Raw genomic sequence first — 57671 nt, 5'->3', positions numbered from 1 at the left:
CGGCTACAAGCTCATCGAGTTCTCCTATCTGGACCCTCGCCAGGTCGACGTGAAATGGCTGTCCCGCCGGCTTGGGGAACTCGGTCTCGACGTCGCGATCAGCATGGGCCTGCCGCCGGAGGGCGACATTTCCAGCGCCGATCCGGCAATCGTCACCCATGGCGTCGATATCCTCGACCGGGCCGTGGCGCTGGTGCGCGACCTCGGCGGCACGAAACTCGCCGGCATCCTCAGCTCCGCCCACGGCAAGCAGGAGCACAGCCTGTCGAGAAAGGGCTGGGACACGAGCGTTGCCGCGCTCTCCAAGGTGGCGGAGCGGGCCAAGGCAACCGGCGTCACGCTCAATCTCGAAATCGTCAACCGCTTCGAGAGCAACATGCTGAACACCGCCGCACAGGGCATGGCCTACATCCGCGATACCGGCGCCTCGAATGTCCTTCTGCACCTCGACACGTTCCACATGAACATCGAGGAAGCCGATGTGGGCCTTGCCATCCGCCACGCGGCCGACAAGATCGGCTACCTGCATATCGGCGAGAGCCATCGTGGCTATCTCGGCACCGGCACGATCGACTTCACGGTGATCTTCGATGCGCTCACCGCCATCGGCTGGGACGACTACGTTACCTTCGAATCCTTCTCCACGACGATCGTCGACAAGGACCTTTCGCTGAAGACGGCGATCTGGCGCAATCTGTGGGACGACAATGTCGCCCTCGCCCGCCATGCACACCGCTTCATCGAGCTCGGCCTGGAGACGGCGCGGCTCAAGCAGGCGCTCGTCCAAGAGGCGCATCTGCCCGGTTAGGCGGATCACGCCTTGCCGCGCTGCACCACGACGCTCAGCAGCGCCAGCGCCCCCGACCCCACCATCAGGAAGAACGAGACGGCGTTCAGCACCGGCGTCGAACCGACCTTCACCATGCGGTCGTACATGGTGATGGTCAGCGGCGCATCGGAGCCGACCAGCATCAGCGTCGTGTTGAAATTCTCGAAGGAGACGAGGAAGGCGACGACGAAGGCGGAGAACAGCGCGGGCATCAGATAGGGCAGCGTCACCGTCATCAGCACGCGCAGCCGCGTCGCGCCGAGATTGAGCGCGGCTTCCTCCAGCGAGATGTCGAATTTTCGAAGGCGCGCGGCGATGACCAGCGAGGTGATGGTCGTCAGGAACGAGAACTGGCCAAGGATGACGAGGAACAGGCCGGGGCGCAGAAAATCCCACTCGATGCCAAAGGTTTCTTCGAGGCCGTTGGCGATCATGCTGGCGAAGACGAGGATCGAGATGCCGAGGATGACGCCGGGAATGACCAGGGGCACGATCATCAGGATGTAGAAGAAATTCTTGGCCGGAAACTGCTTTCTCTCGAAGAGGAAGGCGTTGCAGGTGCCGGCGGCGACGGCGAGCGCGGAGACGATCACGCCGATATAGAGCGAGTTTTCGAGACCGCGCAAAAGGCGCCGGTCGTGGAACATGCCGATCTTCGGCTCGGTGCTGCTGAAGAACCAGTCGAGCGTGAAACCGTTCCAGGGCAATGCTGGGAACATAGAATCGTTGAAGGCGAACATGCCGGCGGCAAAGAGCGGCGCGGCGAGGTAGGCGAGGAACGCCAGCATGTAGCCGCGATAGAGCCATTGCAGCAGGGGCGATTGCGGGGCCGCGACGTTCATGGTCAGTCCTTTGCGACGGTGGAGGCGAGGCTCTGGCCCGTCAGCCGCAGGCCGAGCCAGACGACGAACGAGGTGAAGACGAGCAGCAGCACGCCGAAGGTCGCGCCGGATTCCCAGTTGTAGCGCGTCACGAACTGTTCGTAGATCTGCTCGGTGAACCACATGCTGTTCTTGCCGCCGAGCAGGATGGGCGTGAGATAGCTGCCCGCCGTCAGCATGAAGACGATGATGCAGCCGGCGACGATGCCCGGCATGGCATAGGGCACGACGATGCGGCGGAAGACGGTGAAGCGGCTGCCGCCGAGATTGTAGCCCGCCTCGATCAGCGAATTGTCCATGCCGTCGAGCGTCGAGACGAGCGGCACGATCATGAAGAGCACGACCGTATAGACGAGGCCCATGACGACGGTGGCGTCGTTGTAGAGCAGTTCCACCGGGCCGCTGACGAGGCCGATCTTCTGCAGGAAGCTGGAGACAAGGCCGGTCTCGCGCAGGATGACGATCCAGCCGAAGGCACGCACGAGGTCGCTCACCCAAAGCGGGATGAGGCACATCAGGAAGAGTGCGGCGCGCGAGCGGCGCTGGGCGATTTTTGCGATGTAATAGGCGACGGGAAAACCGACGGCGAGCGCCATGGCGGTGACGAGGATCGACATCCAGGCCGTGCGCAGCAGCGTGTTCCAGTAGATCGGCTCCGAGAGGAAGGCGATGTAGTTCGCAAAGCCGAACGTGTATTCGCCAGGCCCCACCTTTTCACGCAGCGAGATATAGCCGATGCCGAGCTGCGGCAGGATGATCAAAAGCGCGATCCACAGCGCGAAGGGGGCGAAGAGCAGGATGAAGGAGAGTTTTCCGATGTCCGTGCGTGCCATTGCTCTCACCTCGCAACGGAAAAGGCGCGGCCGTGGTTGTGGCTCCAGCCGATCCCGACCGTTTCGCCCGGCGCGATCTTGACCGAGCCGTCCATCACCGCCTGGCCGACCTCGACCAGATGACCGTTCGCCATGCGCACGAGAATGCGGCTGCTCGCGCCGTTGAATAGCAGGCTTTCGACGGTGCCTTGAAGCGTGTTCTCGCTGCCCGCGCCGATCGAGATGACCTCCGGGCGCACGAAAAGCTCGACCGGGCCTCCTGCCGCTATGCGCGCGTCACCGGCAAAGGCGATCGCCTCACCGCCACCGTCGATCGCCACGCGCACCTTGCCGTCGGCGAGCGAAAGCGCGCGGCCGGGCCAGCGGTTGCTGTCGCCGACAAAGCCCGCAACGAAGCCGCTCTTCGGGTTGTTGTAGAGTTCCTGCGGCGCACCGATCTGCTCGAACTGGCCGGCGTTCATGACGGCGACGTTGTCGGACATCAAAAGCGCTTCCGACTGGTCGTGGGTGATGTAGAGGAAGGTCGTCTCGAACTGGTGCTGGAGCTGTTTCAGCTCGATCTTCATGCGCTCACGCAGTTTCAGGTCGAGCGCGCCGAGCGGTTCGTCGAGCAGCAGCACATCCGGCTCCAGCACCATGCAGCGGGCAATCGCGATGCGCTGCTTCTGGCCGCCGGAGAGCTGGGAGACCTGCTTTTCCGCCGTGCCGGGCAGGCCGACGCGATCGAGCACCGCCGCCACCTTGCGGGCGATATCGGCCTTGTTCTCGCCGCGGCAGCGCAGGCCATAGGCGATGTTCTCGCCGACATTCATCATCGGGAAGAGCGCGAGATGCTGGAACACCATCTTGACGGGCCGCTTGTTCGGCGGCGTCGAAAGCACGGATTGCCCCTTGATGCGGATATCGCCGCTCGTCGGCGTCTCGAAGCCGGCGATCATGCGCATCAGCGTGGTCTTGCCGCAGCCCGACGGGCCGAGGATCGAGAAGAAGGATCCGCGCGGGACGTTGAAGGACACGCTGTTGACGGCGGTATAGGCGCCGAAGCGCTTCACCAGGCTTTCGCATTGAAGATCGTGCATGGAGGGCTCGTTGCTCGCCGCGCGCGTGCGCGGGCATCTGGAAAGCAGCCGGCCAAGGACATCCCCGGCCGGCCAGACTTGCCTTGGGAGGCGATCAGTTGGACGTCGCGGCCTTGATGCGCTCCAGCGCCTTGCCTTCCATGTCCTCGAGCCCTGCCGGGATATTGGCGAAGAACTTGAGGTTGGCGAGGTCCTTCTCGTCGAAGGCGGCGTTGACGGCGGCCTTCTTCTCGTCGGGCAGGAGATCGATGCCGTTGCTGACGGCGGCGATGGCGCCCGTTGAATCCGACATAAGTTTGACGATCTCGGGCTTCATGACGAAGTTGATCCACTTGTAGGCGGCATCGTCAGCCTCGCCCTTGCGCGGGATGACGAAGGTGTCGATCCAGGCGAGCGCGCCGGTTTCCGGCGGCACGTAGACGAGGTTCTTGTTCTGGCCGAAGAGCTTGAAGGCCGTGGAATCCCAGGCTTCCGAGACGACGACTTCGCCCGAGAGAAGCAGCGTCGACAGGTCGTCGCCGCCGTTCCAGTAAGTCTTGACGTTGTCCTTGCAGGCGATCAGCTTTTCCGTCACCTCGTCGAGCATCGTCTGGTAGGCGGCCTTGTCGGCATAGAGCGCGAACGGGTCCTTGCCGAGCGAGAAGGCCGTGCCAAGCAGGATCGTGCGGCGCAGGCGCATCGAGGTGCGGCCCTTGTATTCGGGATTGCAGAGGTCGCCCCAGCCCTTGACACCAGGCGCCTTGGAAACGTCCGCAACGATGCCGGACGTGCCCCACTGGTGCGGCACGGCATAGAGCTGGCCGTCGATGGTGGCATTGGCCTTCACGCCTTCAAGAAGGTTGGGCGCAAGGTTTGCCGTCTCGATCTTCGAGAGGTCGAGCGGTTTGTAGATATTGTACTCCTGCTGGGCCGCGAAGATACGGTCATGGCTCGGCTGGGCAAGGTCGTAACCGGCGCCGCCGGTCGCCCGGAGCTTTGCGATCATCTCCTCGTTGTTGGACAGCGTTACCTCGACGGTGATGTCGGGGTTCGCCTCCTCGAAAAGTTTTATGACGTTGTCGGGCGCATATCCGCCCCAGGTGAGCAGGCGCAGGGTTTCGGCCTGTGCGGTGCCTGCCATGAACAGGGCGAGCGCCGTCGTCGCGGCGAGCGCGAATGTCGATTTCATGCTGTTCTCCTCTTCCGTTTGGCTGTTGAAAATCGCCTTTTTCCGGCATTCTTTTCTGCTGAGGGCCATCTCACTCCCGGCGATGACGCTCTCATTCCCGATTTCGAGCCACTGGCATCAAAGGACGAGATTGGCTTGCTCGAAAGGTCCATTATCTCCTTGCCGTAAGACCATTATGACGCTCAGCTTATCTTCGCCGTCAGGCTTTTCGTGCGCGTGTAGCTGCGCAACGCGGCAAAGCCCTTCTCTCGGCCGAAACCGGAGAGTTTGTTGCCGCCGAAGGGCACCTCGATGCCGCCGGCGAAATATTCGTTGATGTAGACCTGGCCGGCGTCGATATCGCGCGCCATGCGGTGGGCGCGGCCGAAATCGCGTGTGTAGATGCCAGCGACGAGGCCGAAATCCGTGCCGTTCGCTACAGCGACAGCTTCCTCCTCGCTTTCGACCACCTGTACCGAGAGCACCGGTCCGAAAATCTCTTCCTGGATGACGGGATCGTCCGACTGCACCGCATCGAGGATCGTCGGTTTGAAGAACCAGCCGGAGCCGCTTTCGGGGTCCGCCGTCCGCTCGCCGCCGGCGGCGATAGTGACGCCGCGGTCGCGCGCGCCCTCGACATAGCCGGCAACCTTGTCGAGATGGGCAAGCGAGCTGAGTGCGCCGACCTGCGGGCGGCGAAGGCCATGGCCGAGCTTGAGACCGGTCGCGCGCCTGGCGAGGCGTTCGACGAGTTCCGCATGCACCCCGCACTCGACGACGAGGCGCGAGCCCGCCGAGCAGATCTGCCCGGCATTCTCGTAGATTGCGCCGAGCACGCCCTCCACGGCGGCGTCCATGTCCGCATCGGCCATGACGATGACAGGCGACTTGCCACCGAGTTCGAGCACGACGCTGGTGACGTTCGCGGCGGCCGACTGCATCACGCGGATCCCCGTCGGCACGGAGCCGGTGAAGGTGACGTGGCGCACATCCGGATGCGACACCAGCGGCCCGCCGGCCTCCGCACCGGTGCCGGTGACGACGTTGCAGACACCGGCCGGAAGCCCGGCGCGGGCGAGAATATCGGCGAGCATCAGCGCCGTCAGCGGCGTCTGTTCGGCCGGTTTGGCGACGACAGTGCAGCCGGCGGCGAGCGCCGGGGCGATGCTGCGGGCGGCCGTCGAGAGCGGGTAGTTCCAGGGGATGATATGGCCGGTGACGCCGACCGGCTCCTCGATGGAATAGCCGATATAGTCGGTGCCGAGCGGAAAGGTGTCGCCCTGGATCTTGTCGGCCGCGCCGGCATAATATTCGAAGCAGCGCGCCGCGCCGGAGACGTCGCCTTCCGCCTCCTGCAGCGCTTTGCCGCTGTCGAGGCTTTCCACCACGGCAAGCCGCGCGGCCTCCGCCCGGATGAGTTCGGCAACGCGCAGCAGAATCGCGCCGCGGGCGCTCGCCTTGGTGCGGCCCCAGGCGCGCTGGGCGCGGCGGGCGGCGGCGACGGCGCGGTCCACGTCGCTGCCGTCACCGGCGGCGAAGGCATGGTAGGCGCGGGCGGAGCCGGGATCGAACGTCTCCATCGTGCGCCCGCCGGAGGCGGCGACGAAGGCGCCGTTGATGAAATGGCCTTTGGGCAGGCCGGCAAGCGTGCCGTTCGCAAAATATTCGCCGACGAGGGTGTTCGTGCTCATCTCAATTCGCCTCGCTCATCTGGTAGCCGGCGCGCGCCAGCCACTCCGGATCGATTTCGACGCCCCAGCCGGGCTCTTCCGTCACCGTCGCCTTGCCGTCGACAATGGCATAGGGCGATTTGCGGAAGAGGCCGTCCTGCCAGGGGTAATAGTCTTCGCCCTCGATGGAGAATTCGAGATACTTGCCGGCATTCGGGATGGCGCGCAGCAGGTGCATGGTGAAGAGCGTCACCATGGAAAGGTTGGCGGCGTGCGGCGTCACCGGAATTCCGGCGGCCTCGGCCATGCGCACCACGCGCAGCGTCCGGCTGATGCCGCCGAGATAGCAGATATCCGGCTGCACGATGTCGACGGCGCGCATCTCGATCATGCGGCGCCAGGTCGGCAGGTCGCAATCCTGCTCGCCGCCGGTGACGTCGATGTCGAGAGCCTCGCTCACCTGCCTGGTCTGTTCGAGCTCCCAATAGGGGCAGGGCTCCTCGTAATGCACGAGGCCGTTGTCCTGCATGATCCTGCCGACGTCGATGGCACGGGCGGGCGAATAGCAGGAATTGGCGTCGGCGAGCAGATCGGCTCCTTCGCCGACGGCCTTGGCGATCGTCGGGATGATCTCCTCCGTCCGGCCCGGCCATTCGTCTTCGTTGCGGCCGCACTCTGCGCCGACGCGGAACTTGAAGGCGTCAAAACCGTATTCGCCGCGCAGCCGTTTGAAGCGTTCGGCCTCGTCGGCCGGCGTGATGTCGCGCTTCATAGAGGAAGCGTAGGCGCGCAGCGGGCCGGCCGACCCGCCGAGCAGTGCCGCGACCGGCTTGCCAGCCTTTTTGCCGCGCAGGTCCCAGATCGCCGTGTCGAGACCGCACATGGCGCGGCAGAGATAGGAACCCGGAAACTTGTGCTCACGCTCGAAAATGCGGTCGAGATGATCGTCGAGATCGACGATCTCGGTGCCGAGCGAATAGGGCGCGACCTGGCGGTGCAGCACCTCTGACGTGATGTCGGCATTGTAGGTCGAGACCTGGCCCCAGCCGGTCGCGCCGGTCTCGTCGGTGATGCGGACAAAGCCGACATAGCGGTTTGAGAAGGTCTCGATGCGTTTGATCTTCATGGCGGTCCGGTCTGCTGTTGGGCGAAAGCGTCTTGCAAGCGATGGGCTCTTGACGCCGCGAACTGGTCCGACAATCATCGGAAAAACTTCGGGCGAGAAGGTCCACTTTGCTTTTCGTAGCGGACCATTATTGCGGTGACACGACAGACCGGGAGGGCGAGATGGTAAAATATCCGGGCGGAGCGCTGCTGCCCACGCTGCAATTCGACCGCACCTCCCGAACGCCGATCAGTGCCCAGCTCTGCACGGCGCTACGCGAGATGATTCTCTCGGGCGAACTCCAGCCCGGCGAACGCCTGCCCTCCAGCCGCACGCTGGCGAAAGATCACGGCGTTTCCCGCACCACGGCGATCAGCGTCTACGAACAGCTTGCTGCGGAAGGGCTGATCCGGTCGAGCATCGGTGCCGGGGCCTATGTCGCCGAAACGTTGCGCGACGGCCGGCCCGCCGCCACCGCGGCAAGCCCGGCCGGAGACGAGATCCGCAGCCCGCCGCGTCTCGCGCAGCTCAGCGCGGATGCCTCCGAACACTACTTTCCCCGCCTCGCGCACCCTGAAAACCCACGGCCCTTCATCACCGGCATTCCGGCCTTCGACGAGTTCCCGATGGCGCTCTGGGCGAGCATGGTGGCACGTTACTGGCGCCAGCCGCGCAACCTCCTGCTCGGCTACCCACCGGCCGAAGGGCTGATGGAATTGCGCCGGGCCGTCGCGATGCATCTGCGCGCCAACCGCGGCATCACCTGCGAACCCGAACAGGTTTTCATCTTCAACGGCGCGCAGGACGCCTTCAACCGCATCGGCAACACCCTGCTCGACCCCGGCGATACGGTCTGGATCGAAAACCCCGGCGCCATCGGCGCGCGCAACAGCCTGATTTCCTCGGGTGCGCGGCTGGTGCCGCTCAGCATCGACGAGGAGGGCATCAATGTCGCCGAGGGGCTGGAGGTCGCGCCGGATTTCCGCCTCGCCTTCGTGACGCCCGCCCACCAGCACCCGCTCGGCGTGACGATGAGCCTGCAACGCCGCTTCGAGCTGTTGCGCGCGGCCGAAAGGGCAGGTGCCTGGATCATCGAGGACGACTATGTCGGCGAGTTCCACTATGCCGGCCATCCGCCGCCGACGCTGAAGAGCGTCGATACGTCGGGCCGCGTCATCTATGTCGGCAGCTTTTCGAAAACGCTGTTCGCAGCCCTCCGCCTCGGCTACGTCGTCGCGCCGCCCGGTCTGGTCGATGTCTTTTGCCGCATCGCCGGAGCGACATTGCAAGGCTCGGCCGCCAGCCTGCAATCCGTCGTCGCAAGCTTTATCGAGTGTGGCCATTTCGCCAGCCATATCAGGCGCATGCGGCGGGTTTATGCCGAACGGCTCCAGGCTCTGCTCGACGGTGCGGCGACGCATATGCAGGGTGTTCTGGAAGTCGCGCCCACCGAAACGGGCTTTCACACCGTCGGGCGTCTTGCCGAGGATTTCGATGAACGCGCCGTCGCGCGCCGGGCGGCCGAGCGCAACATCCTCGTCTCGCCGATCGGCCGCTTCGCCATCACGCCCGTCCGCCAGCGCGGCCTCATCCTCGGCTTCAGCTCCGCCCCGCCGCGCATGATCGCAAGCGCGGCGGAAACGCTCGGCGCGGTCTTGAAGGACATGCGCAAGGCAGATGGCCCGAACCGTATCAGTGCGTGAGACGCGCCTGGCGGCTCAGCACGCGTCGGCGAGGATAAGGTCAGACCCTTTTTCGCCCACCATGATGGTCGGTGCATTGAGGTTTCCCGAGGTGATGCGCGGGAACACCGAGGCGTCGACGATACGCAGCGCCTCCAGGCCATGGACGCGCAGGCGCGGATCGACAACGGACGTCGGCGCATCCGGCCCCATGGCGCAGGTGCCGCAAGGATGGAACACCGAACCGGAGCGCGCGCGGATGTCGGCAATCAGGCCCCCATCATCCAGGACCCCGACACCCGGGCGGATCTCCTGTTCGATGATCTCCCGCATCGGGCCGGTCCGTGAAAGGCGCCGCAGGAAATGCGCGGCCTCCAGCAGCTCCTGCACATCCTCTTCCGTCGAAAGATAGTTCGGCTGGATTTCCGGCGCGGCGAAGGGGTCAGCGGAACGGATGGCAAGTTGGCCACGACTTGTCGGGTGACAGTTCGACACGCCGACGAGGAAGCCGGGGAAAGGATCGGGGCTCATCAATGCGCGCCGACCGGGAATGGCACGGGTATAGCTGACGGGCGAGAAATAGAGCTGCATGTTCGGGCGCGCGCGCTCCGGGCTTGTGCGAAAGAACCCGCCGCCCTGGTTCACGCTGAGCGAGAGCGGGCCGCTGCGCGTCAGCACGTAGCGCAGCCCCACCCGCAGCCGTCCCCACCACGGCCGCAGCACGTCGTTGAGCGTCGGCTGCCGGCTCCTGTAGAGATGGTCGAAACCGATATGGTCCTGCAGGTTCCGCCCCACGGAGGGCGCCGCGTGAACGACATCGATGCCGTGGCGCTTCAAGAGGGCCGGATCGCCGACGCCGGAAAGCTGGAGCAGCTGGGGCGTGTTGACCGCACCGGCCGACAGGATGACCGCGCGCCGCGCGCGAACCTGCCGAACCGCCCCACCCTGCCGGTATTCCACACCGACCGCCCGCTTTCCCTCAAAAAGCACACGGGTCGCATGCGCAGCCTTGATCACCCGCAGGTTCGACCGCCTGCGGGCGGGAGCGAGATAAGCCGTCGCCGTCGAGCAGCGAAAACCGTCACGCGTCGTGATCTGGTAGATGCCGACGCCCTCCTGGGTCGCGCCGTTGAAATCCAAATTGCGCGACAGGCCGGCCTCGACGCCGCCGGCAAGATAGTTCCGGCAGAGCGGATGCACGACCCCCTCTATGTTGGTAACGGTCAGCGGCCCGTCCTTGCCGCGCCACGTGTCGGCACCCGCAAGATTGTCCTCCATGCGCCGGAAGAGTGGCAGGACATCCGCATAGCCCCATCCCGGATTGCCAAGCGCGCGCCAGCCGTCGAAATCTTCGGCCTGCCCGCGGATGAACACCATCGCGTTGATCGAGCTGGACCCGCCGATGACCTTGCCCCGCGGCCAGTAGGACTGGCGGCCGCCGAAACCGGGCACCGGCTCCGTCAGATACTTCCAGTTCAGCGTCTTGTGATAGAAGGCCTTGCCGTAGCCGATCGGCATGCGCACCCAGAAATTCAGATCGCTGCCGCCGGCCTCCAGCAGCGCCACGCGATAGCGCCCGCCGTCGGAAAGGCGGTTCGCCAGCACGCAGCCCGCCGAGCCCGCACCGACGATCACATAATCGAACTCGTCCATTTGCCGCTTCACTCCCGGACCCTTCAAGGCTCCCCGTGCCTTGAAGCCCCTTCCTATCGTGAACCGGATTGCAGGGCAGTGTCCATTTCGATCTGATTGACATACCAGTCCGCACCTCCGGCCCGGCCAGATCGAAGGTCAGCACGCGAACGGCAAATGGATGGATGCAGGCCAAGGGGTCCCATGCCGGCGAGACCGAAGAATTCGCCATCGTCGTTTCCGGCCGTTTCGAACTGGTCATGGAAGGCATGACGCGCGCCTGCAATCCCGGTGACCACCTTGTCGTGGAAGCCGGCGTCGAGCACGCCATCCGCGTCATCGAACCGGGTCGGCTCGTGCTGATCGGCAGGACGTAAAACCTCATAACCCAGACGCGGACAGGTTTCTGAAACGCTCACGCAACTAGTCGCGGGCAAGCCCTTTTCATTGGCAAGGCGCTCGCCGGAACGGCGTGCACCTTGCCCCGAAGCTGGTTAGGCAAGTTTATTCTCCCGCGAGCAGAGAAGCGGGCCTCACGGCCGGGGCCACATGCATGCCCAGCCGCGCCAGCAGATCCCGATCCTTCCAGGCCGCCGGATTACCGGTTGTCAGCAGCTGATCGCCGACGAAAATGGAGTTCGCCCCCGCAAGGAAGCACAATGCCTGCAATTCGTCGCTCATTCCTGTGCGGCCGGCCGACAGGCGGACCACCGAAGCTGGCATAAGCACGCGCGCCAAGGCCACGAGGCGGACAAGTGCAAACGGGTCGACCGGCCTTGCCGTGCGCTGCACCGGCACGCCCTCGATCTCATTCCACAGGTTGATCGGCACGCTATCGGGGTGGGCCGGCAGGGTGGCCAGTGTAACCAGCATGGCGATGCGATCTTCTTCCGTCTCGCCCATGCCGAGGATCCCGCCACAACAGACCTTGATCCCGCCCTTCCGGACATGCTCGACGGTCTCCAGACGGTCTTCCATCGTCCGTGTCGTGGCGATCTGCCGGTAATAGTCCGGCGACGTGTCGATGTTGTGGTTGTAGAAATCCAGCCCCGCCACCTTCAGGCGTGTAACCTGCTCGGGACTGAGCATCCCGAGCGTCATGCAGGTCTCCAGCCCCAGTTTCGAGACGCCACGCACCATGTCGCAGAGCTTGTCCATGTCGCGGTCCTTGGGGCTGCGCCAGGCCGCACCCATGCAGAAGCGTTGTGCACCGGCGGCCTTGGCGCGCCCGGCGGCCGCCAGGACCGCATCCACGTCCATCAGCTTCGTTGCCTTCACGCCGGTCTGGTGGTGGGCGGATTGCGAGCAGTAGCCGCAATCCTCAGGGCAGCCACCGGTCTTGATGCTGAGCAGACTGGCCGTCTCGATCGCCGTTGGATCGAAATACAGTCGGTGGAGACCCTGTGCCCGGTACAGCAGATCCGGAAGCGGCAGCGCGTGGATCGTTCGTGCCTCCTCCACGGTCCAGTTGGACCTGACCTTGGAGCAGCTCATCACATCCGCCCCTTCAGCCGGCTCAGGCCCGTCACGCACGCTGTTGCCAACGCACTCTTGATCAGGTCTCCAAGGATGAAGGGCGCAAAACCGGCCGCGATCAATCCGGATGCTGGCACGAAGATCGCCAGCCAGAGAAGACCGGCAGCATAGACCACGGAAAGGCCCGCGAGCATTGCCAGAGCCTGTCCCATCCAGCCCCGTCCCTGTGCCAATCGCCCGATCACCACGGTCGAAGCCAGATAGCCGGCCAGGTAGCCACCGGTTGGACCAGCCATATAGGCCAATCCGATCCCACGTTCCGGCGAGCCCGAAAAGACGGGCAGGCCCGTCGCCCCAGCGGCCAGATAGCTGGCCATGGCCAGGAAGCCGGGCCTTGGGCCGAGGGCCGCGGCCAGGAAGAACACTGCAAGGGTATGCAGCGTCATCGGGACAGGCCAGAATGGGACCTGTATCTTGGCGCCGAGTGTGATGATCGCCGCACCACAAAGGGCGATTGCCGCCTCGCGCCAAAGCGATACCGAGCGTTCTAACGAGGGGTTGAACAATGCCATCGAGGCGTCCTCCAAGGATAGGTTTCGAATCTATCTATAATCTTGGGGAAGGGCGATGGGTGAGCAATCAGGATTATAGATAATTATCCTGGAATCTCGTAAGTCTCTCTGGGATCAGCATTTTTTACAGACGGCTTCCGCTTGCCGATCCAGCCGACATGGCGCGCCAATGTCGAGCAAGCGAAATCAATCCGCCCTTCCCGCAGAGCATTCAAAATCGCACGATGGTCATGATCGGTGCGAGCTTCCCAGTCCCGACGCCAGGCGGCAAACAGAAACCGCGCGCTGGCCGCCTGCAGGTCATCGATCGTTCGAAGCAAGCGCGGCATACGGCAGGGCGCAAGGATAAGATGGTGGAAGCGACGGTTTGCAAGCTCCCAGTCCCGCACATTCGTTGCGCAATCCCCGAGCCGGTTAACCTCTTCTGCTTCCTCGATAATAAAGCGCGTCAGGTTGGGTGCGGCGTGGCGCAGCGCCAATATCTCCAGGCTCGACCGCATCTCGGCAACCTCGCGCAATTCGGCGACGTCGAAATCCGTGACACGAAACCCCCGCCAGGGCTCATTCTCCGCCAACCCCTGCGTTTGCAATGCCCGGAAAGCCTCACGCACCGGCACATGACTGGCCCCGAATTCGGCGGCGATATGGTCCTGCCGCAGCCGCGCGCCCGGGGGAATCTCGCCCGTGATGATCCGGCCGGCAAGAATACGGGCAATGCGTTCGGAAAGAGTTTCGTCTGCAGTGGTTGACATGAATCATAGATAATCTGAGAGGCCAGGCCTGTCGATCCCTTCGCATAGGCGCGTTGCGCTGCCTCAGTCTTAGAATTCAACGGCAAAGGCCGACCTCAAAAAAGCGGTTTGTGGCCTGACTGCTTGCCGCTCACAGAGCCTGCCCCTGGCATCTCTCCAACACCGCGAACCTTTTACATTTGGCCAACAGGCCGAAATGCGACCGTGCCAGGCGCCTTGTGTTGCCGTCCGCAATGTTCCGACCTCCGGCGAACGCCACATAGTCTGACGTGGAACCCGGCGACCAGCAGCAGTCCGCGCTGTTGGCATGTGCCTCCACCAGGACGGAAGGGCTGGACACGCGATCGGCGACTAGCCCTTCGATGCGATCCATGCGCTCGTCATAGAATCGGGTGAAGGCGCCCGCGCGGTCCGCTTTGCCGAACATCTCGCCGAGGATGCGCATCGAGCCGGTGATCTCTCGTCGCCCGCGGCTGACCGTATCGGAGGCCGCGCCGATGAACACGACCGCGACACCCGCTTTTTCGAGCTGGCGGACGACGTTGTCGTCGGGCGTATAGCCTGGGCCAAGCACCGCGACGTCCGGTTCCAGAGCAAGCGCCGCCTCCACGGAGAAGCCACCGGCATTGGGATCACCGAGGCTCGCTATGCGGTCGAGCTCGGGAAAACGCCGGCGGTCCAGAGGAAGGAGGCTTGCGGCGATGCGGTCGGCCCCCGCCCAGCCGACGATCGGCGCAGCCGGATCGTCGAGCAGCAGCGAGAGAAAGATGAAATCGAGGCTGTCCCCCAGCACCACTCTTTGCGGCGGGTCGGCAAGGTCGATGGAACGCCCCAGGATATCGGTGATGCGCTCCGCCGCCGAAGCGCCGGCAAAGAGCTGCAGAAAGACAGCAAGCATCAATGCCAGAAGCCGCATCAGCCGAGCGCCCATTCCGCGAAGGCGTAGACATGCGCCATATGCTGGAACTCTGAAAGGCGCCCGGAGGCACCACCATGGCCGCCGCATTCCATCAGTGTCTCAAGGAGGAAAAGAGAGGTGCCCGTCGAACGGGTGCGCAGGCGCGCGATCCATTTTGCCGCCTCCCAGCAGGGAACCCGTCCGTCCGAAATGCCGGTCGTCGCCAGAACGGGCGGATAGGGTTTTGCACCAATGGTCTCGTAAGGCGCATAAGCAGCGATGACGGCATGGTCCGCTGGGACGTTTTTCGGGTCACCCCATTCGGCGCACTCGGGTTGGGTGAGCGGCAACGTATAGTCGCTCTGGCTGTTGAGAACATCGACGAAGGGAACTTCCGCTATGACACCGCCAAACAACCCCGGAGCCAAGTCGAGTGCCGCCCCAACCAAGAGCCCGCCCGCAGAAGCGCCCTGGGCCACAATGCGGCCTGCAGCGGTGTATCCTTCCTGAACAAGGCCGTTCGCACAGGCAGCGAAATCGGAGAAGCTGTTCGGTTTCGAACGCCCCCTGCCCGCCTCATGCCAGCCTCGCCCGTTTTCCCCACCGCCGCGCACATGCGCGATGGCATAGACCCAGCCGCGATCGACAAGGGACAGGACTGCCGGATCAAAGGATGGTTCGCAGCAATGGCCGTACGCGCCGTAGCCGTAGAGCAGCAGCGGCGCGGACCCGTTGCAAGGCGTCGCGCGCAACTTGAGGAGGGAAATCGGCACACGGACGCCATCCGAGGCCTCGGCATAGGATATCAACGTGTCGTAGCGACTTGCTTCAAAACCGGCGCCGGCTGCTCCCACAGTTGCTCGACGCTCGCCGTTGCCGGGTCATGGGCGTTCAGCCGCGCCGTTGCTGCTCTGTGGCAAATCGGAGGCTGGCTTGTCGGCACCGCTATCAGCGGATCGGATCCTATCATGAGAGCGCTGCCCGAACTCGAAATGGGAGCGGCGCAAGTTTGCGCCAAACTTGGCTCTCATTTGATCAGAAAATTACGCGTTGATCACACCATGCGAATTTTTCGAACAAAAACTTGACTCGATAACTCCTGTTAATATAGGTCAGCATGACTGACGCATCTTGACAGGAGGACGCACGTTGGATCATCGCGAAGAAACCTTCGGCCTTTACGATCACGCTCATGAGAAGAGCAGCTGCGGCGTTGGTTTCATCACGCGAAAAGACGGAAAACAGACACATGACGTCCTGAAAAAAGGCCACGAAGCGCTCTGCGCCGTGCCCCATCGCGGCGGCATGTCGGCGGAGGGCGTCGGCGACGGTGCCGGGATTTCGGTCGATATCTCGCTTGGCTTCTTTCGCAAGCTGACCGGCCGGGACGACCTTCAACCGCGCCGCTTCGGCGTCGGCAACTTCTTCCTGCCGAACGATCCGGCATTTCGGCAGGAGGCCGAAAACATCATCGAGGGCGCGCTTGCCGGACAGGGTCTCTCCCTGCTTCTGACGCGCGACGTGCCTGTCGATGACAGTGCCATCCGCCCGGCGGCGATCCGCCACCAGCTCCCGATCCGTCAATGGGTCTTTGCGTGTCACGACGAAAAGGCGAGCCAGGCGGAGTTCGATGTCCGCATCCACAAGGCGCTGCTGGCGATCGAGGCGCGCGCCTATACCGAGCCGCAGCTTGCCGGGCTCTATCCGCTCTCGCTGAGCGCTAGGACGCAGGTGCTGAAGGGGCGGCTCAACTCCAACGAAGTCATGCCCTATTTCCGCGACCTCGTGGACCCGGATCACACCGTCAACACCATGTATTTCCACACGCGGTTTTCCACAAACACCGACCCGCATCCCTCCATGGCCCAGCCCTTCCGGCTGATGGCGCATAACGGCGAACTCAACACCGACCGCAAGAACCGGCTCTCCGAGGCCGCAATCGCGCTCGCCAAAAACGCCTCGATCATCCGCCCGAAGGGCCAGTCGGATAGCTGCCGTCTCGACCAGACGCTTCAGACGCGTGTCTTGGAAGACGGCCTCGATCTCGTCACCGCCGTCGTCTCGATGATGCCGCCGGCCTGGGAGAACGACGACACGCTGTCATCAGATGTCGTGGCAATGCTCGAATATTTCTCGCTCTACGAGGAGAAGAATGACGGCCCCGCCGCGCTGATCTTCGGCGACGGTGACATGATCGGCGCACGGCTCGATCGTCTGGGGCTGCGGCCGCTGCGCACCGTCGAGACCGCCGACTATCTCTGCGTGATGTCGGAAGCCGGCCAGATCGCCTTTCCGCCGGAAAGCGTGCTGCGCCGCGGCCGCATCGAAGCTGGCGGCATGCTCTGCTACGACCACACGGAAAAGCGCGCCTTCGGCACGAACGAGGCGCTGGAAATGCTCGCCGCCCGCCGCCCCTATCGCCACCTCCTCCGCGAGGCGCGCGTCAATCTCGCCGACCTGCCGGAAATCCCGGCCGAAGCGCAGGGCTCTCCGCTGCGCTACAACGGCGATCTCGAACGCCACCAGCGCTACGTCGCTTACTCCTTCAACCAGGAAAGCTTCAAGTTCCTGATGGACCCGATGCTGGCGACCGGGGCGGAAAAGATCTCCGCCATGGGCTACGGCAACGCCATCAACGCCCTCTCCGACCAGGAGGGCGGCGTCGCGAAGTATTTCTCGCAGCGCTTCGCGCAGGTCACGAACCCGCCGCTCGATTCGATCCGCGAGGCTGACGGCATGACGCTGCGGGTGGCGCTCGGCGCGAAGCCGAACATCGGCGCGAAGGCCGCCCGCCAGATCGTCGTGCCCTCGCCGATCCTCACCCATCTCGACATGCTGCGCATCCGCGAACAGCTGGAAACGCCGGTCAAGCGTTTCGAGATGCTCTATACGCCTGATCTTGAAGATGCCGAGGCCAACGAACAGGCGCTGGAACAGGCGATCGACGCTCTTTGCACCGCCATTGTAGGTTTCGCGCGGGAAGAGGGTGGCATCGCCGTCGTCACCGACCGGCATGTCGCCCGCGCCCGCGCTGCCTTGCCGATGATCCTCGTCATCTCCGCCGTCAACCAGAAGCTCATCGAGGAGGGCCTTCGTCTCCGGCTGTCGCTGGTGGTCGAGAGCGGGCAGATCGCATCCTCGCACCATGTCGCGGCTGTGCTCGGCTTCGGCGCTTCGGCGGTCTATCCGCTCGGCGTGCAGTTCCGCGCCGAGGAAAAGTTCGGTGGAGAGGCCGACAAGGCCTTCAAGCGCTTTGCCAAGGCGGCCGAAAAGTCGTTGATGAAGACCATGGGCAAGGTCGGCCTATGCACCGCCGAAAGTTATATCGGCGGCGAGTTCTTCGAGCCGAACTTCCTCGACACCAACGACCGCGTGCTCAAGCGCTACTTCCCGAACGTCAAGACGCCCGTCGGCGGCGTGAATTTCAAGGTGATCGCCGCTGCCGTCGCCGACTGGCATGCCAAAGCGCTGACGGTGCAGCAGGAGGACGACATTCCCCTGCTCGGCCTCTTCAAGGAGCGCGCGGAAGGCGCCGGCCACTCCTTCGGCACCGCCGCCGTGCGCGGCTTCATCGACATGACGGAGGAGAAGATCGGCTTCGAGAGGCCGGAGGAGGACGATCCATTCCTGCGTCTCCTGACACTCAACCGTCTGGACGACGCCTTCGGCCTCGATGACGCTGCCTATCGTAACAACGGTTTTGAGAAACTGACGCCCGAAGCGATCGACCGCTTCGCCATCACCCCTGGCTACCGCGCCTTCATCCGCCAGATGACGGACGAGCGCGCGCGTCGCCCCGCCGCGCTGCGCGACGTCCTCGCGCTGCCGGCCGACGTCACCTACCTCTCCTCCGCCGAAGATTTTCGCAAGGAGATGGGCCGCTTCTCGCGCAAGGGCAACAACAACTTCATGGTGCGCGGCCTTGGCTGTGACAGCATCGGCCAGGATACGTTCCGCCTCACCCTCACGGATGGCGAACTGGCCCGGCTGGCGGCGCTCGGCCAGTCGCTCGTCATGCGCTTCGGCGGGGATATTCTCGGCCACTGGCTGGAGGGTGGCGCGCTGATGGTGCAGGCGGCCGGCGAGGCGCTGGACTATCTCTCGCTGATCCGCACGGCGCCGCAGAGCATTCCGCTCGAAACGGTGCAGAAGGCGAGCGAGATCACCCCGCTTCTTGCCTCCGGCGCGATGAGCCACGGCGCGCTTGTCGCGACCGCCCATGAGGCGGTCGCGCACGGCACCAACATGGTCGGCGGCATGTCGAATTCCGGCGAAGGCGGCGAGCACATCTCGCGCTACGGCACCATCCGCGCCTCGCGCATCAAACAGTTCGCCTCCGGCCGCTTCGGCATCTGGGCCGGTTATCTCGCCGATCCCATGCTGGAGGAGCTGGAGATCAAGATCGGCCAGGGCGCAAAACCCGGCGAAGGCGGCCAGTTGCCCGCCCAGAAAGTGACGGTCGAGATCGCCGCCGCCCGCGGCGGCACGCCCGGCGTCGAGCTCGTCTCCCCGCCGCCGCACCACGACACCTACTCGATCGAGGACCTTGCCCAGCTCATCCACGACTGCAAGGCGGCGCGCGTGCGCGTCATCGTCAAGCTGGTCTCCTCGGAGGGCATCGGCACCATCGCCGTCGGCGTCGCCAAGGCGGGCGCCGACGTCATCAACGTCGCCGGCAACACCGGCGGCACGGGGGCCGCCGCCGTCACCAGCCTGAAATACACCGGCCGCGCCGCCGAGATCGGCATCGCCGAGGTGCACCAGGCGCTCTGCGCCAACGGCCTGCGCCAGAAAGTATTGCTGCGCTGCTCCGGTGCACACCAGACGGCGAGCGACGTCGTCAAGTCGGCGCTGCTCGGCGGCGACAGTTTCGAGTTCGGCACGACCGCGCTGATGATGCTGAAATGTGTGATGGCGAAGAACTGCAACATCAAATGCCCCGCCGGCCTCACCACCAATCCGGAGGTCTTCGACGGCGATCCGCGGGCGCTGGCGCAATATCTCCTCAACATCGCGCACGAGACGCGGGAAATCCTCGCCGCGCTCGGCCTCTCCTCGCTGCGCGAAGCGCGCGGGCGCAGCGATCTGCTGCACCTCCTCGATCACCCCGCAAGCGTCGGGCAGCTTGACCTGCGCGCCATGCTCGCCGTCGTCGCGGAGGTGACGATCGCCGACCCCGTCTACATGGAAAAGGATTTCGCCGTCGACGACGGTTTCATCGAGCTTGTGCGCTCCGCCCTCATCGAGGGCCGGCGTGTCGACGTGGAACTTGGCGGCAATCGCCCTCTCAACAATTGCAACAAGACGGTCGGCGGCCAGCTCGCCGTCGATATCGAGCGCCTGCTCAACTACGACCTGACGGAGGAACAGATGCACGCCCTTCCCTCCGTCCGTCAGGACGACCGCGGCCGCCGCTTCCTCGACGCCGGCAGTGTACGCATATCCACCTCGGGCTCGGCCGGCCAGTCTTTCGGCGCCTTCTGCAACGATGGCATGGCGCTGACCCATACCGGCACCTGCAATGACGGCGTCGGCAAAAGCGCCAATGGCGGCGTCATCGCCGTGCGCTCGCCGGGCGGCGGCTCTGACGAGGCGGGCGGCAATGTGCTGGTCGGCAATTTCGCGCTGTTCGGCGCGACGGGCGGGCGGCTCTTCGTCGAAGGCCAGGCCGGCGACCGTTTTGCCGTGCGCAATTCCGGCGCGACGGCCGTGGTCGAAGGCGTCGGCGATTTCTGCTGCGAATACATGACGAACGGCGCGGTGCTGAACCTCGGCACCTTCGGCAAAGGGTTCGGCAACGGCATGAGTGGCGGCTTCGTCTACCAGTACGATCCCTATGGCGACCTGCCGAAGAAGATGAGCCACGATTCCATCCTGCTCGGCGCGATCGGCGACGAGGGCGACGCGATGGCGGTCGTCCATGCGGATACCGTGCGCCTGCTGCTCGAATGGCATCTCGCGGCGACCGACTCGAAAAAGGCGCAATGGCTTCTCGAAAACTGGGAGAGCGAGAAGCACAATTTCGTCTACGGCCTGCCGCGCGCTTTGCTGCTCTACCAAGATAGCGACGCCATCCTGAAGGCGAAGAGCCGCAAGGATCTTGTCGAGGAACTCTCGACGGCACTTGCCGGCCATCAGGTGCGCAAGTTCAAGCTCGCCTATCGTGACCGCAAGGCGGTCCTCAACGGCAATGTGCCCGGCTACGGCGAGACCGATACGGAAGGCATGTTCGTCCTCCTCAACAACTACACGGTGCTCAGCATGGCGCAATCGATCGCCCTTGCCCGCGTGCCTGGCGCGCGCGGGCCGTCCGATCCCGCGGTGGAGAAGGCCGTGCGCAACCTCTTGCTGACGGAAGATTTCTCCCTGATGCAGAAACTCGCCCGCTACGCGCGCGCCGCGGTCGCCGACCACGACGACGAGGCGCTGGCCGTGATGGTCGCAGCAAAACGCCTCGACGACTACCGGCAGGCACTGAAAGGCCGCAACACGCGCGCCATCGACAGCCCCGGCACCTACGGCTGGATCCTCCACCAGTCCGCCCGCAACATCGAGCGCATCGGCCGCATCCCCAGCTTCGAGGAGCTGTTCGCGCGCCAGGCGATTTCCGGCTTCGCGCCGGCAAGACAGTGAGGCAAAGACGATGAAGATCCCCTACATCCCTGACGATGCGCCCTTCAACGCCGACCAGCGGGCCTGGCTCTCCGGCTTCCTCGCCGGTCTCCATTCCCGCCTCGCCATAGAAACGCCTCCCGTCACCGCAGCGGCTGCGCCCACCAAGACCGTAAGCCTCCACATCCTCTACGGCACCCAGACGGGCAACGCCGAGCGCGTCGCGATGGAAGCGGCGGCGAGTGCCCGAACGCTGGGTCTTGCTCCTGAAGTCGCTGGCCTTGACGACATCACAATAGAGCAGCTCGCCGCCATGGAGCGGCTGATCGTCGTCACCTCCACCTATGGCGAAGGCGAGATGCCCGACAATGCGCAGCTCTTCTGGGAGGCGATTTCCGCCTCCACCGCGCCACGTCTGGAAAACCTGTGCTTCGGCGTCCTCGCCTTGGGCGATACCGCCTATGACGGCTTCTGCCAGGCCGGCAAACTCATCGACATGCGCCTCGAACAGCTCGGCGCGACGCGCATCCTCGCCCGGCGCGATTGCGATATCGACTATGAGGACCCGGCGGCCGCCTGGATCGGGCAGGTCGTGCCGCTCGCCGCGGAAAACGCCGGCGGCGGCGCCCTCTCCAGCGCGCCGGTCACCGCCGCAGTCCCGAAGGTGGCCGGTTGGAGCCGCAAGACCCCCTACCCGTCCCACCTCGCCGTAAACCGCCGTCTTTCCGGCAGCGCCTCGGCCAAGGAAATCCGCCACTACGAATTCGACCTCGGCGACAGCGGGCTGGACTACGAGGCCGGCGATGCGCTCGGCGTGATGCCGGTCAACGATCCCGCCCTCGTCTCGCTTCTCCTCGCGCGTCTCGGGGCCGATCCGCAAACGCCGGCCGGCGAAACCAGCCTTGAAACCGCACTGACGCAAAAATTCGAGATATCCACCCCCTCGCGCGACCTGATCGCCGAGGTGGAGCGCCGCGCCGGCAACGAGGAACTGACCCATGTGCTGCGCAACGGTGACAAGGAAGCACTGGACGCCTTCCTCTGGGGTAAGGATATCTGCGATCTTCTGGCGCTGGCTCCGCCATCAGCCTTCCCGGCTACGGATATCGTTACCCTGCTGAAGCCACTCCAGCACCGCGCCTATTCCATTTCCTCCAGCCCGCATGCCGCCGCCGGCAGCGTGCATCTCACCATCGCCAGCGTGCGCTATCACGCCGATGGCCGCGACCGCGGCGGCGTCTGCTCGACCTTCCTCGCCGACCGCGTGGCCGAAGGCTCAAGCGCCGGCATCTTCGTCTCGCAGAACAAATCCTTCCGCCTGCCCGCCGACAATGACGCGCCCGTCATCATGGTCGGCCCGGGCACCGGCGTCGCCCCGTTCCGCGCCTTCCTTCAGGAGCGCCGCGCCCGGGGCGCGAAGGGCCGCAACTGGCTGTTCTTCGGCGACCAGCACCGCGACAGCGATTTCATCTACGCCGACGAACTGTCCGAGATGAGCCGCGACGGGCTCTTGACGCGCCTCGACCTCGCCTTTTCCCGCGACCAGCAGGAAAAGATCTATGTGCAGACCCGCATGCGCGAACACGGCAAGGCGCTCTTTACCTGGCTGGAGGAAGGCGCCGCCTTCTATGTCTGCGGCGATGCCAGCCGCATGGCGCGCGACGTCGATACGGCGCTGACCGAGATCATCGCCACCCATGGCGGTCTCCCGGACGACCGCGCCGCCGATTATGTCGCCCGGCTGAAGCGGGAAAAAAGGTACCTGCGCGATGTCTATTGACGATATCGTCAGGCTGGCAGGGGAAGGATAGCACCGCGGTGGTTTCAAACACCTGCCGCGTATAGAGCCAGCCTGCCACCTTCCATCCAGTTCACGCTGTAGATGGAAGGACGACATTCTCTATCTGGTAGCGGCGGCGGATGAGCTTGCGCTCGACCGCGTGCTCTGCCGGCGGGCATACCCGCCGGCCTTCACGTTATCGGCATCAGGTTTCCGATGCCATCCTCTAGCGGAAACCCTCAGTACTGGACCGAACGGGGATCGATCGGAGCCGCTTTCGGCGGCGCGAACTTCGTCAGATCGATCCCTTCGACCGCAGCCTTGTACTCTTCCGCACTTGGCGTCCGGCCCAGGATCGCCGAAAGCACGACCACCGGGGTCGAGGCAAGCAGCGACTCACCCTTCTTTTCGGCAGTGTCTTCCACCACGCGGCCCTGGAACAGACGGGTCGAGGTTGCCAGAACGGTGTCGCCCTTCTCGGCCTTCTCCTGGTTGCCCATGCAGAGGTTACAGCCCGGGCGTTCGAGGTAGAGGATGTTTTCGTATTCGGTCCGGTTGCTGGTCTTCGGCTGCAGATCATCGAATTCGAAGCCCGAATACTTCTGCAGGATTTCCCAATCCCCTTCGGCCTTCAGTTCGTCGATGATGTTGTAAGTCGGCGCGGCCACCACGAGCGGGGCCTTGAACTCGACCTTGCCTTCGGCCTTTTCGATGTTCTTCAGCATCTGAGCCACGATCTTCACGTCGCCCTTGTGCACCATGCAGGAGCCCACGAAGCCGAGATCGACCTTCTTGTTGCCGCCGTAGTACGAAACCGGACGGATCGTGTCATGGGTGTAGCGCTTCGAAACATCGGCGTTGTTCACGTCCGGGTCGGCGATCATCGGCTCATCGATCACGTCCAGATCTACGACGACTTCCGCGAAGTACTTCGCATTGTCATCCGGCGCAAGCGCGGGCTTTTCGCCCGAGCGAATCTCGGCAATGCGTGCATCCGCCTTGGCAATCAGGCCCTTCAGCGTGCCTGCAGTATTTTCCATGCCCTTGTCGATCATGATCTGGATGCGCGACTTGGCGATTTCCAGCGACTCGATCAGCGTCTCGTCCTGCGAAATGCAGATCGAGGCCTTGGCCTTCATCTCGGCCGTCCAGTCGGTGAAGGTGAAGGCCTGGTCGGCGAGCAGCGTGCCGATATGGACTTCGATGATGCGGCCCTGGAAGACGTTATCGCCACATTGCTTGAGCATCTGTGCCTGGGTCGCATGCACCACGTCACGGAAGTCCATGTGCGGCTGCATCGTGCCCTTGAAGGTCACCTTGACCGATTGCGGGATCGGCATGGTCGCCTCGCCGGTGGCCAGCGCAAGTGCCACGGTGCCGGAGTCCGCGCCGAAGGCCACGCCCTTGGACATGCGGGTGTGGCTGTCGCCGCCGATGATGATCGCCCAGTCGTCCACGGTGATGTCGTTCAGCACCTTGTGGATGACGTCCGTCATCGCGTGATAGACACCCTTCGGGTCCCGCGCGGTGATCAGGCCGAAATTGTTCATGAAGGACATGAGCTTCGGAATGTTCGCCTGTGCCTTCTTGTCCCAGACGGACGCCGTATGGCAGCCCGACTGATAGGCGCCGTCCACGAGCGGCGAGATGACGGTCGCCGCCATCGCCTCGAGCTCCTGCGCGGTCATCAGACCGGTGGTGTCCTGCGACCCGACAATGTTCACCTTCACGCGAACGTCAGATCCTGCATGCAGGACCTTGCCCGGCGTCACACCGACGGCATTGCGGTTGAAGATCTTCTCGACCGCGGTCAGGCCCTGACCCTCGACGGTGATTTCCTTGTTCGGGGCAAAGACCGGGGTCTGCTCCACACCGAGGGTCTGGGCAGCAAATGTCTGGAGCTTCTTGCCGAAGACGATAGCATAGGAGCTGCCGGCCTTCATGAACTCCATCTTCTGCGGTGTGAAAGCGGCAGCGACATCGACCAGTTCCGCGCCGTCCTCGCCACGGAGCTTCTTGTTCTTCACGTCGATCTTCAGGACCGTGCCAGTCTCGACCGAGAACTTCTGCTCAAGGACCGGGTTACCGTCGTTGTTGAGGATCGGCTTGCCGTCTTCACCGGTCTTCTTGGTCCAGTTCTTCAGGTTAATGCCGATACCGCCGGTCACGTCGACCGTGGTCGCGAAGATCGGCGAAATGCCGTTGGTGCCCGCGACGACCGGTGCGAAGTTGACGAAGGGCACATAGGGGCTGGCCTGCTTGCCGGTCCAGAGCGCCACGTTGTTGACGCCCGACATGCGCGACGAACCGACGCCCATCGTGCCCTTCTCGGCAATCATCATCACGCGCTTGTCCGGGTGCTGCTTCTGCAGCGCGACGATTTCCTGCTGCGCTTCGGGCGTAATCATGCATTGGCCGTGCAGCTGACGGTCCGAACGCGAATGCGCCTGGTTGCCGGGCGACAGAAGGTCGGTCGAGATATCGCCTTCGGCGGCGATGAAGGTCACGACCTTGATCTCGTCCTCGACATCCGGGAGCTTGGTGAAGAACTCGGCCTTGGCATAGCTTTCGAGAATGCCCTTCGCGACCGCATTGCCAGCCTTGAAGGCGTCTCGCAGACGGAACATGTCGGCGTCGTAGAGGAAGACCTGCGTCTTCAGCACCTCACCGGCCTGCCCGGAAATTGCAGCATCCTCGCCAAGCGCGATGTCGAGCAGCACTTCGACCGAGGGCCCGCCCTTCATGTGCGACAGGAGTTCGAGGGCGAACTCGGGGGTGATCTCCGGGACGACAGTTTCGCCGAGGATGATCTTCTTGAGGAAAGCAGCCTTGACCCCGGCAGCACTCGTCGTGCCCGGCAGCGTATTGTAGATGAAGAAGTTTAGCGCGTCCTTGCGATGCTCGCTACCGGCATCTTCAATCAATGCAATGATTTCGCCGACAAGCGCGCCATCATCAATCGGCCTGGGAGCGAGCCCTTGCGTTTCTCTGCTTTTGATCTCGGCCAGATAGTCCAGGTACAGGTTCATCGCAATCCCAACGTCTAGAGGTACACGGCTGCTGAAAGGCAGCGCCACCGAACCGCATGTTCGCCGGCCCAGCTTCTTATGCGCCACGAGTAGGTCAACCAACGCCAGCTGGCAAGATGCCGTATTTTAGTAAAAAAGTGGTGCTTTCAATTCATGTTTATCTGAATAAAGATGCTCGTAGCGAGCGAGCCGAATGGAAAGACCGTTTTACCCCACCGGCTGTTCCCATCAGACAACTGACGACGCATTGCCTCAGTTAACGCGGTTCGCTCAGCACCTTCTCAAAACCATGTGTCAAACATTCCAATAGCAGATGACGCGATCTGGCTATGATCACCTCTCCGGGCTAAAGATCGAAAGGCGGACGACAGGTTGTCGTCATCCTCAGCGTGCAACAGAACCCGTGCCTCGGCTATCATGGCTTTTGGTACGAACGCCATTTCAAGCATAGCGCGCAATTTGATGAGGGTCGTGATGCGTAAAGCCGCCGTTCCGTTTTCTATGTAGCGATCATTGAAACGCGGTAACCGTCACCGTTAAGGCGACGAGGTGTCCGGCTGCGGCCACCGCTGCAGCGCGTCTCGCCCAGTGTCCGTCAGGCCGTAGACTCCCCTGTCGAGGCGCTCGAACCAGCCGTAGACATTGGAAAGCAGGATTTTACCGGCGTCCGGTACATTGGCGCGCACTGCGCGCACGGGCAGCGGCCCACCGGCAAGCGCCGCGGCGCAGCCGAGCGCCTGCTGGCGGTAGGCTGTCATGACCGGTGCACGGGTGCTGCCGCCGCGGGCCGGATCGCCGCGCCGCTTCTGGTGCTCCCGCATCAGCCGCGACCGGCGCTTCGGATTGGTTCGCGGCATGGGGGATATGGAACCGACGATGACGCTGACGTCATCGGCATCGGAAACGCCGAGCATGCCGATGCCCAGCCGGCGGCAGAGGTCACGGTAGCGCTTGTCGGATTCCCGCCCCCTGCCCCTCGCCGAGACCCTTGCGGCGATCCAGACCTCGTCCGAGACGGCAGCCCGGTCTACGGCCTGGAGGATGAGCTCCAGGTTGAACGTCAGCTTCAGCTCGCAGATCACGACGACGGGCGGATCGTCATTGCTCAGCCCGACAAGGTCACAGCCGCCGATTTCCCCCTTGACGACATAGCCGGCCTTTTCGAGGAAGTCTTTGACGGGCAGGTAGAGTGAGGTTTCCATAGGCCTGCGGAGCGGTGACGACGCGGAGAATCGCCCAGCAGGCTACATTGAACCGCCGGGATGGGACACCCCGTCTCCTACGTGCCGCACGATATGTCTACCCCTCCCCCCGATGGAGCGACCGGCGCTCGCTTTCTATCGGTTTTTCCAATGAGCTGCACGGGCTTCCCAGCGCTGGATGATCCCGTGTTCGACGACCAGCATGACGGCGACGAACGCGAGGGAATAGACCAGCACATGGGTGGTCTCGAACTGCTGGAAATAGAGGTGGATGCGAAAGCCTATGCCATTCGACCGGCCGAGGAATTCGACGACGAGAACGATCTTCCAGATTACGGCGATGCCGTTGCGCGCGGCGACCGCGAGCCAGGGTGCAAGCTGCGGCAGCACAAGATGGCGAAGGCGCTCGTGACCGGACAGGCGGGCGACGGCGGCAAGGTCCTCCAGCGCCGGATCGAAGGCACGCACGCCCTGCCGCACGGTGATCATAACCATGGCCGTCTTGTTGAGGGTCACCGCGACGATGGCTGCCAGTTCGTTGAGCCCGATCCAGAGATAGCAAAGCACGATCAGCACGAGCGCCGGCAGGTTCATGAAGATCGTGACCCAGGGGTCTGCCCAGCGGTTGAGGGCCCGATAGCGTCCGAGAAGGAAGCCGAGCAGGCTGCCGGCCGCCATGGCGAGCGTGAAGGAAACGACAACGCGCAGCAGCGTTGCAAAAAGCTCGCGCGGCAGGCGCCCTGCGATGGTTTCCGACCAGAAGACCCGCGCCACGTCGACAGGCCCCGGCAAGACCGTCGGGTCGGCCTTCAGGCCGGCAAGCGCCGCCCAGAACAGGCCAAAGAGGCCGAGGGATAGAAAGAAGACGCCAACCGACGGGCGGTCTTCGGCATGGATCTGCGTCATCGGAAATCTCCCACCCCGACTATAGCCGCCGAACCATGCCGCCGATCCGCGACCTTGGTCGTATGGCGGCCTTCCGACAGGTGCATAGAAATCGTGACGGGAGGATCCGGCGATGGAAAGAGGCTTGGCGCGATGCGGCCTGCTGCTGAGCATTTTTATCCTCGGCCTTATTCTGTGTGGCCGGAACGCGCCGGCGGCCGTGCTCGACCACCAGGCGCTGGCCGGCATGATCGTGCCACCCTATGCGCTGGGAGAGCCGGTCAACGACAAGGGCGTCTGGACGCTGCTCAACTCCGGTGGGGCGGAGGCCGGCTATGTCTTCGAGACGGGGCCGCTCGCACCGCTGCCCGGCTTTTCAGGCGCGCCGATCAACATGCTTGTGACAATCGACCGGGATGGCCGCTTCCTTGATGTCAGGCTCCTTTCGCACAACGAGCCCATCTTCGTTTCCGGTCTGGGAGAGGCACCCTTGCGCGCCTTTCTCGAACAGTATCGCGGGCATTCGATCCGCGAGCCGCTGGTTGTCGGCACACCCTATGGCGAGGCCGGCAATGGCTCCGATCTCGTCTATCTCGACGGCGTAACCAAGGCGACGGCGTCGGTGCGCATCGCCCATGAATCGATCCTCGCCGCAACGCTCGACGTGGTGCGCGAGAAGATGCAGGGCGTGGTGAGCGGCCCGCCGGTACACCCCGATCCGGCAGTCGATGAGGTGCTTGACTGGCCGACGCTGGTCGAGCGCGGCCTCGCCCGGAACCTCACGGTTACCAACGCTGCGCTCGATGCGGCGTTCGGCAAGACGATCTGGGCGCATGACGACCCGGAGGCAGCAGCGGATCCAGAGGGGCTTTTCCTTGATCTCTGGGCGGTCGACATCGGTCCGCCGGCCATCGCGCGCGCTGTGCTGGACGATGAAAGCCTTGCCGACCTCCAGCGCCTTGCGCGCATCTCTCCCGATGACGAGCCCATCCTCCTCATCGAGGCTGGGCGCCATGGCCTCGTGTCGCCGGATTTCGTGCGCAACACGGCACCGGACCGCCTGGCGGCAGAGCAGGACGGCCTGCCCGTCGCGCTGCGCGATGCCGACCTTGCGGTAGAGACACGGACGGGCGTGCCGCTGGGCACGACGATGCTTCTGCGTATCGACCGTCGCCTTGGCTTCGACCCGACGCGGGACTGGACGCTCTCCGCACAGGCCGTGCGCATGCATGGCATGCTGAAGCCGGAGGTCGGCTCCGTCCATTTCCCGCTCGTCCTCAGGGCTGACCCCGCCTTCTTCAGCCGTCCGGTGGTTGCGGCTGCGTTGGCGCCATGGCAGGCGGCACTGGCCGATCGGAAATGGGATCTCGCCGCGCTCGGCGTGCTTCTGACAGGGCTGCTGGCGGCGGTCGGCCCCGGCATGCATCGTCTCGCTCAACCCGCCACGCTGCGTCCGGCACGGCTCGCCCTCCTGGCGCTTGTCGTCGTGTTCGTCGGCTGGTGGGGGCAAGGCCAGCTTTCGATCGTCACGCCGCTCGCCGTGCTGCGGACAGCGGTCGATGGCGGCAGTCTCGCCGTGTTGCTCTACGATCCCTTCTCGCTGCTGATCTGGGGGGCTGCCATTCTTGGTTTCGTGCTGTGGGGGCGCGGCCTTTTCTGCGGCTGGCTCTGCCCCTTCGGTGCCATGCAGGAATTCGCCCACCATGTTGGCAGGCTGCTGCGGCTGCCGCAGTGGAACCCCTCCCCTGTCTGGGACAGCCGGTTGAAGGCCGGCGCGTGGCTTGCGCTTGCCGGCCTCCTCGCGGTCGCGGTGCTCGCGCCGGAAAAGGCTGAGACGGCCGCCGAGATCGAACCCTTCAAGACGGCAATCACCACCTTGTTCCAACGTGAATGGTACTATGTCGCCTATGCCGGATTCTGGCTGCTGCTTGCCATGGTCACCTTCAAAGGCTTCTGCCGTTATGTCTGTCCGCTGGGGGCGCTCATGGCCATCGGTGGCCTGCTGCGGCTGCGCCGATGGATTCCCCGCCGTGCAGAATGCGGTTCGCCCTGCCAGCTTTGCCGCGTACGCTGCCCCTATGGCGCCATCCGCAAGACAGGCGAGATCGCCTATTCGCAATGTTTCCAATGCCTCGACTGCGTCTCGATCCACGATGACGGCGCGCAATGCGTGCCGCTCGTGCTGGCCCGCCGGAAGAGTGCACCAAGCCCGCGGGCGGCACGGGCATGAACCGACGCCGCTTTCTCCTGATAACCGCCGCGGTGGCCGCCTTTCCCGGCGCCGCCCGCGCCGGGTTCACGCGCTGGCAGGCAGACATGCTCGGCGGCACGGTGCGCGTCGATCTGCGGGGCCCGCGTGATCTTGCGCAGGATGTCGCCACCCGGATCGGCGCGGCAATCGCGGAGGTGGAGGCTGCAGCAAGCCTCTTCAATTCCGATTCCGCCCTCAGCCGCTTGAATGCCGCAGGACGGCTCGACGATCCGCCCCCTGTCCTTCTCGACCTGATGCGCCTTTCCGGGGAAATGCATGCGATGACGGACGGACGTTTCGATCCGACGATCCAGCCACTTTGGCGTGCTCTGGCGGAAGGGCGCGACCCCGCGCCCGCGCACGCCGCGATCGGCCTGGCACGGGTACAGGTCGGCCCGCCGATCCGGCTCGACAAGGGACAGGCATTGACCTTCAACGGTATCGCGCAGGGCTATGCCGCCGACCGGGTGCGTGGACTGCTGCAGGAGGCAGGCTATCGCGATGCGCTCGTCGATATGGGGGAGTTCGCGGCACTCGGTGGGCCGTTCCACATTTCCATCGAAGATCCAGCCCTCGGCGGAATCGCCACCCGCCGCCTTTCGGGCAATGCCGTTGCCACGTCAAGCCCGACGGCGATGCGGATCGGGGGCGGCTTCCATATCCTCGGCCCACGTGGTGAAACGCCGGGCTGGTCGACAGTTTCGGTGGAGGCAGAGAACGCCGCACTGGCCGATGGCTTCTCAACGGCCTTTTGCCTGATGCCCGGCGAGGCGATACGCGCCTCGCTCCACCGCTGCCCTGCGGTGACGCGGGTAACGGCAATGGATTTCGCCGGCGATGTTTCGACGTTCTGAACCTTAGCGCGTGGGCGGGGTGAAGGTCAGGCCGTGGGCCGCGAAGATACGCGCGATCTCACCGTCGGCGAGCGCCGCCGCGATAGCTTCGTCGACGGCATAGGCGAGGTCCTTGTGCTGGAAGTTGATGCCGATGCCGACCGTCCAGCTTCCCCGGGCAAAGCCGACAAGCGGTGGGGCGTGCACCGTCAACCCGCTTTCCGGATGGCGCACGAGCCCGGCTTCCAGCTCCGCACGCGGACCCATCGCAGCCTTGGTTACGCCCTCCGCCAGCCCATCCATTGCCGCAGCCACCGACCGGTACCGATGGATCTTGTCGACGGGGCCAATCAGGGAAGTGAGGTAGAAATCGGCGATGGAATCGTTCTCGACGGCAACCGGATCGAAGCGGAAGAAGGGCGGCGTCGGCCCTTTCTCCGCATAGTCGGCCGCACGATAGGCGATCGCGATGCTTTCCGTGGCATATTGTCCGGTGAAGGTAACCTGCTCGATACGGCAGACGAGGGCACTGTCATAGGGCACATGCAGCATCACGTCGCTGACGCGGCCGCCGACGGTCGCGCCCTTCCAGACATAGTTCAGGAGGTCCGCCTCCAGGTTTTCCCCGGCGGCAACGAGGCGGAATTTCGCCTCGACACCAAGGCCCTTGGCGATCAGCCGCCCGATCTCGACGTCGACACCGACTGCTTTGCCCTTTTCCTCATAGGACCAAGGCGCATAGTCCGCATAGACGGCGAATTCTATCCAGCCTTCTTCAAGAATCCGGTCGAAATCGCGACCGACATCCTGCGCGAAAGTGTTCTGCGGTTTGGGTTGAGGCTTGTAGTCCTCGCAACGCGCAAAAGCGCCGCCCGGGAGGGCGACGCCGAGGACAAGGGCCAGAAGAGCACGGCGGAGCATGCGCGTTACTGCGTGGCCGAAAGGCCGACCGTCAGCACTTCCGCCGCCTTCTTCCAGCTTTCCGGCGTTTCGGAGAGAATGCGTGCTGCCTCGTAGGTCACGCTGTCGGCCACGGGAGCGCCGGACGCGGTCTTTACTTCGGACGCGATCGTCTCCAGTTCCTTCCTGAGCGCTGCCGTATCAGCCACCTTGCCGCTGCCCAGTTCGTCGCGGATCTCATGCAGGCGCTGGGCATGGTTGTCGAGCGCCCCATCCTCTGGCCGGGTTTCCACATAGGTGCGGATCGCCCAGGCTGCTTTCTGGCCAAGAATGTCGCCGAAAGCCGGCATCTTCGTCGTGCCGTCCTGGGTGTAGCCGTGGCGGAAGCGTTCCATGAACCACTCGTCGCCGGCTTCCTCGGCCTCAAGGAAGCGCAGGTCCGGCGCAAGCCCGCCCGAAACCGCGCCGAGGCCATGACAGCGCGCGCAGTTCTGGTTGAAGCCCGAAGCGCCGATCTCCACCGCCTTCAGCCAGGCCTCGTGACCGATCGCCGCCTCGCGATAGGGATTCTCGGTCAGCCATTCCTCGCCCACGTCAGGCAGGGCATCCGTGTTGACAGGCTGCGGCGCCACATCGCCATGGGCGATCACGATGCTCGTCGTCGCCAAGAGGATGAAAGCAGCGATCCCGCCGCGAATAATATTGGCCGACATGCGGTCCTCCCTCGCATTTCCAACTGCCATTTTTCTACGGCAAGCCCCGGCCGTAGCGATATGCGACCTAGGTCGCCCCGCCCCATGGCACCAAGGTCGTATTTCGGGGTTCGTGCGCTGCCGCCATGCTCGCCTTCAGGAGGATGAGACATGCCGGTACGCTTCATGCTGCGCCGCGAGGGGCTTTGCCTTGCGGCCGCGTTCGTCTTTTGCGCTTCGTCGGCTGCAGCCACGATCGCCATACCGATGACCTATCTTCGGCAGGAGGTGGCGGCACCGCCGGTTCTCTCCAATCTCGACCCCATCCCGGAGGATCGTGGCATTGCGGGCGCGCAGGTTGCTCTGACCGATACGAAGACGACCGGCAGCTTCATGGGTCACGACTACAGCCTCTCCGTCATCTCTGTGGAGCCCGGCGGCGATTTTCTCGACGCGGCTCGCAAGGCACTTTCGGCCTCCAAAATCCTGTTCCTCGATGCCACGCCGGAAGGCATTCTTGCAGTCGCGGACTTGCCGGAGGCCCGGAACGCCCTTCTCTTCAACGTCGCCTCGGGCGAACGGCGACTGCGCGATGTCGAGTGCCGCCCCAACCTGCTGCATACCATGACCGAAGATGCCATGCGTAGCGACGCCCTTATGCAGGTGCTGAAAGCCCGCCGGTGGACACGGACGGTGATGATCGCCGGCCCGAAACCGGAGGATCGCGCCTTCGCCGAGACCCTGCGCGCCTCGGCGCAAAAATTCGGCGTCGAAATCCTCGCCTCGAAGGAGTGGTCCTTCGATACGGACCTGCGTCGCGCTGCCGGGCAGGAAATTCCGCTCTTCACCCAGGATTTTCCCGATCACGACGTGCTTTTGATCGCCGACGAGGCAGATGATTTCGCCCGCTATGTCGCTGACAACACCTGGCTGCCCCGTCCCGTCGCAGGCTCGGACGGACTTCGCGGCGAAGGCTGGGCACCGGTGCTCGAGCAATGGGCGGCCGTGCAGTTGCAGAACCGGTTCGAGAAGGCTGCCGGGCGCGAGATGGGCTCCCGCGACTACGCGGCCTGGACGGCGCTGCGCAGCATCGGCGAAGCGGTGACACGCACCAACACCGCGGATCCCGCGGTGATCCGCGGCTTCATCCTCTCGGACAAATTCGCCCTCGACGGCTTCAAGGGCCGCAGCCTCAGTTATCGCGCCTGGAACGGGCAGCTCCGCCAACCCATGGCGGTCGTTAATGCCCGCGCCTTGGTCGAGCTGACACCGCTCGACGGCTATCTGCACCAGACCAACGAAATGGACACGCTGGGCCTCGACCGGCCCGAAAGCGCCTGCACTGCCTTTGGAGGATGAAATGAGATTTCCGGTCCTGTTGATCGCCCCGCTTCTGGTCGCTGCCCCGCTCCAGGCTCTGGCCGGCGAGATTTGGGTGACGAATGAGAAGGACGATACGATCTCCGTAATCGACACGGCGACCCTCGAGGTCGTGCGTACTATCAAGACCGGTGAGCGACCCCGCGGCATCACGTTCAATTCCGACCACAGCCGCGTCTACATTTGTGCGTCCGACAGCGACACGGTCCAGGTGATGGATCCGGCAACCGGCGAGATCCTGCATGACCTTCCCTCCGGGGAGGACCCCGAGCAATTCGTTCTCGCGCCGGACGACAGGCATCTGTGGATCGCCAATGAGGACGACGCGGTGACGACCGTCGTCGATGTCGAGACGCGCAAGGTCGTAGGCCAGATCAATGTCGGCATCGAGCCCGAGGGCATGGCTGTCTCACCGGACGGCAAGATCGTCATCACCACCTCGGAAACGACGAATATGGCCCATTGGATCGACACGGAGAAGAAGGCGATCTTCGCCAACACACTGGTGGATTCCCGCCCGCGTCATGCCGAATTCGCCAGGGAAGGTGCGGAACTGTGGGTCTCCTCGGAGATTGGCGGAACGATTACCGTTTTCGATGTCGCCACCCAGGCGGAAAAGGCGAAGATCCGCTTCGAGATCACGGGTGTCAACGCCGACCTCATCCAGCCCGTCGGCTTCGAGTTCACGCCCGATGGCAAGACGGCGTTCGTCGCGCTCGGACCGTCCAATCACGTGGCGGTGATCGATGCCGATACGTTTGTGGTCCAGAAATACGTGCTTGTCGGCCGTCGTGTCTGGCACCTCGCGTTTTCGCCCGACCACACGCAGCTCTTCACCACCAACGGTGTTTCAGGGGACGTCACCGTGGTCGATGTCGCCACGCTGGAACCCGTGAAATCCATCAAGGTCGGCCGTTTCCCCTGGGGTGCGGCGACCCGTCCATGACTTTTTGAGAGGGAGGATAAGATGAAGAAAGCAATTCTGGCCGCAATCATACTCGCCGCCATACCCTTCGCCGCGCAGGCGGATGACGAAGACGACGCCAAACCCGAGGCGGGCCTGGGGCTCGCCGGCCTCTTGTCGAAATCCAACCGCCAGAGCCTGCCAAACATCACGCTCTCGGCTGGGCAGCCGGTTTCCAAGGCGCCGCTGACGCTGAAGTCGGGGAAGTACTACACAGTGAAGATCGAAGCGGATGGCAGCCAGGAGCTGGCGCTGGAAGGAGCCGGGTTCTTCAGGGCTGTGTGGATCAACGAGATCGTCATTGAGGGTATCGAGATCCGTCCCCTCGGCATCGATTCCATCGAATTCGACGAGGCGGGCGAGGCGGAAATCAGCTTCGTTGCGATCAAGCCGGGCAGCTACCACCTGAAGGTTCCCGGTAGCACAGGCGACAGCCAACAGGTCGCAATCACCATAGAGTAGTCGACCATGGGCGGTTTGACGGTGGAGGGCATCAGTCATGATTGGGGCGCGCGCCCCGCGCTCGATGACGTGTCGTTTTCCGTCGAGTCCGGCCGCTTTTGCGCCCTGCTCGGGCCGAACGGTGCCGGGAAGTCGACACTGTTCGGAATGCTCACGCGGCTTTTCACGCCGCGTGCCGGCCGGATCGTGATGGCGGGTTTTGACATGGCGCGCGCGCCACGCGCCGCCCTCGCCCGCATGGGCGCCGTCTTCCAGGCCTCCACGCTCGATCCGGATCTCACCGTCCGGCACAACCTCCTCTACTTCGCCGCGCTGCATGGCCTTTCGGGGCGCGAGGCGGAGGTGCGCACGATTGCAGCACTTGAGCGGCTCGGCATGGCAGAGCGTGCAGGGGAGAAAGTCGCAAAACTCAACGGCGGCCACCGCAGGCGGATGGAAATCGCCCGCGCCCTCCTGCATAGGCCGCAGGTGCTGCTGCTGGATGAGCCGACGGTCGGCCTCGACGCGGCCGCACGCGCTGCCATCACCGCCCACGTGCACGACCTCTCGACGGACGGGCTGACCGTGCTTTGGGCGACCCACCTGGTGGACGAGGTGCGCAAGACCGATCGGCTTGTCATCCTCCATCGTGGCAGCGTGCTTGCCGACGGCGAGGCTGGAGAAATCGGCGGTGCGGATCTCACGGCCCGCTTCCTTGCACTGACGGGAGAACGGGCATGACGACGGAGGCTCTGGACGGAGCCGAACCGCAAACTCGCGGCGTACGGCGTTCCCGTCCCCTCACCGCGCTTCGGGCAATCCTCTATCGGGAAGCGTTGCGGTTTCTCGGCCAGCGCGGGCGGCTTGTCGCGGCACTGGTACGACCGTTGGTCTGGCTCTTCGTCTTCGCCACCGGCTTTCGCGCCGCGCTTGGCCTTTCCATCACGCCACCTTACCAGACCTACATCACCTACGAAATCTACATCGTACCGGGGCTGGTTGGCATGATCCTGCTGTTCAGCGGGATGCAATCGTCCCTCAGCCTCGTCTATGATCGGGAGATGGGATCGATGCGGCTTCTCCTGACCGCGCCGCTGCCACGCTGGTGGCTGCTGTTCTGCCGGTTGCTGGCCGGCAGCCTGATCGCAGTGCTGCAGGCCTATACCTTCCTCGCCATCGCCGCGCTTTACGGGATTCGCTTTCCCTGGCTGGGTTATCTTGCCGCCGCCCCAGCCATGGCGGTCGCCGCGATGATGCTCGGCGCGCTCGGTCTCCTGCTCTCCTCCTTCATCCGACAGCTGGAGAATTTCGCAGGTGTGATGAACTTCGTGATCTTTCCGATGTTCTTCCTCTCCTCGGCGCTCTATCCGCTCTGGAAGATGGCCGAAGCCTCGCCGCGCCTGCGGGACCTGTGTGCGCTCAATCCCTTTACCCATGCCGTCGAGCTGATCCGCTTTTCCCTCTACGCCAAGGGCAATCTTACGGCGCTCGCCGTCACCCTCGCCGCCTTCGCCGTGTTCGGCCTCATCGCCATCTGGGGTTACGACCCCGCCCGTGGCCTGACGGCGCGAAAGGCCTGAACTGGAGACCCACCATGCGTCTTGTCATCGTTACCGCGAGCCTGTTGTTCCTTTCTGCCAACACGACCCTGTCGCAGGCGGATGCCGGTGCCGGCGGCACGCTCAATCCGGAGGAACTGACGCTGAACCGCGTCATGAAGGATATCGCCGAGGGGCGCACCAGCATGACAATCTGCGCGACCGGCTATTACATCACCAAGTCCGGCCGGCATGAGATGGCGCGCGAACTCTTCGAGCGCTGTGCCGAGGCCGGCTGGACTGGAGCAATGACCTGGATGTCGCAGCTCGATGACAATGGCCTCGGCGGTCCTGAAAACCCCGATGCCGCTGCCGAATGGGACCGCCGTGCAGCCGAAGCAGGCGATCCTGTCGGCAAGTTCAACTATGGACTCGACCTGATGCGCGGGCGCGGCGTCGTCGAAAACAAGGCACTCGGTCGCCGTTACATCGACGAGGCGGCCGACAGCGGCCTTCCGTCAGCAAGGCGCCTCAAGGGGGTCGGCTATGACCTCGACGTCGTGACGCCCGACGCCGACAACTGGAAATACGCCCCGGCTTTCTGATCCTCCTCGACAAGCCGTGCCGGCCGGCCCTCCAAGCGAAGGATGCGGCCGGCAAGCCGCTGAGCCTCGGCCCGGACATGGGTGACGAGCAGCGTCGCACAGGGCCGCGCGGTAATCAGTCGCTCGAACAGGCTCATCATTTCATCGGCCAGCACCGGGTCGAGGCTGACGAACGGCTCATCCATCAGCAGGAGATCCGGTCTGCAAGCGAAGGCCCGTGCCAGCGAGAGGCGCCGCTGCTGGCCCAGTGAAAGCATGCCCGGAAAGCGCCCGCCAAGCCCTGCTAGCCCAACCTCCTCCATCCAGTGTCGTGCCTCGATTTCGCTGACACGCGCGACGATGGTGAGGTTCTGCAGAGCCGTGCGCCAGGGCAGGAGAACCGGCTCCTGGAAGACCATCGCGACGCGTTCCGTTGCTTCCAGTCGTCCTTCGAAACGCCTGTCGAGCCCGGCAACGATGCGCAGCAGCGACGTCTTGCCGGCGCCTGAGGGGCCGGTCAGCGCGACGGTTTCACCCGGCACGAGCGAAAGCGCCATCGGGCCAAGCACACGGCCCGGCCCGCCTTTCTCCAGATCGAGCCGCAGGACCGGCTCAGCTGCCGGGATGATGGAAAACGCCATCGGGCAGTTCTTTCAGGTCGCCCACGAGGTCGGCGCCGCCGAGCTCAGTCATGAGGGCAAGCATGCGGGCGGCAGCCTTTTCGTCAACGGCACCCGCCTTCGGCGAACCAGCAAGGAAGCCCGCCTTCAGCGCCTCGAATTCGGCATCGTTCGCCGCCTTCATCATCGGGCGGATACGCGCCCAGGCAGCCGGATCGGACGCCAGCTTTGTCTTGGCGGCATGTGAGGCCGCGGCGATCGCTCCACCAAGACCCGGATTGGCCTTCAACAGTTCACCGCGTACCACATAGCCCACAAGCGGTGTTTGCGGGTCGAGGCCGAGCGCCTCGGCTGCCTTATCGACGGTCATCAGCGGACGCATGCCCGCCGCCTGCATGCGGGCGCCGAAATTCCAGAAATTCAGCGCACCCTGTACTTCGCCGTCGAGCGCTGCCTTGTAGACGAGTGGTGGAGCGCCAAAGATCTGCTCGGTCGTCCCGGAAATATCGAAGCCCTCCACTTTCTGCGCATAGGCGCGCAGGATCAGCCAGCTCTTGTCGATGGGGCTTCCCGCAACACCGATCTTCTGGCCTTTGAGATCCGCAAGCGTTTTGGCCGGACTGTCGGCCGCGACCATAAGGGCGCCGACGGCGCGCGAATAGGGGATGAAGACAAGATCGCGACCGGCAGCGCGCTCGCGCGCCACCCAGAGCCAGTCGGAAACGATCATGTCCACTTCGCCGGCGACGAGCGCGATTTGCGCCGCCGGCGCACCGGCAACATCACTCACATCGAGGGCAAAGCCATTTGCCTTGTCGAAGCCGTAGTGACGGATCGTGTCGGCTTCCCAGTTCACCGTGCCCGAAAGCTGCAGCGCGGCGCGCACGACGGGCGTCTCGGCGAGTGCCGGCGTAAATGACAGGAGCGCGGCCGCAACCGCGCCGGCAAGCGATTTCAGGATCGTCATAGGCTCTCCTCCCCTTGGTCCCGAGATGCTACCCCCCTGCCCTATCGCTCGATATACGACCTATTGACGGGGGGCGAAGATGCCGGAAACCCGCCGCAACGGGCATTTTACGACCAAGGTCCAATTCAACCCTTCCCGAACAGCACCGATGATCCCCCTCGTGGAGCCCGCGTCCTGCTGCGGGCATGGAGTGGGAGGATGCCATGAGGAAACTCGTATTGGCCGCGATTGCGGCCATCGCCTGTTCGAGCGCCGCTTATGCCGGCGTGACCGAGGACGATCTTGCCAAGGACGCCGAAACCGTCGGCGACGTCTTGACCAACGGCATGGGCCGCGGCCTGCAACGGTTTTCGCCGATGGAGACGCTGAACACCAAGAACGTCAAGAATCTCGTGCCGGCCTGGGCCTTCTCGCTTGGCGGTGAGAAGCAACGCGGCCAGGAAAGCCAGCCGATCATCTATGACGGCATGATGTACATTACCGGCTCCTACAGCCGACTCTATGCCATCGACATCAAGACAGGCAAGGAAGTCTGGCAGTATGACGCGCGCTTGCCCGAGGGTATCCTCCCCTGCTGCGACGTGGTCAACCGTGGCGCGGCGATCTTCGGTGACAACATCTATTTCGGCACGCTCGACGCGCGCATCGTCGCGCTGAACCGCAAGACAGGCGACGTGGTCTGGAACAAGAAGATTGCAGACTACAAGGAAGGCTACAGCTACACCGCCGCCCCGCTGATCGTGAACGGTCTCGTCGTGACGGGCAATTCGGGCGGCGAGTTCGGCGTCGTCGGCGAGGTGCAGGCGCGCAATGCCGAGACCGGCGAACTCGTCTGGACCCGTCCCGTCATCGAAGGGCATATGGGAACCTTCAAGGGCAAGGAAAGCACGATGACCGGGACGCTCAACGCGACCTGGCCGGGCGACCTGTGGAAGACGGGCGGGGGAGCGACCTGGCTTGGCGGTTCCTATGACGAGGACACCAAGACGCTGATCTTCGGCGCGGGCAATCCGGCTCCGTGGAACAGCCATCTGCGCAATGCTGGCAAGCCTGTGGAAGGCAACAAGGGCGACAACCTTTATGCCGCCTCGCGCCTCGGTATCGACCCCGAAAACGGCGAGATCAAGTGGCACTTCCAGACGACACCCCGCGAAGGCTGGGATTTCGACGGCGTGAACGAGGTCGTTCCTTTCGTCGACAAGGACGGGAACAAGCGCTTCGCCACTGCAGACCGTAACGGCTTCTTCTACGTGCTGAACCGCGAGGACGGGAAATTCGTCGCCGCCCATCCCTTCGTGAAGAACATCACTTGGGCCAAGGGTATCGATGAGACCGGCAGGCCGATCTACAACGAGGACAACCGTCCGGGCGATGCGGCCGCGGCCGCTGACGGCGCGAAAGGCCAGCAGGTTTTTGCCGTGCCCTCGTTCCTCGGCGGCAAGAACTGGATGCCAATGGCCTACAGCCCGAAGACGGGCCTGTTCTACGTGCCTTCCAACGAATGGGGCATGGACATCTGGAATGAGCCCATCAGCTACAAGAAGGGCGCGGCTTACCTCGGTGCCGGTTTTACCATCAAACCGCTCTTCGAGGACCATATCGGCAGCCTCAAGGCAATCGACCCGAGCACCGGCGAAATCAAGTGGGAATACAAGAACAGTGCTCCGCTATGGGGTGGCGCGATGGCAACGGCCGGCGGCCTCGTGTTCTTCGGTACTCCGGAAGGCGACTTCGTCGCGCTCAACAACGAGACCGGCGAGGAATTGTGGAAGTTCCAGACGGGCTCAGGCATCGTCGGCCAACCAGTGACCTGGGAGCAGGACGGCGAGCAGTATGTGTCCGTGATTTCGGGTTGGGGCGGCGCCGTTCCGCTGTGGGGCGGAGAGGTCGCGAAGAAGGTCAACTACCTCAACCAGGGCGGTACAGTCTGGACCTTCCGTCTGCCAAAACAACTGGCCTCGCTGGACTGAGATGAAGAGCCGGGCGGAAACGCCCGGCTTTGTTGCTTTGGCGCTGGCCGAAAGGCCGATGAAGACGGACGAATTTGATGCTAAGCTACCGCCAGCCCTATCGGGAATTTCGCATGATACCAGTTCTAGTGCCGGAAAAACCTCTTCGCATGCTGCGGTCGGCGCTGATTGTCGACGATCATCCGTTGTTCTGCGATGCATTGTCGATGACGCTGACGGGACCGGTGGGCATTCCGGATGTCGAAGCCGTCGGTACGCTTGAAGCGGCGCTGACGCGGCTTGCCAGCGGGCCGTCGCCGGACGTTGTCGTGCTCGATCTCAACCTGCCCGACGTCAACGGCCTCGATGGCGTGGTGCGCCTGCGCCAAGCAGCGCCGGAGACGCCGATCGTCGTCGTCTCGTCGCTCGATGAGGTTCGTATCGTGCGGGCGGCCCTGAAGGCCGGCATCAATGCCTTCGTGCCAAAACATGCTTCGCGCGAAGAATTCCGCGAAGCCTTCGCCGTCATCGCACGCGGGGAGATCCACGCAAGCCGTCTGGCACTGGAAGGATCCGTACCGAGCCCCTCGGAAGAGGCGGTCAAGCGGCTTGCATTGCTGACGCGCCAGCAGGCCCGCATCCTGCAGCTTGTCTGTGCTGGCCGCATGAACAAGCAGATCGCCTACGAGCTTTCCATCGCCGAGACGACGGTGAAAGCGCATGTCACCGCCATCATGCGCAAGCTCGGTGTGCAGACACGCATGCAGGCGGTGCTGTTCGCGCAGGAAGCAAGCTTTGCAATCATGGTTACTGACACCTGAAGGTGATTTTGGAAGGCCAGTGCGGGACTTCCGGCATGACGGTGCGTGAACGTGTCGATCGGCCAATTCGTCGGGATTTTCTGGCGGATACTAAGACCATCGGCTAACGGCTTCATTCCCCGCTGGCGCGGCCCCGCGGCGGATGCTTAAGATAGAGACGGGGGAACGGCGGAGGAGGCCATCGCCCGTGGATGAACACTTCGTTACCCGTGCGCTCGTATCGGCGCATGAGAGCTGTCCGGTTGCGCGCCTGGCTGCGGGTCTTGGCCCCGGCCCGTTTGCGCTTGTCCTGCTCTTTGTTTCACCCGAAGCCGATGTCGCGGCCGTCGTTTCGGAGAGCTTCAGAGCTTGGCCGGGTGCCAGGATCGCCGGCTGCACCACGGCCGGAGAAATTTCCGGGGCGGGCTATGAGGAGGAGAGCATTGTCGCAGTCGGGTTTCGCGCAAATCATTTCGCTGCCGAAACATTTTTGATCCAGAACCTCTCCGCGCTTGCCGCCGACACGCTGTCCGATACTCTGCTACACATCCGCCAGACCCTTGCCCGCGATCACGGCCATTTGGCGCAAGAGTTCGCCCTCCTCCTCGTCGACGGGCTTTCAGCGCGCGAAGACGAACTCGCCTCCGCACTCGCCGCCGCTACGGGTGCGATGCCTTTGATCGGCGGTTCGGCGGGAGACGGCGTCCATTTCCGGGAAACGCTCGTCTTTGAGGGAGAGCGGCTTCTCTCCAATGCTGCGGTCATCTCGGTGATCCGTGGCGACTGTCCGTTGCGCCCGTTCAAGATGGATCACATCAAGCCGACGGAGCGACGGATGGTCGTAACCGAGGCAAATCCCGCAGCCCGCATCGTGCGGTGTATCAATGGCGAGCCGGCGGTACGGGAATATGCCCGCCTGATCGGCATGGAGCCGGAGAGCGTCAACACCCTCACCTTCGCCATTCATCCGCTGACCGTGCGGATGGGAGACCGTCACCACGTCCGCGCCATTCAGCGGGTACTGCCATCCGGCGAGCTGCTGTTCTTCTCAGCGATCGACGAGGGCATGGTGCTTACCATCGCCGAGCCGCACGATCTGGTAGGGCATCTTTCAACAGAGCTGCAGGCGTTGAAGGATCCGGCCGATCCCGTCGCAGTTCTCGCCTTCGACTGCATTCTGCGGCGCATCGAGGCACAGGAGCGGCAGATGACAGGTCCTGTCTCCGAACTTCTGCGCCAGCACGGCGTCATTGGCTTTTCCACCTACGGTGAGCAGATCGGCCCCATGCACATAAACCATACGATGACCGGCTTCGCCTTCTACCCACCCGGTACCGTCGTTTCGGAAGGTGGCTCATGAGCACCCGGATTTCCAACGGCCTGTTTGATCCGGCCGATGGCGATAGCCGCAACCTCGAGAAAATGCTTGTCATCGCTGACGCGCTGATGCGCCATGTCGAGCAGAATACCGGCGACCGTGGCGCCGCCTTCGAGCAGTTCCGGCGTGCGGCCATGCTCGAAGAAAGGGTTCGTCAACGTACGCGGGATCTCGAAGCGACGCTGAAATTGCTCAACGAGGCCAACAGCGCCACGGAGCGCGCGCGCCGTGACCTGTCCCAGGCGATCGAGGCCATCGAGGAAGGGTTTGCGCTCTTCGATCCGGCTGAAGTGCTCGTGCTCTGCAATTCCCGCTTCTGTCGAGACCTCGTGGACATTCACGAGAAACTTGCTCCCGGCATTACCTTTGCCGACTATGTGGAAACCGCCAGCCGCTCCACATACCTCGCCCTCCCCCGCGGCGTGACCCCCAAATCCTGGGTAGCCGAGCGCATGCGCCTGCACCGGGCACGGCAGGTCTTCAATGTCGGGCTTAGTGGTGACCGCTGGCTTCAGGTCAGCGAGCAACGAACAGCCGATGGCGGCACTGTCATTCTCCAGACCGACATTACTGACCTGATCCGCATGGAGCGCTCCGAACGTGGCAAGCTGCTCGATGACCAGGCCCGTATGATCCGGGCCACGCTGGAGCACATAAATCAGGGCGTCGGCATTTTCGACGCCAACCGCCGACTGGTGGGATGGAACAGCCGGGTCGCGCAGCTGTTCGACATTCCGCCACGCCTCCTACGGCGAGGAATACCCTTCGAGCTGCTGGCAGACTACATCGCCGACGCCATCACCCTTGGCGATGGTTTTTCCGGTGACACCTTGCGTCAGTGGATCGATGGCCGGCTACCGCGCGGGCCTCTATCCTTTGAGATCACCCATGCCTCCGGCATCATCCTCGATGTCTTCGCGCAGGAAGTGCCGGGGCGCGGCTTTGTCATGTCCTTTGCCGATGTCACGCGCGAGCGGCTCGCCATCCACGCCATGATCCGCGCCAACAACTCGTTGGAAGCGCGCGTGGCAGCGCGCACCGGCGACCTTGCGGCCGCCCTTGCCGAAGCCGAGCGTGCCAACTCAGCCCGCGTGCGCTTCGTCGCCGCGGCAAGCCATGACCTCCTGCAGCCGCTTTCCGCCGCGAAGCTTTTCGTTGCCGCCGCAAGGGATGACGCGGAAGCGACCCCGATGCGTGGGACACTCGAAAAAGCGCACAACGCCCTCGTCAGCGTAGAGGGTATTCTGGGCGCCCTGCTCGATATCTCCCGGCTGGAGGCTGGCGGGACGGCGGTCGATATAGGGCCGGTTCCCCTCTCCCTGCTCCTCCGGCAGCTTACAGACGAATTCGCCCCGATCGCGGCCCGCAAGGGACTGAGGCTCGATATCCTGCCTTGTGGTCTTACGGTTTCGAGCGACCCGACGTATCTACGCCGCATCCTGCAGAATCTGATCAGCAATGCGATACGGTACACCGCGAGCGGCCGCATCCTCGTTGGCCCGCGTCGTGTGAACGGTCATGTGCGTGTCGAGGTCCACGATACGGGACCGGGCATCGCGGCGGACCAGCAGCAGGCGATCTTTCGTGAATTCCACAGGGTTCAGGGATCAGCCTCAGCCTCCGAAGGCATGGGGCTTGGCCTCGCCATCGTAGAGAGGGCTTGCGCTCTTCTCGGCCACCGCCTTGATCTGCGCTCCACACCCGGTCGCGGCACCTGTTTTTCCGTCGATCTCGCCCGCATGGCATCCCGGGCCAACCCCATCTACCGCGAAGCAACGCCTGTCATACCGGAAGAACCCGGCGACAACAGCGACCGGATCGCACTTCTCGTTGAAAACGACGTGGGTTTGCGCAGGGCCATTGCCCTGCTCCTGGAACGGCGCGGGGTCAGCGTGCTGGAGGCGGCCAGTGGCGAGGAGGCGCTTTCGCTGCTCGACGAAATCGGCATCGTGCCCGACCTCTACCTCATCGACCAGCAACTCGATGGCGCGCTTACCGGCATCGAGACGGTAGAGGCTTTGCACGCCCAACATGGTGCGCGCCCTACCCGCATCCTGACGGCCGATCGCAAGCCGCAAACGCGGCTGGCAGCAGAAGCTGCCGGTATTGAGATCATGTACAAGCCGATTGCCGCCGATGCGCTGGAAGCCTTCGTGCTTGCCGGCTGATCCGGCACCAAGGTCGCATTGCGACACTACCCACACCATGGGACATCCCTCCATCCGATCTGGAGGAGGATGTAATGACGAGACTTTTGGCCATGACGGCCCTGATGGTTCTTGCAGGCGGCGCAGCCCAAGCCGCAGAGCATGCAGTCAAGATGCTGAACAAGGGCGAAAGTGGCGCCATGGTTTTCGAGCCTGCCGCCATCGCTGCAGAACCAGGCGACACGGTTCGCTTCATCCCCTCCGACAAGAGCCACAATGTCGAAGGTATCAAAGGCATGCTTCCCGAAGGCGTCAAACCCTTCAGGAGCAAAGTCAACGAAGAGTATGTACTGACGGTCGCCGAGCCCGGCTACTACGGCATCAAGTGCTCGCCGCACTACAGCATGGGCATGGTCGCCCTCATTCGCGTGGGCGACGGATCCGCCAATCTCGACACCGCAAAATCGGTCAAGCTTCCCGCGAAGGCCGGCGAACGAATGAAGGTCGCCTTTGAGACGCTGGCGGCGCAGTAGTCCGCGAAAAACTGGGCCACAAGCCGGCTCTTGGAGCCGACGATCGCCGGCATTCTCAAATGCGCCATAGCCTAACTCCACCGGACCGCCCTCGGGGAATGATCTCGAGGCGGCTGGTCGGCGCGTTTGAATGTGCAAGGACCACATCTCCTGCCGCCAAGCGCTGGATCCATCCCATGGCGCGTCGCCGCACGCATCGGGCGCGCTATCGACTGAAGGAAATGCCCCGCATATTCGTGGGGCGCGACCTCCCGCAGGGCTCCACCTAGGCTACCACCCCTGGCGGAGGCGCGACAGAATGCGTTGAGCTACGGTTGCCTGGCCCCTATAGCCAGCGCACCCACTCGGATCTCACTCCATCAATCCGGGTCAGGCGACGGAGCGGGCATCCCTTCCCGCACGCTCTGCGCGGCGCTCCTCTAGCGACCGACAGCAGCACTCGAACGGCCAATAAGCCGCCACCAACCGACCACCCGCACTGACACGGTCGATGAAATACACCACGCATCATTTCTCCGTCGCAGCCTTCGCATTCCCGACGCCGGCGGCGATCAGGCAAATTGGAACTTTACAATTGTAAAGTCCTCTGCCCGGCACGGCGGACTTTACAACTGTAAAGCTTGAGCTCCGAGCCGGAACACTAACGTCTCGTTAGGGAAAAACGCCTTGTAGAATCGGCAAGTCTCTGCCTATCGTGACGGAAATGGGTCCGCACAGCGCCCACAACCGTCAAGAGGATTGAATGCTTCACTCGGCTTCTCACAACGTCAGAGATACCGCATCGAAGATCGAGGGCTACACAGCAAAGCTTTCGGCCGAACTGCATGATATGCGCGAGACCGCCTATTTTCCAACGGCAAGAAAGACCTTCGCGCGGACATTCTCAACCACCGACCTCGCTCGCCTTCTCAAAGTTCCGGAGAGCACTCTCCGACAGCTGACGATCGAAGGAAAGGGGCCCCAGCCGGAAAGAGCCGAAAACAACAGGCGGACCTACACCGTGGAACAGGTGAAGGAGCTCCGCACGTTTCTCGCCGCACTTCGTCCGGATGAGGCCAAGGAGCTTCTTCCCCAGCGGCGCAACGGGGAAAAGCTGCAAGTCATCGCCACTGCGAATTTCAAGGGCGGCAGCTCGAAGACCACCACGTCGATCCACTTGGCGCACTTCCTGGGTCTTCAGGGCTATCGGGTCCTATGCATCGATCTGGACCCCCAGGCATCGATGACCGCACTCTTCGGTATCCAGCCCGAATTTGATCTGGGTGAAAACGAAACGGCCTACGCCGCCATTCGATATGACAACGAGCGCCGTTCGCTGGCCGATGTCATCCGCCCGACCTATTTCCCGGGTGTCGATCTCGTCCCGGGCAACCTCGAGCTCATGGATTTTGAGTTTGACACACCGTCCTACCTGACCTCGCGGAACCGTGATGATCTTGGCCTCTTTTTCGAGCGCATGAGCAATGCCCTCTCGCATGTCGAAAATCGCTACGACATCGTCATTCTCGATACGCCGCCATCATTGGGCTATTCAACGCTTGCGGCCCTCTATGCAGCCACCTCACTGATCATCACCGTTCATCCTGCCATGCTCGATGTGGCGTCCTGCAACCAGTTCCTCATCATGATCTCCGATCTCTCCGAAGTTCTCGGGCAGTTCGGTGCACGGTTCGAGCATGACTTCTTCCGCTTCCTGCTGACCCGTGTGAACCCCAACGACGGGCCACAGAAATACATGTCCGGCGTGATGCGCAGGCTGTTCGGGGACGACGTGCTTGTCGCCGAAGCATTGGAATCGACCGCAATCGCCGGCGCGGCAGTTGCCAAGAAAACACTGTACGAACTCGAGGCGGGGGAGGTGGGTCGCGAGGCGCTCAAGCGCGCCATCGAGAGCGCTGACCGCGTGAACTTTGAAATCCTCGGTCTGGTCCAAAAGGTATGGGGGCGTAGCGCATGAAGAAGAGCATTCTTCAACGAATGACCGATGCCGAAAACCGCGGAGATGCGGTACCGGCGTCGGACGCGCAGGAGAAGATGTTGCCATCCCGCCGACATTCGTCGCCCGTCATTTCCAATGTCGGCCGGGTCCTCACCCAATTGACCGAGGACAGCATCATCTCGCTCGACCCCGACAAGGTTGAGCGGTCCCCGTTCAAGGATCGCTTCGACAATGACGAGGAGGCCGATCAGGCGCTTGAGGCTCTCAAGATATCGATCGCCAGCGAAGGTCAGAAGATACCGGTTCTTGTCCGGCCACATCCGACAAAGCCCGGCCAGTATCAGCTGGCCTACGGATATCGTCGATGGGCGGCAATCAAAGCGATCATGGGAGATGCCGAACGACCGGAGACGATCAAGATAAAGGCCTATGTGCGTGATCTGACCGATCGCCAGCTGATCGAGGAACAGTCCCTCGAAAATGGCGTGCGCGAGAACCTCACCTGGATCGAACAGGCGATGTGGGCCGTCCAGCTGAAAGGCGCCGGTCTCTCGCATCGAGCGATATGCCCAATCTTGGGTCTTTCCGAAGCGGCTGTATCCCATCTCTTCCGGGTTACAGCCGTTGTACCGGACGATGTCATCCTTGCAATCGGCAGGGCAAGGGGTGTTGGCCGTCCAAAATGGACGGCGTTTGCGGAGCTTCTGAAGGAACCGGGACGGCTTGAAGCCGTACGGAAGGTGGTTCGGGCTCCCGAGTTCCGCAAGGCGGACAACCTAGAGCGAATTGCCCAGGCGATGCGTGCTGCAAGCAGCATGCCGGTGACGCCTGATGTGGTGGAAGCGGACGAAACGATCGATTTCACCCTTGGCGCACGGGTTTTTGGCCGGATGAAGAATGCAGCGTCGGGAATGACGCTCACGATCCCCAAAAAGGAGAAGGCATTTGCGCATTGGTTGGCCAAACGAATGCCGGCGCTGATGCATGAATACGGAGAATTTTCCGACCCTTCGTAAGAGGGCGCGGAAGGAGCAACCAGACCAAAACGGTCGAAAAGGAGAGACCAGCACAAAAGGAAAAGGCCCCCAAACGTTGCCGTCGTGGAAGCCCTCCTCAGTAGTAGCATCCTGAGAATCGCATTTCCACGAATCACAGTCAAGAGTTTTTGGCGCCGTTTTGGCGAGCGGTTTCCTTTTGCCTGTAGAAAGGTGAAGGAAATGCAGAGTGGACATGTGACGACGCCTTTCGGGCGGCGGTCGATGACGCTTGCCCTGGTGAAAAACCAGCTTGCGACAGCCGAATGCAGCCCCAACAAGACGGCTGATAAGTGGAAAATCTTCCGGGACGTCTGCGAGGCGAAGGATATCTTCGACCTCCAAGACCGGTCGCTAGCCGTGCTCCATGCATTGCTCAGCTTCTATCCGGGTTCTACCCTCTCCAATGAGGGAAGCGGACTGGTGGTGTTCCCATCAAACGCCCAGCTATCCATCCGTGCCCATGGAATCGCGGGGACGACGCTGCGCAGGCATCTTTCCGCGCTCGTTAATGCCGGCTTGATCGAGCGCCGGGACAGCCCAAATGGCAAACGCTACGCCCACAGGGGCAGAGGAGGGGAGATCGAAGCCGCGTTCGGTTTCAGCCTTGCGCCCCTGCTCGCGCGCACCGCCGAGCTCGCTGCCTATGCTCAACGGGTCGCCGCAGAACGTCTCCGGTTCAAGCGCACCAGGGAGGCGCTGACGCTTTGCCGGCGCGACATCCGCAAGCTCATATCGGCTGCCATGGAGGAGGGGGCCGATGGCGATTGGGCCACAATGGAGAACATCTTCCTCGGGCTCGTAGCAAGCCTTCCACGCTCGCCTCGCCATGAACAGATCCAAGCCGTTCTCGACAAGATGGAAAAACTTCGCGAGGAAATCGTCAACCGGTTGGAAATACAGCTAAATGTAGGAAATATAGACGCCAATGATATCCATAATGGATGCCACATACAGAATTCAGATCCTGACTCTACTCATGAACTTGAACCACGCTTTGGAAAAGAGCTGGACGAAATCACAGCGCGCAAACCGCAACGGTCTGCCGAGCCGTTGAGGACGTTTCCTTTGGCATTGGTGCTAAAGGCCTGCCCCCAACTGGCCAACTACACCCCGACCGGCCAGATAGCCCATTGGCGGGATCTGATGGCGGCAGCAGTCGTCGTTCGCTCCATGCTGGGCGTCAGCCCATCTGCCTATCAAGCGGCATGTCAGGTGATGGGGGCGGAAAATGCAGCTATCGCCATGGCCTGTATCCTTGAGCGAGCAGAGCACATCAACTCTGCCGGGGGTTATCTTCGAGACTTGACGAAAAAGGCGGCACGCGGCGAGTTCGGTCTTGGCCCAATGGTCATGGCGGCGCTCAAGGCAAATACCGCCGATGAAAGGCTGAGAGCATGACAAGTATCGCCTCTGTTCGAGAGGGTGGCGCCGAAAATCCTGTGCAAATCTGCAACGCTGCTTCGTCTTCTTGAGGTTCGTGAGACGAAGTCGTTGAGAAAGAGTTCGTCTGTCGCCAGTAGTAGACCGGCCATGCCGGAGGGATCGTTGATGAAAATTCAAACACTTCAATACGCCTTGATTGCCCTGGTGTTCGGCATATCCAGTGCACGAGCCAACGATCTGATCACCCGCGCTACAGACGGAACCTTCTGGCTGTCCGGGAGTGTCGGCCTCATGTCGATCGAAGCGCGTGAATATGTCTATCTCGGGAACGACAAGGCCAGCCAGCTGGACTGGGATACGGACGGAGTGGTGGTCTATACGGCAGCTGCCGGGGCTGAACTTGAGGGAAATTGGCACGTCAAGGGGAGGGTAGACCTTGGTTTTGGCGGTGACGGCCACATGGTCGACTACGACTGGGTCCCGGGCTTTGCCATTGACCAGAGCATGAACGGTTGGAGTGATCGTTCCGTTCACCCTGATACCCGTCTCGACTACTATTTCAGCGGTACGCTCGAAATCGGCCGGGATATCTTCGCGGATGAAAGCACCAATGTCAGCCTTGGCGGCGGTTTCAAGTATACCGAGGTCCGCTGGGAAGCCTTTGGCGGTTCGTATATCTACAGCGACGGTGGTCTGCGCAACGACATTGGCGACCTTCCCGCAGGCGTAAACGCCATTTCCTACAAACAAGAAATCCCGACAGTCTTTGTCGGAATCGACGGTTCAACACGCTTCGACCGTCTGACCCTTGCGGGTAGTATCAAGGGTGGCCTGACGACAGGCATCAACGATCAGGATGATCACTGGCTGACCGGGACCCGATTCTTCGGTGATATGAAGGTGGCGCCGGTCCTGATGCTCAATGTCGCAGTCGATTATCAGCTCACGGATACGGCGTCCTTCTATATCGCTGGCAATTTCGAGAACTTTTTTCGCAGGAAGGGGGACTTGAATTCGACGGAAACAGCGAGCGGAACCGCAACCCTCTACAGGAATGCCGCCGGTGCCTCGTTGAGAACCATGTCGTTCCAGATGGGGCTTCGCGCCCGCTTCTAGAGTGGCCGAGCGGAGGCCAGTTCAACGGAATTGCCTTGCTCTCGTAAGGAGCACCTGGAGGAGGGGCTTCTTTGTCAGGTAGCAAGACAAGCATACGGCCCAGCAGCATGGCAAAACTGTTTCAGAATGCCCTTAGAGGGCGCCAACACGACTTTTCCAGGCCACCGGGGAACATTGAATGAGCGACGCTTTCGGTTTCATGTTCGGTTTCTACGGACTGTTGCTCGGCTTTGCGGTCGCCGAAGTGGTATCAGGCTTCTCGCGGGCCTATGACGAACGCCACACCCGCAAGCTTGGTTTCGTTGCTCCCTTGTTCGGGATCCTTCTTCTCGTCGATCTGATTACGTTCTGGATGAATGCCTGGGCATACCGTCAGCTCCCTGAAATCAGCTATCCGGTAGCGTTCGCCGTAACTCTCGTCGCACTGCTTTACTACTTTGCTGCCACGCAGGTTTTCCCGAAGGCCACGGAGACGGACACGCTTGATGCCCATATCATGGCGCACCGACGGGAGGTCGCCTTCTGCGTCCTGGCGAGCAACCTGCTAACCCAGATCCCGCCCGCCACCTTGGCCTTCACGACGCCGTGGCCCCCGGTGGATATCGCCCTCTGGGCCAGCCTGAACCTGACCTATTATACGCTGCTTTGCACGGCCGCCCTGGCGAGAAGCAAGACGGTCGTCGGATGCGCGCTCGGCACCGCAATAGCCTTCGTCCTTGGCGCAACGGCGATCTTTGCATGAGCCGCACTCGGCTCTCGGCTTGAGAAATACTTCTTTCTCCGGTCAGCCGATTAACGTTATATGGGCGAGCCGATGTTTAACATCGGCAGCTGCGAGGGAAGCTTCAACACCGATTTTGCCGTATCTGCCTTAAATTTGATAGAATGACCGATAAGGCAATCTTATCCGCCATTTTAACGAGAAGGCAGGCCGTGCGATTATTATATGAATCTATAGCATAAACCGCACACTCACTATAGGATGGCGGCCATGGATTCGCCCGTCACCCCTCTCGTCGCCTCGCCGGTACTCCCGGCCGGCTTGCCCGGCTGGGCCCTGCCGCGCGGCCGCGAGCCGGACGATCTTGTCCGCTCCGCACCCATCTGGTGCCGGCTGCTGGCGCGCGTGCCAGCCCTCAAATGTGCTGCCGTCGCCGTCCGACTGATGGGCCGCAGCGAGGACGAGGCAGCACTGCGCGACGCCGTTCTTCTGACGGCCGCGGGCGGCGATCCCAGCCTGGCTGGAAGGGTGTTTTTGGCGACCAAAAGGCTTTCCACCTGAAAACCCGCCTTCTCGTCGAAAGCGGTGGCCGAGCTTGCCGATCTGTTGGGGCTGGCCTTGGACGATTGGATGGCGACGGCGGTCGACCATGCCAATGATGTACTGCAGTCCGGCCGCTCGGCGCCGCTGGCTGCGGCGGACCTGGTCACGTCCATCCAGGCGGCGCGCCCGGACGCCGAATCGCTCGCCTGGATGCTAGGCGACCTGCTGATCGCCGCGCAGCTGAAATGGGATTATGCCGTGCCGCTGCTGATGGCGGAACGCTAAGGGCCGGCCTTCAAGACGCTTGTGGCAGGGGCCGTGTGCGCCCTGGCGAGCCAGCCTTTGCCCGCGCTGTCTGCCTTGCCCTCATCGAGGGAAGGGGCGCGGCCCTGCGCACCGCCGGCGAGATCGCGCGCCGCGCCGAGACGCTGCGCGCTGCGGTGCCAAAGGTTCGGACGAAAGGCGCCGGCGCTGTCATCCAGGCCCTGCTAAATGAGGATGCGGTGGCTGCCTCGGCGCCCGGCACCTCTCTCTCGCTGGGCAGCGATCCGGCTGTTCGACCGGCTGGAGGCATTTGATGCGGTACGCGAGTTGTCCGGCCGCAGCGCCTTTCGGATCTATGGATTGTGACGATGGCGGAACCGGATGCCCCGGCAAAACACGGATGTCTCGGACGATGGACGCAAGCGAACGCTTGTTGGATCGGGAGCTGGGGGATCTGCCGCCGGAGCTGCGCTGGCGCGGATGGATGCTGCGGGTCGACGTCGTAATCTTTGCCTCGGCCGAGCCGGTCAGCCGCGAGACGCTCGCGCGCGTCGTCGGTAGGGATTGCAGTATCGACCTCTTGATCGACGACCCGCAGAAAGAACTTCGTTCCCGCCTCTACGAGATCGTCGCCGTCGCCGGCGGCTGGCAGCACCGAAGCCGTTCGGCTTTCGCATCCGCGATCCGGGCGTCAAAGGCCCCGACACGGGGAGGGGCACCTGCGGTGCCCGAATTCGAGGCCATGATCCTGATGGTCATCGCCTACTTCCAACCGATCACCCGCAGCGACCTGTCAAAGACCTTCGGCAAGGAGATCAGCCGAGACACGACCGCCACCCTGCGCAACGCCAACTTCCTCGCCTCCGGCCCGCGCAGCCCGACGCCGGGGCGCCGTATACCTAGGTCACGACAAAGCAGTTCCTTTCGGCCTTCGGCCTGCAGACGCTGCGTGATCTGCCGGATATCGATGCGTTGCAGGATGCGGGGCTGCTCAGCCGGCAGGCGGTTCAGAAAGAGCAACTCTTGGCCGATGTGGATGGTGAGGAGGCGGAGTAAACCTGGCCAGGCTCGGGGTTAAACTACGACGGTTCAAGCCAACGTTCGCGCCGTTCGCCTCAGGACGTGGGCGGCGATCCGGACAACAATCGCGGCGGCAAGCAGCGCCATGTAGGGCCAGTACATTTCCGGGGTCATCACGGCGCGGCGGCCGAAATTGATGACGAAAGACAGCAGAAGAAACCAGATACCACCACTGTGGATGATACCGCGAATCCTAGCCCCAACGATTTCCGAGACGCGGTCGAACGACCTCAAGGTCATCAAGTTGATGACGAAATAGGCCGTTCCGCCAGCAACAAAGGCCGCCGGTGCGGTCAACTCGTCGAACAGAACCGGATTGAACTGCGAGAGCGCCACGATCGCAACTGCATGCAGCAGGTGCGAAAAGGCAAACGCCAGTCCAAAGCTCCGCCTGTTCGCCTTTATCCAGCGCGTTGCTGCTGACGGCCAGAGAAAATCCAGACTTGAGGCGCAAAAGGCCAACAGGAACAGCAATAGCGATGTGCGAGCCGTCAAGCGGATCGCCATGCGTGCTGCCTCGGTCGGATCTGTAGCGAATGCCGTCACGCTAAAGCAGGCTACAGCGACTGCGGCGCATAGCCAGCCCGTCACCGCCCAGCTTTCGAGAGATCGGGTAGATCGGTTTCTCAGGGTTTGCTGCATGATTTCCCTCCAATGTAAGCGGTGTTTACATACATCTTGGGAAAACTGTCAAGTGAATGTTTACGCCGCTTACATCGAAGCGCGGGAGCCGCTATCAAAGGCGATGGCAAAATCATCGACATCACGCACGCCTTATCATCACGGCAACCTCGTCGAGGAGCTTGTCACCGCTACGATCGCCCTGATCGAGGAGAAGGGGGTCGATGCCGTTTCGGTGCGCGAGGCAGCCAAGCGGGCCGGGGTCTCTCCGGCTGCACCCTTCCGTCATTTCGCCAATAAGACGGCCTTGATGACGGCCGTGGCCGAACAGGCGATGGGGCGGCTCACCGAGCGAGTGCAGGCCGAACTCACATCGACTGGTGACGCCGATCCGGTGGAAGCGCTTCGCGCCATCGCACGTGGCTATCTCGGCTGGGCGCTCGCCAATCCGACGCACTTCAACGTGATCGCCTCGCGCACGCTGATCGACTTTCACGGCTCGCTCAAGCTGACAGGCGAAACAGAGGCGATCCGGCTGATCATGCTCGACCTGATCGCCCGCGGACAGGCAGATGGACAGATTGCATCGGCGATCGCCCCGGACGCGCTGATGCTCTCAGCGCGCGCCTTCATCTACGGTCTGTGCCGCATGTGGATCGATGGTCATTTTACCGAATGGCGCGTCGAGAAGCCGGCCCAGGATGCAATGTCAGAGGCGGTAGACCTGTTCATCGACATGATTGGTAGTCGCCAAGCCACGCCTTGACGGTCATTGTCGGGTTTGAGAGAGGCTGGATAGTGAACGTCAAGTTGTTGAATTCCGTCTTGGAGCTCCGTAAACCTATGGAGGAAGAAGCCGGGTAGAATGCTAGCATTTAGGCATTGCAAAAAGCGTATTTGGGCATGTTGTGCTCGAACTCGACGAAGGTACCAAGGGCCGGTAGGTCGCAATTGAGATACCTACTGTATCCTCGGGTCCAGGACAGTCTGATGAGGGATGACACATGCCATCGGAGCCTCGCTCACCCCGCTTAGCCGTTCTCATTGATGCCGATAACGCGTCGGCGAAGATCGCGGATGGTCTTTTTGAGGAAATCGCGAGGATAGGTGAAGCGAGTGTTCGTCGCATCTACGGTGACTTCTCCAGCGTTCGATCCAAGGGATGGGCTGATGTGCTTTCGAAGCACGCTATCATCCCTCAGCAACAGTTTGCCTATACGACGGGCAAAAACGCATCCGATATCACGCTTGTGATCGATGCCATGGATCTGCTCCACAGCGGACGTTTCGATGGTTTCTGCCTGGTGTCGTCCGATAGCGATTTTACGAGACTTGCTGCCCGAATCCGCGAGCAGGGCATCGATGTGTTCGGGTTTGGCGAACAGAAGACGCCCGAGAGTTTCCGTCAGGCATGCCGACGGTTCGTCTACACAGAAAATCTGTTGCCCGGCGCGCCCGGTAACGCGCCGGAAACAACACTCAATGCAATACCGCTGCAGCCGCCATCAGCCGCTATTCCCATTATCCGGACAGTCATCATGCAGATAGAGAGCGAAGATGGCTGGGTTCCGCTCGGCGCCATCGGTGCAAACCTTGCGAATATTGCCTCCGACTTTGACCCGCGCACCTATGGTTTCCGCAAACTGAGTGATCTCGTGCGAAAAACGAACGCCTTCGATATCGACCATCCTCAAGGTGGTGTGCTCAAAATCCGCATCAAACCGCAGCCCAGCAAGAAACCGAATGCGGCTGCGTCGACGAGTTGACTTGGTTTAATCGCGCGAACACGGCAGCCTTGTGCGTCTCGTTGATGCACGCTCTGGTGGCCAAGGCGCTTTGTCATCTGGAAGCCCAGGAAACTCGAATGATGCGGACGGTATAGGTCTATTCGGACTTTCTCAACGTTCGAATGCTACCCATGCAGGGGAGATCGAGTTACGCGAGCATCTGCAGCCCGTGCTTTTGCACGAGCGACAGGAGCTTGAGCGCTGGCCCGCTTGGGCGCTTGGCACCGGTTTCCCACTTTTGAACCGTCGACTGGCTCGTGTTCAGATAACGGGCAAAGACCGGCTGGCTGACATGGTTGTCCTCGCGGAGCGCCTTGATCTCGCCAGGTGACAGTTCCTGCGGGATCACAAGGCAATCCTCATCGAAGGTCCGCATCGTTTCCTTGTCGATAGTCCCAGCCGCAAGCATGCCTTCGACAGCGCTATGGATTGCCTCGAACGCATCGCTCTTGAACTTGCGTTTAGTCGCCATGATCAATCTCCAGTAAGGCGCCAATCTCGAGTTCCGCTTCGAGGTCGGCTTTCGACTTGGCACGGTAGAGGTCTGCGAGTTTCCGGAACGCTAGAAGCTCGTCGTCGTCGATGTTCGCCCGATCCTTCTTGGCGAAGAGATAGGCGAACACCCAGAACTCCCCGGCCTTCGCCAGAACAATTGAACGATGCATGTTGTCGTTGAGGCGCTTCTTGAAGACGCCACCGCCAAGATCGTCGGCCTGTCCAAGGGCAACCTGATCGATTGCCTTCGACAAAGCCTTGTCGGAGATGCGCGCTTTCTTTGCCGCCTTGGCAAACCACGCTGTTTTCAACACTCGTTCTGACATCGGTCTATATAGCACTAGGTGCTACATCCATCAAGATTTTAATAGGAGATCTATGCCGCCTCCCATAGCGGTCCTCATCCGGCATGCGGTTCAAGATCTCGTCGGTGATCTTGCGATATTCCGCCAGCGGACTGTCGGCCTCCAGAATGTTGGTTTCCACGCGGAACTGAGCCGGTTTTTCCACCGCGAAGTGAGCCACTGCCGATTCCGATGAAGCCGCCCCCTTGTTCCGAGATGATTGCGCCCCCGGATTCCGGGACGATCTCGCCCCCTGTTTCAAGGGGTCTGCAGGCAGTGATTGTTGTCAGTTCGTTCGAG

The 57671-nt window shown here is 62.8% G+C and carries 47 protein-coding genes and 3 pseudogenes (1 of these 50 running past the window's edge); 28 read left to right on the top strand and 22 right to left on the bottom strand.

All coding sequences use genetic code 11. The features are described from left to right. On the top strand, positions 1-808 hold the 3' portion of the coding sequence (locus P9A16_RS30015) for a sugar phosphate isomerase/epimerase family protein (protein WP_023513129.1). The gene continues 89 nt to the left of window position 1, outside the view; only the last 808 of its 897 coding nucleotides appear in the window; the start codon falls outside the window, past its left edge; it ends in the stop codon at positions 806-808. A 5-nt stretch (positions 809-813) separates the two neighbouring features. Here P9A16_RS30015 and P9A16_RS30010 read toward each other — a convergent pair whose 3' ends face one another. The 6 genes from P9A16_RS30010 to P9A16_RS29985 form a co-directional block, all read right to left on the bottom strand. Further along, positions 814-1671 carry an ABC transporter permease gene (locus P9A16_RS30010; RefSeq protein ID WP_023513130.1) on the bottom strand — a complete coding sequence of 286 codons (858 nt, stop codon included), beginning with the start codon at positions 1669-1671 and terminating at the stop codon, positions 814-816. A 2-nt stretch (positions 1672-1673) separates the two neighbouring features. Then, entirely contained in the window at positions 1674-2543 is an 870-nt protein-coding gene (locus P9A16_RS30005; RefSeq protein ID WP_023513131.1) for an ABC transporter permease, read from the bottom strand. Between the two features lie 5 nt (positions 2544-2548). After that, positions 2549-3622, bottom strand: coding sequence for an ABC transporter ATP-binding protein (locus P9A16_RS30000; protein WP_023513132.1), 1074 nt, complete (start codon positions 3620-3622; stop codon positions 2549-2551). A 94-nt stretch (positions 3623-3716) separates the two neighbouring features. Then, entirely contained in the window at positions 3717-4790 is a 1074-nt protein-coding gene (locus P9A16_RS29995; protein ID WP_023513133.1) for an extracellular solute-binding protein, read from the bottom strand. Between the two features lie 182 nt (positions 4791-4972). Next, positions 4973-6460 (bottom strand): aldehyde dehydrogenase family protein, encoded by a 1488-nt coding sequence (locus P9A16_RS29990; protein WP_024270721.1) that lies wholly within the window; start codon positions 6458-6460, stop codon positions 4973-4975. Between the two features lies 1 nt (position 6461). Then, positions 6462-7565, bottom strand: coding sequence for a mandelate racemase/muconate lactonizing enzyme family protein (locus P9A16_RS29985; RefSeq protein WP_023514629.1), 1104 nt, complete (start codon positions 7563-7565; stop codon positions 6462-6464). Positions 7566-7726: 161 nt separating this feature from the next. Here P9A16_RS29985 and pdxR point away from each other — a divergent pair, with 161 nt between their 5' ends. Next, positions 7727-9247 (top strand): MocR-like pyridoxine biosynthesis transcription factor PdxR, encoded by a 1521-nt coding sequence (pdxR, locus tag P9A16_RS29980; RefSeq protein WP_024270720.1) that lies wholly within the window; start codon positions 7727-7729, stop codon positions 9245-9247. A 15-nt stretch (positions 9248-9262) separates the two neighbouring features. On the opposite strand, the gene P9A16_RS29975 is transcribed toward pdxR, so the two are convergent. Then, complete coding sequence (locus P9A16_RS29975; protein ID WP_023512391.1) at positions 9263-10879, bottom strand: GMC family oxidoreductase; 1617 nt, start codon at positions 10877-10879, stop codon at positions 9263-9265. 164 nt (positions 10880-11043) lie between these two features. Between P9A16_RS29975 and P9A16_RS29970 the strand changes: the two genes are divergently transcribed. Beyond that, a complete protein-coding gene (locus P9A16_RS29970; protein ID WP_023512390.1) occupies positions 11044-11235 on the top strand; it encodes a cupin domain-containing protein in 192 nt (63 codons plus the stop codon). Positions 11236-11362: 127 nt separating this feature from the next. Here the strand turns inward: P9A16_RS29970 and bioB are convergent, their stop codons facing one another. The 5 genes from bioB to P9A16_RS29945 form a co-directional block, all read right to left on the bottom strand. Further along, positions 11363-12352: a biotin synthase BioB gene (gene bioB, locus P9A16_RS29965; protein ID WP_023512389.1), complete on the bottom strand. Its 990-nt coding sequence runs from the start codon at positions 12350-12352 to the stop codon at positions 11363-11365. Then, complete coding sequence (locus P9A16_RS29960; RefSeq protein WP_023512388.1) at positions 12352-12906, bottom strand: biotin transporter BioY; 555 nt, start codon at positions 12904-12906, stop codon at positions 12352-12354. The genes bioB and P9A16_RS29960 overlap by 1 nt, the downstream gene beginning before the upstream one ends. Positions 12907-12989: 83 nt before the next feature. Next, a complete protein-coding gene (locus tag P9A16_RS29955) occupies positions 12990-13658 on the bottom strand; it encodes a GntR family transcriptional regulator (protein ID WP_023513956.1) in 669 nt (222 codons plus the stop codon). Positions 13659-13788: 130 nt separating this feature from the next. After that, entirely contained in the window at positions 13789-14574 is a 786-nt protein-coding gene (locus tag P9A16_RS29950) for an ABC transporter substrate-binding protein (RefSeq protein WP_023513955.1), read from the bottom strand. Next, positions 14574-15329 carry a prolyl oligopeptidase family serine peptidase gene (locus P9A16_RS29945; RefSeq protein WP_197032910.1) on the bottom strand — a complete coding sequence of 252 codons (756 nt, stop codon included), beginning with the start codon at positions 15327-15329 and terminating at the stop codon, positions 14574-14576. The genes P9A16_RS29950 and P9A16_RS29945 overlap by 1 nt, the downstream gene beginning before the upstream one ends. 376 nt (positions 15330-15705) lie before the next feature. Between P9A16_RS29945 and P9A16_RS29940 the strand changes: the two genes are divergently transcribed. Together P9A16_RS29940 and P9A16_RS29935 are read left to right on the top strand one after the other, a co-directional pair. Next, positions 15706-21189, top strand: coding sequence for a glutamate synthase-related protein (locus P9A16_RS29940; RefSeq protein ID WP_024270719.1), 5484 nt, complete (start codon positions 15706-15708; stop codon positions 21187-21189). A 10-nt stretch (positions 21190-21199) separates the two neighbouring features. Beyond that, positions 21200-22948: a sulfite reductase subunit alpha gene (locus P9A16_RS29935; RefSeq protein ID WP_023515760.1), complete on the top strand. Its 1749-nt coding sequence runs from the start codon at positions 21200-21202 to the stop codon at positions 22946-22948. A gap of 239 nt (positions 22949-23187) precedes the next feature. Here P9A16_RS29935 and P9A16_RS29930 read toward each other — a convergent pair whose 3' ends face one another. The 3 genes from P9A16_RS29930 to P9A16_RS29920 form a co-directional block, all read right to left on the bottom strand. Next, on the bottom strand, positions 23188-25977 hold the full coding sequence (locus P9A16_RS29930; protein WP_024270718.1) for a bifunctional aconitate hydratase 2/2-methylisocitrate dehydratase: 2790 nt from the start codon (positions 25975-25977) through the stop codon (positions 23188-23190). A 536-nt stretch (positions 25978-26513) separates the two neighbouring features. Further along, positions 26514-27179 carry a DUF2161 domain-containing phosphodiesterase gene (locus tag P9A16_RS29925; protein ID WP_023513580.1) on the bottom strand — a complete coding sequence of 222 codons (666 nt, stop codon included), beginning with the start codon at positions 27177-27179 and terminating at the stop codon, positions 26514-26516. 135 nt (positions 27180-27314) lie between these two features. Further along, on the bottom strand, positions 27315-28085 hold the full coding sequence (locus P9A16_RS29920) for an ABC transporter permease (protein ID WP_023513581.1): 771 nt from the start codon (positions 28083-28085) through the stop codon (positions 27315-27317). Between the two features lie 112 nt (positions 28086-28197). On the opposite strand from P9A16_RS29920, the gene P9A16_RS29915 reads away from it, so the two are divergent. Together P9A16_RS29915 and P9A16_RS29910 are read left to right on the top strand one after the other, a co-directional pair. After that, positions 28198-30294, top strand: coding sequence for a 4Fe-4S binding protein (locus P9A16_RS29915; RefSeq protein WP_023513582.1), 2097 nt, complete (start codon positions 28198-28200; stop codon positions 30292-30294). Beyond that, the gene (locus P9A16_RS29910; RefSeq protein WP_023513583.1) at positions 30291-31169 is read left to right on the top strand and encodes an FAD:protein FMN transferase; all 879 of its coding nucleotides are present in this window, start codon (positions 30291-30293) and stop codon (positions 31167-31169) included. The genes P9A16_RS29915 and P9A16_RS29910 overlap by 4 nt, the downstream gene beginning before the upstream one ends. Before the next feature lie 3 nt (positions 31170-31172). Here P9A16_RS29910 and P9A16_RS29905 read toward each other — a convergent pair whose 3' ends face one another. Then, the gene (locus P9A16_RS29905; protein WP_023513584.1) at positions 31173-32069 is read right to left on the bottom strand and encodes a substrate-binding periplasmic protein; all 897 of its coding nucleotides are present in this window, start codon (positions 32067-32069) and stop codon (positions 31173-31175) included. Positions 32070-32074: 5 nt separating this feature from the next. Then, positions 32075-32761 (bottom strand): cytochrome c-550 PedF, encoded by a 687-nt coding sequence (gene pedF / locus P9A16_RS29900; RefSeq protein WP_023513585.1) that lies wholly within the window; start codon positions 32759-32761, stop codon positions 32075-32077. A gap of 150 nt (positions 32762-32911) precedes the next feature. Between pedF and P9A16_RS29895 the strand changes: the two genes are divergently transcribed. The 6 genes from P9A16_RS29895 to P9A16_RS29870 are packed head-to-tail and all read left to right on the top strand — an operon-like array spanning position 32912 to position 37668. Beyond that, the gene (locus tag P9A16_RS29895; protein ID WP_023513586.1) at positions 32912-34099 is read left to right on the top strand and encodes an ABC transporter substrate-binding protein; all 1188 of its coding nucleotides are present in this window, start codon (positions 32912-32914) and stop codon (positions 34097-34099) included. Between the two features lies 1 nt (position 34100). After that, complete coding sequence (locus tag P9A16_RS29890; protein ID WP_024270717.1) at positions 34101-35066, top strand: YVTN family beta-propeller repeat protein; 966 nt, start codon at positions 34101-34103, stop codon at positions 35064-35066. Between the two features lie 21 nt (positions 35067-35087). Further along, positions 35088-35546, top strand: a complete 459-nt coding sequence (locus P9A16_RS29885; RefSeq protein WP_023512726.1) for a hypothetical protein — start codon at positions 35088-35090, stop codon at positions 35544-35546. Between the two features lie 6 nt (positions 35547-35552). Then, complete coding sequence (locus P9A16_RS29880) at positions 35553-36266, top strand: ABC transporter ATP-binding protein (protein WP_023512727.1); 714 nt, start codon at positions 35553-35555, stop codon at positions 36264-36266. Then, a complete protein-coding gene (locus tag P9A16_RS29875) occupies positions 36263-37105 on the top strand; it encodes an ABC transporter permease (protein WP_023512728.1) in 843 nt (280 codons plus the stop codon). Before P9A16_RS29880 ends, P9A16_RS29875 begins: the two co-directional genes overlap by 4 nt. Positions 37106-37119: 14 nt before the next feature. Beyond that, positions 37120-37668 carry a tetratricopeptide repeat protein gene (locus P9A16_RS29870; protein ID WP_023512729.1) on the top strand — a complete coding sequence of 183 codons (549 nt, stop codon included), beginning with the start codon at positions 37120-37122 and terminating at the stop codon, positions 37666-37668. Here P9A16_RS29870 and P9A16_RS29865 read toward each other — a convergent pair. Together P9A16_RS29865 and P9A16_RS29860 are read right to left on the bottom strand one after the other, a co-directional pair. Then, a complete protein-coding gene (locus tag P9A16_RS29865; protein WP_023512730.1) occupies positions 37608-38288 on the bottom strand; it encodes an ABC transporter ATP-binding protein in 681 nt (226 codons plus the stop codon). The genes P9A16_RS29870 and P9A16_RS29865 overlap by 61 nt on opposite strands. Further along, positions 38260-39234, bottom strand: coding sequence for an ABC transporter substrate-binding protein (locus tag P9A16_RS29860; protein ID WP_023512731.1), 975 nt, complete (start codon positions 39232-39234; stop codon positions 38260-38262). Before P9A16_RS29860 ends, P9A16_RS29865 begins: the two co-directional genes overlap by 29 nt. A 203-nt stretch (positions 39235-39437) precedes the next feature. Between P9A16_RS29860 and P9A16_RS29855 the strand changes: the two genes are divergently transcribed. The 13 genes and pseudogenes from P9A16_RS29855 (at position 39438) to scpB (ending at position 54100) form a co-directional block, all read left to right on the top strand. Continuing rightward, complete coding sequence (locus P9A16_RS29855; protein ID WP_024270716.1) at positions 39438-41204, top strand: PQQ-dependent methanol/ethanol family dehydrogenase; 1767 nt, start codon at positions 39438-39440, stop codon at positions 41202-41204. Positions 41205-41317: 113 nt separating this feature from the next. Next, on the top strand, positions 41318-42004 hold the full coding sequence (locus P9A16_RS29850; RefSeq protein ID WP_037407719.1) for a response regulator: 687 nt from the start codon (positions 41318-41320) through the stop codon (positions 42002-42004). A gap of 187 nt (positions 42005-42191) precedes the next feature. Continuing rightward, complete coding sequence (locus tag P9A16_RS29845) at positions 42192-43343, top strand: FIST N-terminal domain-containing protein (RefSeq protein WP_023512049.1); 1152 nt, start codon at positions 42192-42194, stop codon at positions 43341-43343. Then, the gene (locus tag P9A16_RS29840) at positions 43340-45529 is read left to right on the top strand and encodes a hybrid sensor histidine kinase/response regulator (protein WP_023512050.1); all 2190 of its coding nucleotides are present in this window, start codon (positions 43340-43342) and stop codon (positions 45527-45529) included. Before P9A16_RS29845 ends, P9A16_RS29840 begins: the two co-directional genes overlap by 4 nt. A gap of 74 nt (positions 45530-45603) precedes the next feature. Then, the gene (locus tag P9A16_RS29835) at positions 45604-46041 is read left to right on the top strand and encodes a pseudoazurin (protein WP_024270714.1); all 438 of its coding nucleotides are present in this window, start codon (positions 45604-45606) and stop codon (positions 46039-46041) included. A gap of 742 nt (positions 46042-46783) precedes the next feature. Beyond that, a complete protein-coding gene (repA, locus tag P9A16_RS29830; protein WP_024270713.1) occupies positions 46784-47998 on the top strand; it encodes a plasmid partitioning protein RepA in 1215 nt (404 codons plus the stop codon). Beyond that, positions 47995-48996 carry a plasmid partitioning protein RepB gene (repB, locus tag P9A16_RS29825; RefSeq protein ID WP_024270712.1) on the top strand — a complete coding sequence of 334 codons (1002 nt, stop codon included), beginning with the start codon at positions 47995-47997 and terminating at the stop codon, positions 48994-48996. Before repA ends, repB begins: the two co-directional genes overlap by 4 nt. A gap of 201 nt (positions 48997-49197) precedes the next feature. Next, positions 49198-50415, top strand: coding sequence for a plasmid replication protein RepC (repC, locus tag P9A16_RS29820; RefSeq protein ID WP_037407691.1), 1218 nt, complete (start codon positions 49198-49200; stop codon positions 50413-50415). A 150-nt stretch (positions 50416-50565) separates the two neighbouring features. Next, positions 50566-51516, top strand: coding sequence for an omptin family outer membrane protease (locus P9A16_RS29815; RefSeq protein ID WP_023517549.1), 951 nt, complete (start codon positions 50566-50568; stop codon positions 51514-51516). A 178-nt stretch (positions 51517-51694) separates the two neighbouring features. Further along, positions 51695-52258 (top strand): hypothetical protein, encoded by a 564-nt coding sequence (locus P9A16_RS29810; protein ID WP_024270710.1) that lies wholly within the window; start codon positions 51695-51697, stop codon positions 52256-52258. Positions 52259-52498: 240 nt separating this feature from the next. Continuing rightward, positions 52499-53065, top strand: a pseudogene (locus tag P9A16_RS29805) (DUF1403 family protein). Then, positions 53026-53410: pseudogene (locus tag P9A16_RS29800) on the top strand (DUF1403 family protein). Before P9A16_RS29805 ends, P9A16_RS29800 begins: the two co-directional pseudogenes overlap by 40 nt. A 34-nt stretch (positions 53411-53444) precedes the next feature. Further along, positions 53445-54100 (top strand): annotated as a pseudogene (gene scpB / locus P9A16_RS29795) (SMC-Scp complex subunit ScpB). A gap of 33 nt (positions 54101-54133) precedes the next feature. Here scpB and P9A16_RS29790 read toward each other — a convergent pair. Further along, positions 54134-54766 (bottom strand): hypothetical protein, encoded by a 633-nt coding sequence (locus tag P9A16_RS29790; RefSeq protein WP_278026277.1) that lies wholly within the window; start codon positions 54764-54766, stop codon positions 54134-54136. Here P9A16_RS29790 and P9A16_RS29785 point away from each other — a divergent pair. Together P9A16_RS29785 and P9A16_RS29780 are read left to right on the top strand one after the other, a co-directional pair. Further along, positions 54765-55511: a TetR/AcrR family transcriptional regulator gene (locus P9A16_RS29785; protein ID WP_278026276.1), complete on the top strand. Its 747-nt coding sequence runs from the start codon at positions 54765-54767 to the stop codon at positions 55509-55511. The two genes, P9A16_RS29790 and P9A16_RS29785, sit on opposite strands and share 2 nt — an antisense overlap. A 238-nt stretch (positions 55512-55749) precedes the next feature. Further along, entirely contained in the window at positions 55750-56511 is a 762-nt protein-coding gene (locus tag P9A16_RS29780; RefSeq protein WP_130519322.1) for an NYN domain-containing protein, read from the top strand. Between the two features lie 169 nt (positions 56512-56680). Here the strand turns inward: P9A16_RS29780 and P9A16_RS29775 are convergent, their stop codons facing one another. Then, on the bottom strand, positions 56681-57004 hold the full coding sequence (locus P9A16_RS29775; RefSeq protein ID WP_024270705.1) for a helix-turn-helix domain-containing protein: 324 nt from the start codon (positions 57002-57004) through the stop codon (positions 56681-56683). Next, complete coding sequence (locus P9A16_RS29770) at positions 56994-57353, bottom strand: type II toxin-antitoxin system RelE/ParE family toxin (protein ID WP_272790514.1); 360 nt, start codon at positions 57351-57353, stop codon at positions 56994-56996. Before P9A16_RS29770 ends, P9A16_RS29775 begins: the two co-directional genes overlap by 11 nt. Positions 57354-57671: the final 318 nt, after the last annotated feature.

Source organism: Shinella sp. 838 (assembly GCF_029623935.1).
GTDB lineage: Bacteria > Pseudomonadota > Alphaproteobacteria > Rhizobiales > Rhizobiaceae > Shinella.
The sequence above is the reverse complement of the archived record's forward strand: the minus strand, read 5'-3'. Positions and strand labels throughout refer to the sequence as shown.

What these genes read in the sequence shown, in the direction of transcription:
- P9A16_RS30010 (WP_023513130.1), bottom strand. Translation starts at nt 1,671, where the DNA reads ATGAACGTCGCGGCCCCGCAATCGCCCCTGCTGCAATGGCTCTATCGC.
- P9A16_RS30005 (WP_023513131.1), bottom strand. Translation starts at nt 2,543, where the DNA reads ATGGCACGCACGGACATCGGAAAACTCTCCTTCATCCTGCTCTTCGCC.
- P9A16_RS30000 (WP_023513132.1), bottom strand. Translation starts at nt 3,622, where the DNA reads ATGCACGATCTTCAATGCGAAAGCCTGGTGAAGCGCTTCGGCGCCTAT.
- P9A16_RS29995 (WP_023513133.1), bottom strand. Translation starts at nt 4,790, where the DNA reads ATGAAATCGACATTCGCGCTCGCCGCGACGACGGCGCTCGCCCTGTTC.
- P9A16_RS29990 (WP_024270721.1), bottom strand. Translation starts at nt 6,460, where the DNA reads ATGAGCACGAACACCCTCGTCGGCGAATATTTTGCGAACGGCACGCTT.
- P9A16_RS29985 (WP_023514629.1), bottom strand. Translation starts at nt 7,565, where the DNA reads ATGAAGATCAAACGCATCGAGACCTTCTCAAACCGCTATGTCGGCTTT.
- pdxR (WP_024270720.1), top strand. Translation starts at nt 7,727, where the DNA reads ATGGTAAAATATCCGGGCGGAGCGCTGCTGCCCACGCTGCAATTCGAC.
- P9A16_RS29975 (WP_023512391.1), bottom strand. Translation starts at nt 10,879, where the DNA reads ATGGACGAGTTCGATTATGTGATCGTCGGTGCGGGCTCGGCGGGCTGC.
- P9A16_RS29970 (WP_023512390.1), top strand. Translation starts at nt 11,044, where the DNA reads ATGCAGGCCAAGGGGTCCCATGCCGGCGAGACCGAAGAATTCGCCATC.
- bioB (WP_023512389.1), bottom strand. Translation starts at nt 12,352, where the DNA reads ATGAGCTGCTCCAAGGTCAGGTCCAACTGGACCGTGGAGGAGGCACGA.
- P9A16_RS29960 (WP_023512388.1), bottom strand. Translation starts at nt 12,906, where the DNA reads ATGGCATTGTTCAACCCCTCGTTAGAACGCTCGGTATCGCTTTGGCGC.
- P9A16_RS29955 (WP_023513956.1), bottom strand. Translation starts at nt 13,658, where the DNA reads ATGTCAACCACTGCAGACGAAACTCTTTCCGAACGCATTGCCCGTATT.
- P9A16_RS29950 (WP_023513955.1), bottom strand. Translation starts at nt 14,574, where the DNA reads ATGCGGCTTCTGGCATTGATGCTTGCTGTCTTTCTGCAGCTCTTTGCC.
- P9A16_RS29935 (WP_023515760.1), top strand. Translation starts at nt 21,200, where the DNA reads ATGAAGATCCCCTACATCCCTGACGATGCGCCCTTCAACGCCGACCAG.
- P9A16_RS29930 (WP_024270718.1), bottom strand. Translation starts at nt 25,977, where the DNA reads ATGAACCTGTACCTGGACTATCTGGCCGAGATCAAAAGCAGAGAAACG.
- P9A16_RS29925 (WP_023513580.1), bottom strand. Translation starts at nt 27,179, where the DNA reads ATGGAAACCTCACTCTACCTGCCCGTCAAAGACTTCCTCGAAAAGGCC.
- P9A16_RS29920 (WP_023513581.1), bottom strand. Translation starts at nt 28,085, where the DNA reads ATGACGCAGATCCATGCCGAAGACCGCCCGTCGGTTGGCGTCTTCTTT.
- P9A16_RS29915 (WP_023513582.1), top strand. Translation starts at nt 28,198, where the DNA reads ATGGAAAGAGGCTTGGCGCGATGCGGCCTGCTGCTGAGCATTTTTATC.
- P9A16_RS29910 (WP_023513583.1), top strand. Translation starts at nt 30,291, where the DNA reads ATGAACCGACGCCGCTTTCTCCTGATAACCGCCGCGGTGGCCGCCTTT.
- P9A16_RS29905 (WP_023513584.1), bottom strand. Translation starts at nt 32,069, where the DNA reads ATGCTCCGCCGTGCTCTTCTGGCCCTTGTCCTCGGCGTCGCCCTCCCG.
- pedF (WP_023513585.1), bottom strand. Translation starts at nt 32,761, where the DNA reads ATGTCGGCCAATATTATTCGCGGCGGGATCGCTGCTTTCATCCTCTTG.
- P9A16_RS29895 (WP_023513586.1), top strand. Translation starts at nt 32,912, where the DNA reads ATGCCGGTACGCTTCATGCTGCGCCGCGAGGGGCTTTGCCTTGCGGCC.
- P9A16_RS29890 (WP_024270717.1), top strand. Translation starts at nt 34,101, where the DNA reads ATGAGATTTCCGGTCCTGTTGATCGCCCCGCTTCTGGTCGCTGCCCCG.
- P9A16_RS29885 (WP_023512726.1), top strand. Translation starts at nt 35,088, where the DNA reads ATGAAGAAAGCAATTCTGGCCGCAATCATACTCGCCGCCATACCCTTC.
- P9A16_RS29880 (WP_023512727.1), top strand. Translation starts at nt 35,553, where the DNA reads ATGGGCGGTTTGACGGTGGAGGGCATCAGTCATGATTGGGGCGCGCGC.
- P9A16_RS29875 (WP_023512728.1), top strand. Translation starts at nt 36,263, where the DNA reads ATGACGACGGAGGCTCTGGACGGAGCCGAACCGCAAACTCGCGGCGTA.
- P9A16_RS29870 (WP_023512729.1), top strand. Translation starts at nt 37,120, where the DNA reads ATGCGTCTTGTCATCGTTACCGCGAGCCTGTTGTTCCTTTCTGCCAAC.
- P9A16_RS29865 (WP_023512730.1), bottom strand. Translation starts at nt 38,288, where the DNA reads ATGGCGTTTTCCATCATCCCGGCAGCTGAGCCGGTCCTGCGGCTCGAT.
- P9A16_RS29860 (WP_023512731.1), bottom strand. Translation starts at nt 39,234, where the DNA reads ATGACGATCCTGAAATCGCTTGCCGGCGCGGTTGCGGCCGCGCTCCTG.
- P9A16_RS29855 (WP_024270716.1), top strand. Translation starts at nt 39,438, where the DNA reads ATGAGGAAACTCGTATTGGCCGCGATTGCGGCCATCGCCTGTTCGAGC.
- P9A16_RS29850 (WP_037407719.1), top strand. Translation starts at nt 41,318, where the DNA reads ATGATACCAGTTCTAGTGCCGGAAAAACCTCTTCGCATGCTGCGGTCG.
- P9A16_RS29840 (WP_023512050.1), top strand. Translation starts at nt 43,340, where the DNA reads ATGAGCACCCGGATTTCCAACGGCCTGTTTGATCCGGCCGATGGCGAT.
- P9A16_RS29835 (WP_024270714.1), top strand. Translation starts at nt 45,604, where the DNA reads ATGACGAGACTTTTGGCCATGACGGCCCTGATGGTTCTTGCAGGCGGC.
- repA (WP_024270713.1), top strand. Translation starts at nt 46,784, where the DNA reads ATGCTTCACTCGGCTTCTCACAACGTCAGAGATACCGCATCGAAGATC.
- repB (WP_024270712.1), top strand. Translation starts at nt 47,995, where the DNA reads ATGAAGAAGAGCATTCTTCAACGAATGACCGATGCCGAAAACCGCGGA.
- repC (WP_037407691.1), top strand. Translation starts at nt 49,198, where the DNA reads ATGCAGAGTGGACATGTGACGACGCCTTTCGGGCGGCGGTCGATGACG.
- P9A16_RS29815 (WP_023517549.1), top strand. Translation starts at nt 50,566, where the DNA reads ATGAAAATTCAAACACTTCAATACGCCTTGATTGCCCTGGTGTTCGGC.
- P9A16_RS29810 (WP_024270710.1), top strand. Translation starts at nt 51,695, where the DNA reads ATGAGCGACGCTTTCGGTTTCATGTTCGGTTTCTACGGACTGTTGCTC.
- P9A16_RS29785 (WP_278026276.1), top strand. Translation starts at nt 54,765, where the DNA reads ATGATTTCCCTCCAATGTAAGCGGTGTTTACATACATCTTGGGAAAAC.
- P9A16_RS29790 (WP_278026277.1), bottom strand. Translation starts at nt 54,766, where the DNA reads ATGCAGCAAACCCTGAGAAACCGATCTACCCGATCTCTCGAAAGCTGG.
- P9A16_RS29780 (WP_130519322.1), top strand. Translation starts at nt 55,750, where the DNA reads ATGCCATCGGAGCCTCGCTCACCCCGCTTAGCCGTTCTCATTGATGCC.
- P9A16_RS29775 (WP_024270705.1), bottom strand. Translation starts at nt 57,004, where the DNA reads ATGGCGACTAAACGCAAGTTCAAGAGCGATGCGTTCGAGGCAATCCAT.
- P9A16_RS29770 (WP_272790514.1), bottom strand. Translation starts at nt 57,353, where the DNA reads ATGTCAGAACGAGTGTTGAAAACAGCGTGGTTTGCCAAGGCGGCAAAG.